Consider the following 47,779-nt stretch of genomic DNA (forward strand, 5'->3'; position numbering starts at 1 on the left):
AAAATTATATCTTATTTACGCCTAATCCCGCTTTATCGTCCTGCTGAATTTATTTCAGCATCTTTTTAGCGTGAAAGACCCTGAAATAAATTCAGGGTGACGACCGTCTTAACAGAAAACTTGATTAAAACGCCACAAAATGAGATTTAATAATCGAACTCAGGTTAATAATAAATTGAAAAAATTATACAGATGGAAAAAGGAGAACGCAAAAATGTTTATAAGGCTTACAACAAGATGGGTAAATGGTTTGCCGAAAACCGCTATGCTGGTTTAGAAGAGAAAACTTATTTGGACGATTTACTTAAGCGAGTGCCTCTAAATGCAAGTATTTTAGATTTGGGCTGCGGCAGCGGAAAACCTATATTGGAATATCTGATCAGCCAAAATGTAAACATTCTCGGAATCGATGCCAGTACACAGATGCTAGAATTGGCCAGACTAAATTTTCCAGACACAAAGTTTATGCTGAAAGATATGCGTAAACTTGATTTAGATGAAAAATTCGATGCAATAATTGCCTGGCACAGTTTTTTTCATCTCCCGGCAGCCGATCAGCCTGGTATGTTCAGTATTTTTAGGCGTCACCTTAAACCAAATGGCATTTTGTTGTTTACTTCGGGAACGGATAGAGGAGAGGTTTGGGGATTGAACGGCGGCGAAAACTTATTCCATGCTTCTTTAGATACAGATGAATATCGATCATTGCTTGAATCCAATCACTTTGAAGTGCTCAGCCATATCATAAACGACCCTGATTGTGGCGGTGCAAATGTTTGGATGACACAATATAAACCCCGATAATTTTGCCTTAACTTTGCAGCATGGCCGAACAGCAAAAAAACAATCCCTTACACGGTATCACCTTAGAAAAAATTATAACCGATCTTCAGCTACACTACGGCTGGGAAAAACTGGGATCACTGATCAGGATCGATTGTTTTAACAACAACCAAACGATAAAATCGAGCTTAAAATTTTTAAGAAGAATGCCCTGGGCCCGTAAAAAGGTAGAAGAATTATATCTTGATACGTTTCATAAATGAGATCTAACGGTTGAATAAGTGAATGATTGAATGTGCTAGTGATCAAACTCAACATTTGTTCAGTTCATTCTAACATTCAATCATCCTGTCATTCGCTCATTCAATAATTATCTCACCTTGCAACCTTTCCTTTAAAACGCTCAATAATCAAAGCCCTCAGACTTCCGAAGTTTCAAAGGTCGGTGTAGGAGCGAACTTCGGAAGTCGGCCTGCCTAAGGGTTATTTAGAAAAAAATATATTTTTTCTGTCACACTTTTCAGTTTTTGGTGTCTTATAGTTGAAACCTTAAAAAAGGGTTAATCAAACAAACCAACAGAAAAGACAATTTTAACTATGAAAACCTTTTTATGGATATTGCTGTGCGTATTATCTACGAAAGTATTCGCACAACAGACGGGTAATATAAATGGAAAAATCATTGATGCGAAAACCAATCAACCTATTGAATATGTGGGTATTATTTTATCCGGTAAAACTGATTCGACCAAAAAAGTAGGCGTAGTAACCAACAAAGCCGGAGAATTTTCTTTTAATGCGGTTGCCAATGGCGACTATAAAATCAGGATTTCGGCCTTAGGATATAATTCCATCACCAAAAACATCAATTTGAACGGAAAGGCTGTTAACATTGGCACTTTAAAATTGGTAGAAGATGCCATTGCCTTAAAAGATGTAGCTGTAAGCGGCCGTTATGCTACAGCCACTGTAAAAAAAGATACCATAGAATTTAATGCCGATGCTTATAAAACCAGGCCAAATGCAGCGGTAGAAGATTTATTGAAGAAGCTTCCAGGTGTAACCATCGATAAAGATGGAAGTATTTTGGTGCAGGGACAAAAAGTTACCCGCTTAACTGTCGACGGTAAGGATTTCTTTGGCACTGACCCTAAAACGGCCACAAAAAACCTCCCTGCAGATGCGATTGCCAAAGTACAATTGATTGACAGCAAAACGCTGGAAGCGAAAGCCACTGGCATTGACGACGGTCAGCGCGAAAAAGTATTGAACCTCACCATTAAAGAAGATAAGAAAAAGGGCTGGTTCGGTAACGCCAATCTTGCAGGAGGAACAACCGATAAATATGGAAGTTACTTAAGTGCCAACCACTTTAACAAAAACCTGCAGTTTGCTGTTCTGGGCATGAGCAACAATACCAATGATGCCAGTTTCGGTTACGATGACCTGAGTAGTTTCAGCGGTGGAAATATCGGAAATATTTTTGCCCCACCTGCGGGGGGAAGTTTCTCCATCAATAACAATAATGGTAAAACCACTATTGGCGGCAGCGGGGTTTTTGATAACAATGCCATTGGACTCTACACCACAACATAGTGGAGGCGTAAATTACAGTAATTCTTGGGGCAAAAACAATAAACTGTCCATCAGTGGAAGTTATTTTACCTATTTTTCTTCGGGTTTAGGTAATAAATTATCCAATATTCAGGATTTAAGCGCTGGCGATATTTTACGCACCTTGGATAATACCGACCGCAATAGTAATAATCAAGCGCACCGCTTTAATTTTAAGGCAGAATACCACCCTGATTCGTTAACCGATATGGTATTCCGGCCAAATGTGATCCTCAACAGTAACACCAACATCAACAACCGTACATTCAATGCTAATTTTGATGCTACAGGAAAAGCAAATGATGGAAGCCAGTATTACAATCAGCATAATTTCACCCCATCCTTATTTGGCGAGTTTACCGTGCTGAGGAGATTGGCCAATAAAAAAGGCTCGGTTTCGCTCCGGTTAAATGGTACACAGAATACCTTTAATTCTGACTGGTTAAATCAATCGCTGCTTCATCAATATGTAAATGGTGATACTACCGGTACCAATATCAATCAGCTAGCGAATCAGGAAAATGCTTCAAAAACCTATACCATCAACGGAAATTATGCCCGGCCATTAAATCAAAAATGGAGTGCCAATCTTGCTTACGGTTATACAAGAAGCATTGTTGATGCGCAGCAGATTACCTTTGATTATAATCCGACTACCGATCGCTACGAAACCATTGTGCCATCCTTAACCAATATTTTCGATAACCATAACAGCCAACAAGTTGCAGGTTTAGGGTTTATCTACACCGGAAAGGATTGTACCTATAATTTCGGCTTCAATGCACAGGAAAGTTTGTTAAATGCCAATGTATTTAATAATGTAGGTGCCAATATTGGCAATATTGAAAAATCGTATTACAACTTATTGCCGCGTTTAACGGTCAATTTTAAAAATAAAGCGAATCAAACCATTGCTATCAATTACCGGGCAAGCGTTAATCTGCCTTCAGTTACCGATCTGCAGCCTGTACAGAACAATACCAATCCATTATATCAAAGAATCGGAAACCCTGACCTCGAAGCCCGGAAAAACCATCGCCTATCGGTAAACTTTAATACCTTTAGTCCAGATAATAACCGCTATTGGAATGGATATTTCCTCTACAACTTATCTTTTGATGATACCGGAAATGATATTACCTATAACAATGGTATCCAAACGGTGAAGCCGATTAACGTAAACGGTAATTATTACCTGCGTGCCGGAACATTTTTTGGGATGCCATCAAAACTTAAAGGTTTAAGGATGAATTATGGTGCAAATTTCTTCACTGAACATAGGACAAACTTTATCAGCGGCGCTAAAAACATTACCAACAGGTTCGAAATCGGTCCGAATATTAACTGGAGCTATGATATTGATGATAAATTTAATGCTGGTATTTTTGCTTATGTTGCCTATACCAAAATAAATAATTCGGCCGAATTGGCGATCGATAATAAATATTTTACGCTAAATAACACCTTAAATCTAAGTTACGAGTTCATTAAAGATTTACGGATAGAAACTGATTTGAATCATATCGGTTCAGCTGGCCGCGCCGATGGGTTTAATAACAATTACTTTTTACTTAGCGCGGGCATAAACAAATATTTAATGAAACGCAGGGTAACACTGAGTTTAAAAGGTTTTGATATCCTGAACCAGAATACCAGCATAGATAGAGTTGTAAATAGTAGCCGGATTGAAGATGTAAGGTACAACAACATCACCCGGTATTTTTATTTATCACTAAATTACAAGTTAACCAAAGTGGGCGCAAACAACCAAAGGAGCAACCCACGTAATACGGTAAATTAGCAAAATCTTTTAGGTTTAATAAGGCCGCTGACAATTACTTCTGATAAGTAAATGTTAGGGGCTTTGTGTTAGGTAATTATTAAAGAATCTTCACAAACTTTTGTCGATATTTTCTTTGTGTTAAATTCAGGCATTTTAAGGTGCAAATTTCTTAACGCTCATAGGAAAACACAAGGTAAGGATTAACTCACATCATCCGCAGAGTTTGTTTTTTAACATTTCATGTTGTTCTGATATGAAAATGATAAATTTCATGGTTTAATCAAACGTTTGCGTTGTGTTTAAGTGGTTTATGCATTCAAAATCGCATAAATTGGGTTCTTAAACAAAAAGCAATAACCAGGCAAGCGTTTTTGAAATCTGATTTACGCTTATTGCGCAAAAATTAATGGTATATTGTTTAAGCATTCAAGTTAATCTTAAAAAAGAAGATGGAGTTATCAGTACCAAGCGATATAGCCAAAGAAAAGGTGTCGATAAAATATCTTTTCTTCACCTTTCTTAAAATTGGTTGTGTAAGCTTTGGCGGACATATGGCTTTGGTCTCGCTGATTCAGCGCATTATGGTTGAGCAGGATAAAACCATTAATAATGAAGATGTACTAAACAACGTAACAGTAGCTTCTTTTATGCCTGGGCCTATGGCGGTAAATGTTGTGGCCAATATTGGTTATTCTTTAAAAGGTAAATTAGGTGCTGCGGTGAGTATGTTCGCTGTTTTACTACCAGCAAGTATTTTAATGCTTTGTTTGGCTTATGTTTATTACTCAAATGGGCTCAATATATCCTGGAGCTTAATGATGCAATATGTAGGGACAATTGTAAGTATGATCATTTTGTCGACAGGATTACAGTTGTTTAAAAAAGAAATTTCCCTTAATTATGGTAAAATCTTTCTTTTTTTGATAGCCATAACGCTCGATCTGATTAAAGGGAATTACCTCATAACAATTGTTCTTATAATCATAGGAGCCATTGCTGGACTGGTTTTTGATCAGAAAGAAAACAACTATACTGAGGCGATAACTAGTTTTAAGCGGAAGTTTAAACTTAGGTTAAAGTCATTTTCGTTTATTGCCGTTACTATTTTGTTCATCAACCAGGTTTTATTTATTACTGGTGCATTTAAATCTTATCAAAACATCTTTTTTAAGATCGGAACCATTTTTTCGGGCATTAGCATTTCCTTATTTGGAGGTGGATACCTCGTTATCCCCATTATGCAGTCGTTACTGGTAAAAGATATGAAGTGGTTGAGCGCAAGGGAATTGATAGATGTAATCGCTTTTAGCCAGGTTACACCCGGACCAATTCTGGTGAGCTCAACATTCATTGGTTTTAAGTTAGCCGGTTTTTTAGGTGCACTGGTTGCTACCTGTAGTATGTTTGTTCCATCGGCTATTTTAATGATTGTTGTTTCAAAAATCTTTAATAAAACCAAAGATCACCCCTTGATCAAAAGTATGATATCGGGAATTAAGGTGGTGGTAATCGGCCTGATCATATCATCAGCTATAAAAATATTATTATTGCAGCCACGAACACTTTTGGTTGGAGCAATGTGTGTAGTTTCATTAATATTAAGCTATAAGTATAAATTAAGCCCGGTATATTTAATACTCGGCGCTATTTTTTTGGGAACAGTATCGATTTTATATAATGGAAAGCTTTTTTAAACCAGATGGTATCCAGATCATCGGAACGCAAAGATCTGGTTCCAACTTACTCAGGGTAATATTAGACCAATCTAATCAGATTGCCTCTCCGCACCCACCTCATATTTTGGTCACTTTTGTGCCATTGTTAGCATTGTATGGTTTTTTAACCGAAGCAAAATATAAGATTTTAATTAACGATGTTGTAAGTTATGTTAGGGCTAATCCTGTGCCATGGGATGGCGTTGAGCTGGATGGAGCCTGGATTTATGAAAATTCAAAAACTTACAGTCTTTTTGAGATTAACCGATTGGTGTATGAAACTGCCGCGATAGCAAAAAAAGCTAAATATTGGTGTTGTAAGAGTATGGCCAATGTACATTATGCTGCTGATTTGGAAATGCATTCGCCTAATCTGAAATATATTTATTTATACCGTGATGGGAGAGATGTTGCCCTTTCTTTTAAAAAAGCAATTGTAGGCGAAAAGCATATTTATCATTTAGCTAAACAATGGCATAAAGATCAAAGTGCCTGTATCGAACTGTCGAAAAAGATCAGCAACGATCGTTTTTTCTCTTTAAACTATGAGGAGTTAATTGCAGATCCGGCAAAGCTTATTCAAAGTTTATGTAGGTTTTTGGCAATTGATTACGCTGAAACAATGCTCGATTTTCACAACTCAAAAGAATCGCTAGCCACCGCTAATGCCGGCGAAATGTGGGAAAATCTGGCTAAACCGATTATCAAAGATAATAGTGGTAAATTTCGGAGAGAATTGAGCACAGTAGAAATCGATATATTCGAATGTATTAATCACCAAACCTTAACCGATTTGGGCTATGCTTTAGATCGCCCTGAGAATAAAAATAAAGTAATTTCTGGCGAAGAGATAGCGCAGTATGATATTGAAAATGAACTTCTTAGAAAAAAAATGCTGTTAAGTGCCCGTCAATCTGATCTTGATAACAGAGGACCTCAACTGGAGATATTAAAAGAAATTAAGGCTAAGAATTTAGCCGTAAAAGTTTAGCGTAAAATGATAGGTACCATTGATATAAATGCCATACTAAGAATAGCTGTTGAGGCGGGGAAGGCAATTTTAACCGTTTACAATCATGATGAAGATTTTGAGGTATCAGCCAAAAGCGATTCTTCTCCTTTAACTAAGGCTGATAAAATTGCAAACGATATGATATGCCGGGACCTAAAACGGTTATATCCGGCCATTCCAATTATATCTGAAGAAGGAAAAAATATTCCTTACGAAGCGCGGAAAAACTGGGAAGTATATTGGTGCGTAGATCCGTTGGATGGAACCAAAGAGTTTATTAAACGAAATGGAGAGTTTACTGTAAATATTGCCCTAATCCGTAATAGGGAACCTGTGCTAGGGGTAATTTACATTCCGGTACAAAATCTAATGTATTATGGTGACGCGTCTTCTGGAAGCTGGAAACAAACTCCCGGCGAAGATCCAATTCAAATTAAAGCGGTTAAGAAAAACAATGAATGGACAGCTGCGATAAGCAGATCACATGCAGATGGAGAAGAAAAAGCAATTCTTAGCCAATATCCGATAGTCAATTTTATTTCGGTAGGTAGCTCTCTTAAATTCTGTTTGTTAGCAGAAGGTAAAGCACAGATTTATTTACGCACCGGACCAACCATGGAATGGGATACTGCTGCCGGCCATGCCATTATTTTATTTAGCGGATGTAATATCAATACATTATCTGGTCGTGAAATGTTATACAACAAGGAATCTTTGCTAAACGAAGGCTTTTTGTGTAAGGTTGATTAATTTTAATAAAACTATGCCGCTTCAAACTACCTCTAAAAATGGTTTTGTAACGCCGAGTCAAAAAGGAATAGTAGTTTGGCTATTTGGATTATCGGGCTCTGGAAAAACAACTATTTCTACTTTATTAAAGGAAAAGCTCGAAGAAGGAGGCTTTTTCGCTATCACATTAGATGGAGATGTACTCCGGGAAGGTATTAATAAAGATTTGGGCTTTAGCGAAGCCGATAGGGCAGAAAATATCAGAAGGGCGGCAGAAATAGCTAAAATTATGATGATGAGCAATATCATTACGATTTGTTCATTCATCACCCCTCTTGAGCAATATCGGGCATTGGCCGCTCAAATAATTGGAGAACAGTATTTTGAAGTTTTTTTAGATTGCCCATTGGCGATATGCAAAGAAAGAGATGTAAAAGGTTTATACAAAGATGCTGACCAAAACCTGATCTCAAATTTTACAGGAGTTAGCGCCAGGTTCGAGCCTGCATTAAACGCCAATCTCATTATCAGAACCAATACAGAAAGTCCGATTCAAAGTAGAGATAAGCTATTTCTGGAGATCATTTCTAAGATTAACACCCGGTCTTAATCACTTATTATTAAGCATTAAACGCTTAATTTATATTGGTTTAATGCTAATCTAAACGGTTTTAGTATATCCAGGGCGCTTAGTCAATCGATTGCGCAGTGTTTTTACATATAAATACACGCTTTAATTCCTAATATTATCCTACTAAGAATTAAAAGTCATTTTATCCTTTTAGCAATAATCAGCTATAACCAAAACCACTATGATTAAAATTTACAAACCAACAGATGGGGATTGCAGGACAACTGTTCCTATACCAAACCGCTCATTTTTTAACGCTCTTTTTAAATTTATTTATTGTTCTTTATTTATTTTAATCCCTATTGCAGCCAGTGCGCAGACGGTTGTAACCGGGACGGTGAAGGATGAAAAAGGACTGCCGGCTGTTGGAACATCAGTAACAGAAACTGATGTTAAAAACGGAACATCCGTTGATGCTAACGGTAAGTTTACCATCACCTTAAAAGGTAAATTAAGGGTTTTAAACTTTACACTTGTAGGTTATAAAACACAGCGGGTTACCGTAGGTGCTTCGAATGTAGTAACGGTAAACCTGGAAGAAGATTTAAATAAACTAAACGAAGTTGTGGTTGTGGGCTATGGCACGCAACGTAAAACAGATTTAACAGGTTCAATCAGTTCTATCAAGAGCGAAGATTTAAATCTTGGTGGTACTACATCAAATATCGGTCAAGCCATTCAGGGTAAGGCTGCAGGTGTGCAGGTACAACAAACAAGTTTTGCACCAGGGGCCGGAATGTCGATAACTGTAAGGGGAGGTAATTCCATCAATACAACCAATAGCCCGCTGTATGTTATCGATGGATTTATATCCGATAACGGAAGTACGGTAAATCCAAACGATATTGAGGATATCCAGATTTTAAAAGATGCTTCATCGGCAGCCATTTATGGTGCAAGAGGAGGTAACGGTGTGGTTTTAATTACCACCAAAAAAGGCAAGGCTGGTAGGGTGGCCATTGATTTAGATCTATCAAATGGTAATCAGTTTCTAACCTATAAGCCATCATTGTTAAATGGCCAACAATATACTGCTATTCAAAATGCAACAGCTATTGAAGATAGTAAACCTGCGCCTTTTCCACCTTCTTTTGCAATTGCCAATACCAATTGGTTGAATGAAGCTACTCAAAATGCTTCTGTACACAACAGAAGTTTGAGCATTAGCAGTGGTGATCAGAATTCGAAAATCTATGTTTCAGGAAACTACATTAATCAGAAAGGTGTTTTAAAAGGCACAGGGCTGGAGAAATATACCGCCAGAATAGGTGCTGAAAAAAACCTTAACGAGCGTTTAAAGTTGGGCGCTAACTTCTATGGTTCAAGTTCAAAAGTATTACAGCAATCGTACTCGGCCGATATTACTGCACCGTTGTTCGGTTTGTTAACCGCACTGCCTAATATTCCGGTATACAATGCCGATGGAAGTTATTACCGTTATCAGGGTAAGGATAATCCACTAGCAAGTTTATTAGAACCTACTAATACTAGTACGAATAAATTAGCCAATGCAAATCTTTCTTTAGATTACGAAATTATTAAAGGATTAACTTATCACTTGGGCGGAGGAGCTGAATATACACAGCTTACTGAAGGGCAATATATTCCACAAACTTTAAGTGCTGGTGCAAAAAATGGAGGAATTGCTGCACAAAAAAGCTCAACCACATTTAGGTGGTTGGTAGAAAATTATTTAACCTACAAATATAAAACAGGACTGCACGATTTCACATTTTTAGTTGGTGGGTCTAGTCAAAAGGATGTGAATGATTTTTTAGGCGCAGGTAGCAAGGGACTTGGAACTGACCAGTATTTATTTTATAACTTAAGTGCAGGATCAACCCCGAATGGCACATCTGTAACTATTAGTAATCTTGGAGGTGGGTACAGTAGCTTTAAGGAACAAGCCACATTTAATTCATTATATGGAAGGCTCAATTACACTTACAATGATAAATTGTTAGCTTCTTTTACCTTAAGGAGAGATGGTTCATCGAAATTTGGTCCGAATTTTAGGTACGGATACTTCCCCTCTGGTGCAGTAGCTTACAAATTTACAGATGAGGAGTTTGTTAAAAACTTAAATACTTTTTCTAATTTAAAATTAAGAGCGAGTTACGGTGTAACGGGTAATGACCGCATTCCGAATTACTTGTATTCGCCAACTTTTACTAATTACAGCACGGTGCTTAATCCAGGGAGTCCTCTACAGATCGGATTGGAACCTAAAACATTGCCAAATCCAAACTTAAAATGGGAAAGTACTACTCAATTTAATGTGGGGCTAGACATGGGCTTTTTAAATGGACGTGTAAATGCTAGTATTGATCTTTATGCAAAGAAAACTACCGACTTATTGTTAAACATACCACTAGAACAATATTGGGGATTTAATTCGCAATTGGTGAATACGGGTTCGATTCAGAACCGCGGTATTGAGTTTTTGGTAAATACGGTAAATATCCGTAATGATAATTTCACCTGGAACACTAATTTCAATATTGCACTGAACCGCCAAAAGGTATTGTCTTTAGGCCCTGTTAACCAAATTTCTGTTAATACGGCAAATCCGAGTGGTACAGTATCTGGACGTGAGTTTTCGCGCATGATGCCAGGAAGAGAACTGGGCGAATTATTTGGTTACGTTTATGCCGGTGTAATTAAAACTGGTGAAACTTATGCCCCTCAGCCTGGATCGAAAGCAGGTGATCCGAAGTATCAGGACACTAATGGTGATGGTAAAATTACCCCTGATGACATGACTTATTTAGGCAATTCTACACCGCGTTTTACCATGGGTTTAGGAAATGATTTCCATTATAAAGGATTTGATATAAATATTTTCTTTCAAAGTTCCTTTGGTTATTCGTTATATAATATGAACAGATTGGTATTAGAATCGACTACAGGTGCCGATGCATTGAATAGATTTGTTGCAGGCGCTAACGAAAATACCGAAATCCCCCGTGAAGGATATTTTTTAACAACATTTGGTAGTTATGTAAACTCTGGTTTCGTAGAAAATGCATCGTACTTAAGATTGAAATCTGTTTCACTCGGTTATACTTTACCTGCCAAAATATTCGATCGCATTAAGGTAGTAAAAGGCTTGAGGGTATATGCTGAAGGACAAAATATATTTACTGTTACCAATTATACAGGAACCGATCCGGAGGTAAATTCACATTCAGGTAGTAATTTTGGAGGAGGGATAGATTTTAATGCGTTCCCCGCTTTTAGGACATTCTCAGCAGGTGTAAAGTTAACCATCAATTAATAAGATTAATTTCCTATTTCAAAGGATAAAAAGATAAAAAGATGAAAAGATATCAAATTATTGCAGTTGCAGCAGTTATACTCCTACAATTTTCTTGCAAAAAGAGCTTTTTGGATCCAGTAGTGTACAGTAGTTTGACTGATACAAAGGCATTTACGACAAAATCTGACGCTATTGCAGCGGTAAACGCAGTCTATGCCCGTTTAAAGGGCCCAGCGGTTGTTGATAACTTCGATTATTGGACAGTAAGACATTTTGCTTTAACCGATTTAACCACTGATGTAGGGCATTGCAGCTATGGTGGCGATCCGGGACAGCTTTCAAACGTACAATGGAACTCTGCAAATGGACTGATTGCCGAAGATTGGAGACAGATTTACAAGCTAATCTCTAATGCTAATAACGCAATTTATAATCTTTCTAAAATGACTGCCATAACAGCTGAAGAAAAAAGCCAGTTTTTATCAGAGATTAAGTTTTTAAGGGCGGTAGCTTATATGGATTTAACCGATGCCTGGGGTCCTGTAATTTTAGCCACAGAAAAAGATCTGGAGAATCCAAAATATACCGATCCTGCAAGTTTAACACCACTTGACCAGATCGAAGCATTTTTAATCAATGATTTACAAGGGGCTGCCTCAGTTTTGCCAGTTAATTATGCCAACAATAAATTCTATTCAACTAATGATGTAGGTCGTGCTACAAAAGGTGCAGCGCTTACCTTATTGGCTAAATTATACCTGCGCCAGCACCAGTGGCAAAAAGTGCTCGATGTAACTAAACAGGTAATGGATTTAAACACTTATTCGCTTTTTCCAAGTTATTCGGGACTTTTTGCAGAAACCAATCAATGGTGTTCAGAAAATATTTTCTCGGTATTAAGCGATGCAAATGTTAACGGAACCGAATTATTAAACCACTTTGGGCCACAACAGCATCCGGTTTTAACTGATAGGTGGCAATACTACGCGGTAACCTGGGATTTTTACAACAGTTTTGATGATGCAGATGATCGCAAAAAACTTTTCTTCCCTGAATACCTGGGCGTTGATAAACTAATACACAAGCAAGCGCCTTCGCTTGGGGCAGCCCCTCCGGCAGGTACCTTTTATATGCAGGATGTGGCTACCGCAAAATATGCAGATCCGAACGGTGCAAATACCTATTACGATGGCCATAGTGTAAACATTCTCCGCTATGCAGATGTGCTACTAAGCAGGGCCGAAGCGATAAATGAATTAAGTGGTCCTAATGCTGAGTGTATCGATCTGATTAATCAGGTAAAAGGAAGATCGCATGCGAAACTATTGGTAGCTGCAAACTATACCCAAACCACACTTAAGGATGCACTTTTACAGGAACGTGGCTGGGAATTGTTTTATGAAGGAAAAAGAAGAGCAGATTTAATGCGCTTTGGCAAATATGAGGCTGTTGTGAATGGATATTTAAAGCGTACTAACCAAACACCAACAGTTGTGATGCCACGGGATCAATTTTTCCCATATCCTTTAAACCAGGTGAATATAAATCCAAATTTAAATAACGCTGGCAGACAATAATTTCATAATTTATTATGCTTAAAAAGAATATGTAGTTTTTACTACATATTCTTTTTTATTTAAAAACTATCGCATCCCACATTTTAATATTTTCAATTTTATGAAATACTTTTTAAAACTTGTTGTTTTACTGTTAATGGTTACTTTTTATGGATGTTACACGGGCGATGGCATCAAAGAAATAAAAGTAGGGTTGCATAACAACAATGTATTAAAAATACAGATTGATGTAATTGCTAATTCGGCTATAGATGCCTATGTAGAATATTGGCCAAATAAAATAGCAAATGCACAAAAGGAAAGTACTGCGCTATCTAAAAATAAAAGCAGTCACAAATTTGTGTTAAGTAATATTATTCCTAAAACAAGTTATTCTTATCAGGTTATTACGGTAAAAAACGGAACAAAAGAAGCAAGTAAAGTTTATACATTTGTTTCTAGCGATTTACCCGAATGGCTTAAAGACCAGTTTAAAGCAAAAAGTGCCGATGATAAACTAATTCCCAAAGAACTTAAGAACGGATTAATTCTGGTTAATAAGCGGTATTCGCCAGGAATGGCATATCTCGTAGATTATAAGGGTAGATTGAGGTGGTACCATATGGTTGATAATGTAGGTTTCAAAGTAATCAATTTTACAAAAGATAAAACCTTACTTTCCATTTTGGGTGGTAATGATGAGCCAACAAGCTACGGTAGCCAGATATTGGAAATTAACTTAGAGGGGGATACTATTTTACACTTAAAAAAAGGCCAGGGAGATTTTAAACAGACTATTCACCACGAAATTTTAAAAAATCTAAAAGGAGAGCTGGTTACACTTTTTGTTGATCAGAAAATAACCGATTTAAGGCATATAGGCGGGAGCAAACAGGATACTATAAATGGAGATGGCATCTTGGTTATGGATAAAAAAGGAAAACAGATCTGGAAATGGAGTGTATTCGATAGCCTTGATCCTTTTAGTGATAAAGCTTTATTAAAAACAAAGAAAGATTGGATGCATGCCAATAGCTTAAACTATGATAAAGATGGGAACTACATCATTTCCTTTTATAACAACGGGCAAATTTGGAAAATTGATGCCAAAACAGGTAAGGTAATCTGGAAATTTGGCAAGGGAGGTAACATCAAAATGCCAGCCAATACCAATTTTTCGCAAGCGCATGCCGTACACATCAATACAGAAGGTAATTTAATGTTTTTTGATAATGGAATAGAAAAACATCGGTCAGGAGCTTATGCTTTTAAGCTAAATGAGCAGACGCAAAGTGCAAGTTTAGATATGCATATTCAGCTGCCCCCTCAAATCTATAACGACCGCATGGGAAGCGCTTACATGATTAATAAGGATAACATATTATGCTGCAGTTCTAAAAGACATATTGTTGTACTCACTGATAGAAAAGGTGTATTATTGTGGACAATGGAAGCTTCTGTACCCGCTTATAGAGGGATATTTGTAACTTCGGAGCAATTAAGTCCTTATCTTAAACCTTAACACATGAAGAAAACTTTACCAATCATTTTTACAATTTTAATAATGCTATCTTTTTCGGCGTGTAAAAAAGGCGACATTAAAACCTTAAACAGTATTGGTTATGGATCATCATTTGGGATGTGTGTAGGCTATTGTTCCAATAATTTACTCATTAGCGACCTGAAACTTACTTTTTCTAAATCAAAAAACGGGCAAACAGCTGATACCAAAACCTGTAGCAAAACAATCTCCGAAGCTGATATAAACGCAATCAAAAAAGAACTGGATTTGGAGAAGATTTCGGCCCTGCCAGAAGTAATTGGCTGCCCTGATTGTGCCGATGGAGGTGCAGAGTGGATTGCTATTAATGCCGATGGCAAACAGTATAAAATTACTTACGAGTATGGTAAAGCACCAAAAGAATTAGAAGCTGCAGTTGCACAGTTGAAGGTTCTGAAAGATAGTTTTAAGGATTGTAACTAAGTTTAGCTTTTATCACCTTGCTTTAATAATAGCGCTTCTGATTTCGATTCCTTCAAAGGTTATTCGTTTATCCCGCGTGCTTACCAGTTCGGATAGCTCATATACATTTCTATACCCATAGCCATATAGATTAATATAAGTAGGAATATTTAAGGCCAATGAAATTGGGGCTACTTTTTTCTTTATTAAAACAGGCACAACTACTTTACTGGCAAAATTTGCCTGATCATCTATAAAATTATTATTGCAATAGATTAATATTTTGGCATCCGCATTTGGTATAATCCTTAACAGGTTTTGTTGTGTGAAATCAGAAAAGTTTAGATGAATGGCACCTTTAACATGTTTGCGTTTAAATAGACTATCAGAACGTGTATCTAAAATAATGGTGCCTTTCTCTTCAGCCATTTTTAAAAATGTTGGTAAATCTACGAGCCTACCTTTACGATGGGCTTTAACCTCGGGTATGAGCTTTTCGTAAGCATCAAAATCTACATTGGCCTTTCTTTTAATAGTTGACGAAGTTTGTGCATTACATAAGCATGCAATACTACAGAACACGATCGTGATGATTTTCATTTTCATTTTTCGAACCTTTAAAAGATTAATTAATTTCCGCCTAAAATAATTGGTGCACTTTTGCCATTACCCATAATAATAACTTTGGTGTTGGCCGATTTTGCAATTTCTTTTTGAGCCAATATCGATTCGTATTGGAGCTGGCGATCGCTTAAGCCTGTTGAAAGGATCCGTTGGTAATCGGCAATTCCTTGTGCTTCTACTCTTTTCCGTTCGGCTTCCTGGCGCTCTTTTTGGAGTACAAAAGTCATCTTTTGTGCATCTTGTTCTGCATTTATTTTCGATTCGATACTTGCTTTTACCGATGCTGGCAAGGTAATATTGCGCACTAAAAGCTGTTCTAATTCTAAACCTCTTTTCGCAAAACTTTTATTTATAGTTGCAAATATTTTAGCTTGAAATTCGTCCCGTTTGCTTGAATATAAAGCTACGGCGTCATACGAAACTGCGTTATCTCTTATGGCGGTTCTGGAAACTGGGCGAACAATTTTCTGCAGATAATCTGTCCCGATTTCCCGGAGTATATTTGGCGCTGAACTTGCCTTAACCCGAAATAGTACAGAAAGGTCTATCACTACTTCCAAGCCATCGGCAGATAATACACGAAGTGCATCATCACCTTCTTTATTCCCTTCATCATGAACACCAGACATGGTATAGTTTTGAGTTTTAACATCAAAAGGTGTAACCTCAGCAATTGGGTTAATTACATTTAAACCGCTGTATAAAACTTCATCGTCTACTTTTCCAAAAACGGTTTTGACGCCAACTTCGCCAGCATCAATAACTTTAAACATGGAGAAAGATAAGCCGATGATGACCAGTACTACACCGATAATTTTGGTGATATTGCTGTAGCGGCCAACCAGATTATTTTGGCTTGATACCGCAAAACCAACAAAAATGATAATAATTCCAACGATACTTAAGAACATATAATTTAGATTTTTATTAAAGATAAAGTATTTAATATAATGGTGTGAAAAAACAGTTATGTATTTAACCAATTACTAGAAACGTAACTTCTGTGGTCGTGTCTAATTAGCCCCATGAAATTATGAGATAATGAAATAAATTTGTTTTGTTACCGTTTTGGTAATACATTTGTGTATGCGGATTATTGCTAAAAAGACACTTGTTGAATATTACAAGAAGCACAGCACCTCCAAGGCTAGTTTAGAGGCTTGGTATGGTGAGGTTGTTGAGCAAGATTGGAATATGCCTGCAGACGTAATTAAGTTGTATGCAACTGCAGATGTAATAACAGGTAAACGCTTCGTATTTAACATTAAGGGTAACGATTATAGGTTGATTGCCGATATAGAATTTAAATTAAAAATTGTTTTTATAGTTTGGATTGGCACACATGCTAATTGTGATAAAATTAATGTGGAGGAGGTAAAATATGTTAAAAGTAATTAAAACGGAGAATGAGTATGAATTGGCTTTAGAAAAGGCCTACTTGTTGATGCAAAAAGATCTTGATTTAGATACCGAGCAAGCTGATGAATTGGATCTGTTAACATTATTAATAGAACATTATGAAGAAAGTCATTATCCAATCGCACCTCCATCACCAATTGAAGCCATCAAATTTAGGTTAGAGCAGTTGGGTAAAGCGCCAAGTGAGCTATCTAAAATTTTAGGTGCCCGCAGTCGCCAATCTGAAATATTGAGCGGTAAGCGCAAACTCAGTTTAAGTATGATTAGAAAATTACACGAGGTTTTGAATATTCCAGCAGAAAGTTTGATAGGGGTATACTAAATGGGCTTTATCATATTTATTCATTTTCTAAGTTTAGAGTTATGAACTTTGATAAGTTAATTAGAATTCTTTTCGGAGAAAACATCAACGAAATTAATGAATTATTACTTTCGTCAAAATTAGTTACAAGTTTAAGTAGACCACCTAGTTTATAATACATACGGGATTTAGAACTAATCCTGATTTATTTAGGTATTATGACATCGAGTTGCTTTACGATGCTGACAACGAAATTTTATTACATCAAATCTTAAATAAAAATAGCGATTACTTCTTGAGACATATCGGATTGCAAATGCACTTGAGCAATAACGGGTTGTATTCTCCTATTATTTCAGATGACTTAAATCCTAAAACGATAAGCTTAAAATATTTCAATGGTTATCATGAAGATAAGTTTAGTTATCTGAAGGAAATATCGTGTAGTATAGTTGAATTAATGCCAAATTTTGATAATGAAGACAAATTAGCTGATTTGGATATTTTATTAAATTTTGCAAGTTTCAATTGTTCAAACTTTTCTACAATCGAAAAGATATTAAATAATCATTTTAAGATAAGTTTTGAATTGGGCAATGATATAATAACACTTTGTGAACTCCCACTGTCTGTTTTTTATCGAAACAACAACGTATGGAATAAAGATGTTTTGGCAAAGTTTTATGAGGAAAGTAAAAAACTGAAAACTCCGAGAACTTTTATATCACGGTATGAACAAATGGGAAAAGAAGAACTAAAAAGTTGAGATAATGACTTTCCTGGTTGGAGTGATGGACTTTGGGATTAATTTGCCTCCTGCCAAAAACAAAATTTACCCAAAGTTGCTTTTTCCAAGCACCTATTTACCTTGCCAGCTAACCGGTATACACAAATGCCATTTTTCAGCAGTAGCATTAGCTCCGAAGGAGTTCCTTTGGAACGGGGCAGGACCAATCAAAAGGACTATTGAAACTGTTTTCCAAAAGTAATTTAACATTAAAATTAGATGCTGAAACAAGTTCAGCATGACGATCGTGCCGGAGAATTTAGAGAGCGAACTGTTAACTGAAAATCTAAAACTGCAAACTGAACCGCAACTCCTTAATCTTCACTGAAAACTATTTTCCTAAAATAAACCCGATATACATGGAAAGTGAGTTCTTCACGAGCTTGTAACATTAGCTCCGAGGGAGTTCCTTTGGAACGGGGCCGAACCCAACCTAAGAATTGCTGAAACTGCTTTCCAAAGTAATTTAAATATCCAAACTAGATGCTGAAACAAGTTCAGCAGGACGAGCCTGCTAGAGGATTTAGAGAGAGAACTGTTAACTGAAAAACCAAAACTGCAAACTGAACTGCAACTCCTTAATCTTCAACTGAAAACTGATAATTGCCAACTGAAAACTTTTTACGCTAACCCCTTGATTTTTAAAAAGAATTGTTCTACTTTTGCAGTCCGTTTTATGGGCTATCTGCAAGGATGCCGGGGGAGCGGTAAATTTTTTAATAAAAAAACATAAAAAAGCACAATGCCAACCATTCAACAATTAGTTAGAAAAGGTAGAGTAGCACTGGAGTTCAAGAGTAAGTCTCCAGCGTTGGACAGCTGTCCACAGCGAAGAGGTGTATGTACACGTGTGTACACCACTACCCCTAAAAAACCAAACTCAGCAATGCGTAAAGTAGCCCGTGTTCGTTTAACGAACGGTAAAGAGGTGAATGCTTACATTCCTGGGGAAGGTCACAACTTACAGGAGCACTCAATCGTATTGATCCGTGGTGGTCGTGTTAAAGATTTACCAGGTGTACGTTACCACATTATCCGTGGTGCATTAGATACATCAGGTGTAGCTGGTCGTAACCAACGTCGTTCTAAATATGGTACTAAACGTCCTAAACCAGGACAGGTAGTTGCGGCACCAACAAAAGGTAAAAAGAAATAATCGGGAGGAAATAAGAAATGAGAAAGTCAAAACCAAAAAAGAGAATTATTCTTCCTGATCCAAAATTTAATGATGTTCAGGTAACTCGTTTTGTAAACAATATGATGTACGATGGAAAAAAATCTATCGCTTATTCAATTTTTTACGATGCTGTTGAAATTGCTGAGAAAAAAGCAGGTGAAAATGGTTTAGAGATCTTTAAACGTGCTTTAACTAACATTATGCCAGCTGTAGAGGTTAAATCTCGTCGTGTTGGTGGTGCTAACTTCCAGGTTCCAACTGAGGTTAGACCAGAGCGTAAAACAGCTTTAGGTATGAAATGGTTAATTTTATATGCTCGTAAACGTGGCGAAAAAACCATGAAAGAGAAATTAGCTGGTGAAATCGTAGCTGCTGCTAAAGGTGAAGGTGCTGCTGTTAAGAAGAAAGAAGATACGCACAAAATGGCTGAGGCTAACAAAGCGTTCTCTCACTTCAGATTCTAATTTAGAATTAACAGATTAGTAAGATTACACAGATTTAATTAGAAGATTATACTGATTAGATAAATTACACCGATTTGTTTTAACATAATCGGTGTAATCATTTAAAATCAGATAAATCAAAAACATAACATGGCAAGAGATTTAAAATTTACAAGAAATATTGGAATCGCGGCTCACATTGATGCAGGTAAAACTACAACAACAGAGCGTATTCTTTATTATGCTGGTGTAAGTCATAAAATTGGTGAAGTGCACGAAGGTGCTGCAACAATGGACTGGATGGCACAAGAGCAAGAGCGTGGTATCACGATCACTTCTGCTGCAACTACGGTTGAGTGGAAATACAGAGGTCAGGCTTACCACATGAACATTATCGATACACCAGGACACGTGGATTTTACCGTAGAGGTAAACCGTTCGTTACGTGTATTAGATGGTTTAGTGTTCTTGTTTTCTGCAGTTGATGGTGTTGAGCCTCAATCAGAAACCAACTGGCGTTTGGCTAACAACTATAATGTTGCCCGTATCGGTTTCGTTAACAAAATGGACCGTTCTGGAGCTGACTTCTTAAAAGTTGTTAAACAAGTTAAAGATATGTTAGGTAGTAATGCAGTTCCATTGCAATTACCTATCGGTGCTGAAGACGGATTTAAAGGTGTGGTTGATTTGATCAACAACCGTGGTATCGTTTGGAATGAGCATGATAAAGGTATGACCTTTACTGAAGTGCCAATCCCAGAAGATATGTTAGATGAGGTTGCTGAGTGGAGAGAGAAATTATTAGAATCAGTTGCTGATTATGATGAGTCTTTAATGGAGAAATTCTTTGAAGATCCAAACTCAATCACTGAGCGCGAAATTTTAGATGCTTTACGTGCAGCTGTTTTAGATGCTAAAATCGTTCCTATGGTTTGTGGTTCATCTTTCAAAAACAAAGGTGTTCAAACCATGTTGGATTACGTGATGGAATTATTGCCTTCACCTCTTGATTCAGAAGGTGTAACAGGTACTAACCCAGATACAGGTGCTGAAGTTTTATTAAAACCAAGCATTAATGAGCCATTTGCAGCTTTAGCATTTAAAATTGCAACTGACCCATTCGTAGGCCGTTTATGTTTTATCCGTGTTTATTCGGGTAACTTAGAAGCTGGTTCTTACGTGTATAACACACGTTCAGAAAGTAAAGAGCGTATTTCTCGTATCTTCCAAATGCATGCTAACAAGCAAAACCCTGTGCCTAATGTGGCTGCTGGGGATATTGCTGCGGTAGTAGGATTTAAAGATATCAAAACTGGTGATACACTTTGTGAAGAGAAAAACCCAATCATTCTTGAGTCTATGAACTTCCCTGAGCCAGTTATCGGTTTAGCTATTGAGCCTAAAACTCAAGCTGATGTTGATAAATTAGGTATGGGCTTAGCTAAATTAGCTGAAGAAGATCCTACATTCAGAGTTCAAACTGATCAGGAAACTGGCCAAACGGTTATCTCTGGTATGGGTGAGTTACACTTAGATATTTTAATTGACCGTTTAAAACGCGAATTTAAAGTAGAGGTTAACCAAGGTGCGCCGCAAGTAGCTTACAAAGAAGCAATTTTTGGTACTACTCAACACCGTGAAACTTATAAAAAACAATCTGGTGGTCGTGGTAAATTTGCCGATATCCAAGTGATTATTTCACCAATAGATGCTGATTTCGAAAAAGGTGGTTTACAGTTCGTAAACGAAATTACAGGTGGTTCAATTCCACGTGAGTTTATCCCTTCAGTAGAAAAAGGATTTGCTGCTGCAATGGCTAATGGTGTATTAGCTGGTTATCCGCTTCCTGATATGAAAGTACGTTTGATTGATGGTTCATTCCACGCAGTCGATTCAGATGCTTTATCATTCGAGCTTGCTGCCCGTATGGCATATCGTGAAGCTTTACCTAAATGTAAACCTACTTTGATGGAGCCAATCATGAAAATCGAAATCTTAACCCCTGAAGAAAACATGGGTGATGTTATCGGTGATATGAACCGTCGTCGTGGTCAATTATTAGGTATGGATACCCGTAATGGATCTCAAGTAATTAAAGCTACTGTGCCACTTTCTGAAATGTTTGGTTATGTAACGCAGTTACGTACAATCACTTCAGGCCGTGCAACTTCTACAATGGAATTTGACCACTATGAAGCTGCGCCTAAAAACGTACAGGATGAAGTAGTTGCTAAATCTAAAGGAAGAGTAAAATCTGAAGACTAATTAAGGTATAAGGTAAAAGGCGTAAGGCAAAAGGTTTTAAACCCTAAGCCTTACACCCTAAACCCTCCACCTTGTTAAAGATAAATCCGGTTTCTGTTGTTAATAGCTCTAACAGGAAACCACAATTAAAAATAAGATGAGCCAAAGAATCAGAATTAAATTAAAATCTTACGATTACAACTTAGTAGATAAATCTGCTGAGAAAATCGTAAAAACTGTTAAGCCTACGGGTGCAGTTGTAAGTGGACCAATTCCACTTCCTACAGAAAAAAAAATCTTTACTGTTTTACGTTCTCCACACGTAAACAAAAAAGCTAGAGAGCAGTTCCAATTATGCGCTTACAAACGTTTATTGGATATTTATAGCTCTAACTCTAAAACAGTTGATGCTTTAATGAAACTTGAATTACCTAGCGGTGTTGAAGTTGAAATCAAAGTTTAATTGATTTTAAAAGAACAGAAAAGGTCTCGATGCAAGTCGAGGCCTTTTTTTATGCGTTCAAATTTCAAAACAAAAGCAACGTTAGCTGGTTGTACTGATATGGCTAAGGAAGATAAAACGCACCAAGGATTACCAGTTGAAGGACAGGATTTTGCGGATCCCAAAGAAAAATTGAAAGAAAACCCCTCTTCACATGGGGAAGTGGCCAATCAAAAAGGCGGTGATTTTTCTGAACTGGAAGAAAGCAGAATGGAAAATCCGCCAAAGCATCGTGATGAAAATGGATCGACCAAAGATGATTTGGATAGTAGCACAGCGATAAATCAAAGTAAAGGCGTAAAGTAGCCGTAAATTAGTGGTAAGATCCGGTTAAAAAAGCAAAAGGCTGCGATTTATATAGCAATGCCTGCTTAAACTTTTTTATTGTACCAATTGTTTAAATAAGAGGTATCTACAAAAAAAAATGGCTATGGAAATAAGTGAAAATAAAAATATAAACCCTAATTCGGAGATTAACCGCAATGAGGAAGATATTGAATGGGATAATGGAGAGGCTACTTATGGACATAAACGCGCCGATTTTAAGCGTAAAGATCAGCCAGATGAGTCACATTTATTGAAAACAGAAAATGATCCTACACACGCCGTAAATGAAAATTTAAATAATTCGAATTTAAGTCAGGGTGAAGACATTGGAAACAGAAACAAGAATAACGAGAAAGGTTTGATGGGAAAAGATTTATAATCCAATTATAAAGAGACTATCCATACAGAATAATCCCTTTATAAAATTTATGCATTTTCCGGTAGATGGAAATTAATTAGGATTCCACAACTGAAATGCGTTAATCAAGAAGCAAATGCCCTTAAATCGTTAGTCTCTGATTTTTTTAGTTAATCTTTGTCGTGAATCCTACGGCGCTGCAAATTTCAAGAACTTATTGTCAATTTACAAGATGTTCGGTATTAATATATTGATATATGTCAATTTAATGTGTATTTCTACACTCAATTAATTGTCAGTATAAATCACTTGTCTGACGATAATCCTGTCTTATTTTTTCAGAATAATCCTTAATCCTATCTACATATTCCGGAACTTTTTCCTTAAAGTCATCAATCAACGATTTACCGTCAGTTATCCGCTTTTTTGTGGCATACTTAAAACCATATACGGCTGCTGCACCTAAAATGGCATATTTTAATAGTCCCATAATTATCTGTTTATATTCCTGTATTTAAAGCATGGTTTTCATCAGCCTCATTAATGCTGGTATTCGTTTTAAAATCATCAGACGAACTTCCTGTATGGCTTGCAGCACTCTCAATGGTTGGATTTTTATCCGAACTGTTGTAGGCGTCATCACTAAGAGAATCTTTACCTTGCGTGCCAGAATTATCCCGGCCGTCTTTGGCTAAAGGATTTCCCTTAATCAGTTCGCTTGGTTCTTTGCCATAACTGGTTACAACATCGGTGTTGTTACCTGCTTCGTAAGCTTTTTGTACATCAGATTTTTCTGATTGTTCATCACCTGATCCTACATAACCTTCAATATGCTCTTCCTTGTTATATATGTTCGTTTTCATAGTATTATAGCTTTATGAATAAACAGAACGCAGACTAAATAGTTTGAATCAGGATAAATCAAAAAATAGGTAGTAACAAAAAAGAGGCCGTATCATAAATATATATGTCATCCTGTCCAAAGGACTCCTGTGGAGAGCTTGTCGAAGGACCAGTTTAAATACGCTTTAAGGTGTTTCGACAGGCTCAACATGACAGCATCTGAGGTGAAACGCCTTTATGATACAGCCTCTTCGTTTTAACTTTTATATGGGAAATTCCGTGATATTTTTCGCATCATCCGTTCTACCATATCATCGGTAGAGCTCATAATGGAATCGTCCATTGTTTTAAAGAAACGCCACATTAACTCTCCATCCGCTCCGTTGTTTATGGTTAAGAACATGGTGCCTGTTCCAGATTTTCCACCAAAGCCACCAAATAAAACAGCAGAGGCAATTGCACCAGCTTCAGATTTCGTTTGCTCAGTTTCAAAACGCCCACCGATAACAGCATCAACACCAAGTATTTTGGCTAGTTCATCTTTAGTTGTTTCGTCTAACTTACCTAAAACACCTGCTTTTTTTAATAAGATGTTTGTTTTGTCAACATCCTGGAAAGTTACGGTATAATCAGAAGCTTTCCTTAACAAAAAGGTGTACATACTGGCCTGTATTGATCTTGCCATCGACTCTTCCTGGCTTTTGTTTCCTTCTGCGCTGAAATTTTTTGGTTGTTTCTGGTAAGAAATTTTTACCTCGAAAGGTAAGATGGCTACAATTTTTTGTGTTTTGATTGTCTCCTTTAGTTTCGGACTTTCGAAAATTTGCTTCGAGCCTTCAAATTGTGCTTTGGTTAAGACCGTAAAGCAGCATAAGATAGCGAGCGTTAATAAGATTTTTTTCATTATTTGTTTGTTTAATTTTGTAGCCAATTTAAAAATATCTTTTAATTGATATAATATAAATTTTACCTGAAGCTTTATGCTTAACCATTTTCGCCTTTTGTTTAACTTGCGCCAAATTTTAAATGCCAACGGGATAAATGGAGTGGAAATATTTACTTTCGAATAAGAGATACGGACAAGAACAATATGGTGCCAGCACAGATCGGGCACGGTCTGATTTTCAGCGTGATTATGACCGGTTGATTTTTTCGTCTCCTTTTAGAAGGTTGCAGAACAAAACCCAGGTTTTCCCATTGCCAGGAAGTGTTTTTGTACATAACCGTTTAACGCATAGTTTAGAGGTTGCCAGTGTGGCCCGCTCCATGGCTAATATTTTTTTAAAAAGTGTAGAAGAGCAACAACCGCAACTGATTAAAGATGTTCCTTTAATTAACGAAGTGGGTAATATCGTGGCTGCCGCTGCGCTGGCGCATGATTTGGGAAACCCAGCCTTTGGGCACTCGGGAGAAGCAGCTATTTCACGATATTTTACCGATGGCGATGGGAAAGTTTATCAGAAAGAAATGAAGGAATCGCAGTGGCACGATTTAATTAATTTTGAAGGTAATGCAAATGCCATCCGGATCCTTACCCATCCGCTAAAAGGAAAAGGCAACGATGCTTATGCGTTAACCTATTCTACTTTGGCTTCGATTGCAAAATACCCTTGCGCCTCAATTGCGGGTAAACAAAAGGGAGTGCTGCACCGTAAGAAATACGGTTTCTTTCAATCAGAAGAAGAAACTTTTAAAAAGATCGCAGAAGAGCTCAATTTGGAGAAAGAAGAAGGCGAATACCTCATTTACAAGCGCCATCCTCTGGTTTATCTGGTTGAGGCTGCCGATGATATCTGTTACAGCATCATCGATTTGGAAGATGCACATCGCTTAAAGATACTTTCCTACGAGGAGGTAAAGAATTATCTGTTGCCTTTTGCCAACTCTACCACCATCGAAGATCGTTTGAAAAATGATTATGAAGACGACGATGCAAAAATCGGTCTGTTGAGGGCAAAAGCAATTAATACGTTAACCAACCAGTGTGCAGGTATATTTTTTAGGGAACAAGAAAAATTATTGAAAGGCGAGCTTAACCAAAGTTTAACCGATTTATTGCCCGAGCCCTATATTTCTGCCTGGAAAGCCGTAGAAAAAATTTCTGTTGAGCGTATCTACAATTTCTCGTCGGTTATACAGAAAGAGGTTGCCGGTTATAAAATTATGGCCGGTTTATTAGAAGAGTTTGTTCCTGCACTTATTCATAACAATACACACTATTATAAAAAACTGGTTAAACTTATTCCCAAACAATATCATACCGATTTGACTGATATTTATTCTATCATACAGAGCGTATTGGATTTCGTTTCGGGTATGACCGATTTGTACGCAGTTGATCTATACCGCAATATAAAGGGAATATCTTTTCCTTCGGAAACCTAAACTGTAGCTTTTGGGTAAAAAATATTCCCACTATACTTCTGCCAATTGAAGGAATTGGCATTTTGCTTCGATCGGGTTTAGGTGACCAAAATAGTGCTGCTATAATTGGAATAAACCCGACAGTAGCGAAAATCCTTTTTGTTGCTCCTTCGATAAACTCAGGAAGACGGGCACAAAAAGATTATAGCGAATGGCGGGGCTAGCGGAACCGAAGTACTACTAGCCCTGCTTTACTTATAATAAAAAAAAATGTCATCCTGAATTTTAATTCATTGCATAATCTTTAGTTTAAAGATCTCTCCGCTCCGCGTTGCTTCGGTCGAGATGACGATTTTTCTATTGAAGTCTGTCAATGGTGAGCTGTCGAAGGATTAAGTTATCTTCCCCGGCCATCATCCCATTTATTACGTTCGTCCTGCAGCTCACGGGCAAGTCTCATTTCTTTATCCTTTGCTTTTACTTTGTGTGCCTGAAATTCATCGGCCACTTCCTGGTAAAGCTCGGTTCTGTACTTCGCTTCGTGCCTTAATTTATCCGATTGGAAAATTACAAAGGCCAAACCTACCCCCAGTACAATGATAATAGCCCAAACAATGGTATTATAGGTGCCTTTATTGAAGGATATGCCTAAAAATTTAATTTCGTTAACGGCTGCATTGGCATTAGCCAGCGAACTTTCTTTTCCATTTACTTCGCCTTTTAAGCTCGAAATGTTATCGGCCTGTGCTTTAATTTCCTGACGGGCTTCTTGCAGCTGCTTGCGTTCTTTTCTTAGTGTATCACTAACGCTTTTCCATAAGGACGATAACCGTGATGGATTGATCAGTCTTGCGCCGTTGAAGCTTTTAGATTTCTTTAACATGAACTGATACTGGCCATTTAGAGATGGATCGGTATTTTTCGTAGTGTCTGGTAAAGTTTGCCCAAACGCAACGTTTAAAAATAGCATAGCGCCTAAAAACAATAGGGTGTGTTTAATTTTCTGCATAGTTTAAATATAGGTGTTAGAATGTAAAACTACATTTTTATCTATTTTCCGGTTAATAAATTTTGTTTAAGGTTTTGGCAAATCGATAAAATTGTTTTGGTTTAACATTCTAAATAACAATTTTATCTAAGTTTTATTATAAATTTATTTGCGATAGGTTACATTTGTTTCATGCAAATAGGAATTATTGGTTTGGGCGATATGGGCAAATTGTATGCACTATCGTTCATAAACGCTGGTTATAAGGTATGTGGGGCAGATATGCCCTTACGTTTTACAGATTTAAAAAATGAGCTGGAACCTAAAGGAATCGAAGTTTTAATCGATGGCCATGAGGTTGCCCGTAAATCAGACTTTATTATCTATTGCGTTGAAGCCGAAAAAATTGATGAGGTGGTAGCTGCTTTTGCCCGCTCAACAAAATATGGTGCCATAGTTGCCGGACAAACCTCGGTTAAACATCCTGAAATTGCTGCTTTCGAAAAACACCTTCCAGAGGATACCCAGATTGTAACCTGCCATTCTTTGCATGGTCCGGCATTTAGTCCGGAAGGGCAAACACTTGTAGTGGTACGTCACCGTGCTACAGATGCTGTTTATGCTAAAGCTTTAGAAATTTATAAATCTTTAAAATCGAACATTATTGAAATGGACGATTATAGGGAGCACGACCGCATTGTGGCCGATACACAGGCGGTAACACACATGGGGTTCGAAAGCATGGGCTCAGCATGGAAAAATGCGGGTTTTTTCCCCTGGGATAATCCAGCATATGCGGGTGGAATCGATAACGTGAAAATTTTGACCACGCTGAGAATTTTTAGTTACAAATCGCACATTTATGCTGGTTTGGCCATTTTAAATCCTTATGCTCAGAAACAGGTAAAATATTATGCACAGGCCGAATCGGAACTGTTTAAGCTGATGATCTGCGAGAATGAGGCGGAGTTTAGGGAAAAGATTTATGCGGCCCGAGATTTCGTTTTTCATGAAAGCCGTTCGCTTTTACTGTTGGATGATAACATCATGAAAGAATTCAGCCTATCGGATGCCAGCCATAAACAGAAACCAAATTCGCATTTAAGTTTGCTGAGCATGGTATATGCCTGGTATAAAATGGGCGTAAACCCTTACGATAACCTGATCTGCCAAACGCCACCTTTTAAATTGAGGCTGGGCATTGCCGAATATCTTTTCAAAAATGAAGCAATGCTAGAGGAGTCGATTAATACTGCTTTATATGATAAATCTATCCGTGGTGATGATTTAGAATTCCACACCGCGGTGCACGAATGGGCATCGATTATTGGCTATGGCGATTTAAAAGGTTACAAAGAACATTTCGAAGCGGCCAAATCATTCTTTGCCAACCGTTTAAATGATGGAAGAGATTTAAGTGCGGAAATGATTAAGCGATTAGGCAAGTAACTATTAGGGATGAAGATCATTCTGAATAAACCTGAGCTGGTTTCGTTGTTGCAACAACAATTAATAGAGATAGAAATACTTTGTGGGGAGTACGATAAAGGAACTGATGTTGTTATTCCGGCAATTGCCGAAAAAATCGTCGTGATTTTCCATAACTCCGATCAAGCAAAAGCATTGGTAAGTCAGCTTAAATTAAGTCATCTCGATATGTATTGCAGTTCGCAGATTTATGATTTCAAGAGCCTTACTAATTTTATCGGCTTGTTGAAACTGGCACATCGTGCCGGAAAGGGGGTGGGCGTATGTTGCTGGGTTAGACCGTTCTGTTTTAGTAAGGGTATCGCAAGAAAACTGGTGGAACAATAAAAAAGTGATTGTTGATTCGGACGGGATTGCTTTTACGAGGGCTAAAATAATTAAATCGTTGGCCAGTTCCAGTTCATTGTTGCTTAATACTTCAGGCTGGACGGTAAAAGATGCCGAAGGCAACAAATCAACTATCGACCCAATACCCGAAACTGTTCGGCAAATTGCTTTCGAACTACTTGAAAGTTTTCGGGCTGTTGATTTAAATAAGGAAAGTAAGCTTCATTACAAGTCATAGTTAATGGTTGAATTTTGAACGAGAGAATTATTGAATGGGCAGATGCTATATTCACTCATTCAATCATTGCTTCAAAATTCTATTTACCCATATAACATATAGACTTTATTTTATTCCCTTAATTCTTCGTTTACCCAAAAAGAGTGCATTATATTTGCCCGCATGTCGGTATTGCTGTTTACCATTATCATTTTATTAGGTGCTTTTTTAGCCGGATTATTGGGCTCGCTGACGGGCTTGGGTGGGGGAGTAATTATTATTCCATTGCTCACTTTAGCTTTAGGGGTTGATATCCATTATGCTATAGGTGCATCAATTGTTTCTGTTATTGCCACCTCTTCGGGTTCGGCAGCAGCTTATGTAAAAGAAGGGATTACCAATATCCGAATTGGGATGTTTTTAGAAATCGCTACCACAATAGGAGCGGTGTGCGGTGCAATTGTGGCCGTTTATCTCAATGCTAATTATATTGCTATTCTATTTGGTTGTATCCTGATTTTTTCGGCCATCATGACGCTAAAGAAAAAGGTAGATCATACTACTTTAGACAATACCGATAAATGGGCCAATTTTTTTAAACTCAATGGATCTTATCCGGATAAAGGGGTAGATCATCCATATGCGGTAAAGCATGTTCCGGGTGGTTTTTTAATGATGCTTTTTGCCGGAACATTATCGGGTTTGCTGGGTATTGGGAGTGGGGCATTAAAAGTAATCGCGATGGATAACATTATGCGTTTGCCATTTAAGGTATCAACAACAACCAGTAATTTTATGATGGGGGTTACTGCTGCTGCCAGTGCTGTGGTTTATCTGCACCGTGGTCAGATTGATCCTGGAATCGCCATGCCGGTTTGTATTGGTGTTTTAACCGGCGCAAACATTGGTTCTAAAATATTGTTGAAAACGAATACCGGGAAACTAAAAATTGTATTTGCTGTAGTGATTGCTTTTTTAGCACTCCAGATGATATATAAAGGAATAAGCGGCTTATAATGAATACTGCAGAAAAGGAAAAGATAAACGACAAAGATATTCAGCTAATTCTGGGTACACTTTTGCGTGCAGGTGTAATCATTTCGATGAGTATTGTGTTAATAGGCGGCGCCATTTTCCTGATCCATAACAAAGGCGCTATTATAGATTATAAAGTTTTTAAACCCGAGCTAAGCAAGTTTTCTTCCATAGTAGCCATATTTAAGGGGGTATCTACTTTTCAGGGCGATGCCATTGTGCAGTTTGGAATCCTGATGCTCATTTTTACGCCGATAGCACGCATTGTTTTCGCCATTTTTAGCTTTTTAATCGAACGAGATTACCTATATGTACTGATCGGATTTATCATTTTGGCGATAATAACCATCAGTTTAAATGGCGGTTTAGCGCATTAAACTGCTTTTAAGATTATTTTATCAAAAAATTTTTAAGATTTGGTTTTAAACGCTTAAAATTGTGTTCAAAAAAATCTAATGGCAAAATCTGGAAAAGTCGTTCAATTGTTTCAAAAACCTGAAAATTTTATAAAAACCCGTGCTAGGGAATTACAACTTGGGAAGTGTTACATCACTTTCGATTGGGAGGAAACAGGCCTTGCAAACACATTGGTTAGCCGCAAACATACTAATGGGAATTTTACCTTAGGTATATATCTTGTGGATCTGAAATGTTTAGGGGTTAAGGATACTACTTTTAAGTTCAATGTATCAGAAGAAGAACTGGAAGATTTTGTAGATTACATACAGGGTGGTGAAATAGAGTATAATAAGTTACATAACATCATCTATGGTGCGGAAGCTTTTGCTAATGATTGTGGCTTTAAGCCGCATAAAGATTGGGCAATAACCCAATTTATTCTTGAAGAAGATGATGATAGCATTCCGTTAATTGATATAGAATTCGGAGAAGGTGGCGTTCCGGCCTATTATGTTGGACCTAACGACAATCCCGCAAAAGTAAATCAAATATTGGCCACATTAGACAAAAATTTGGGGTCTGGTAATTATCTATTTTCTAGTGATGATAATGAGTTTGAAGATGATGAATTATTATCAGATGGCAACTCAGAAAAAAGTTTTAAGCAAATCTATTTTACTTTAACAGGAGCATATAATAATTTGGTGAGTGAGAAGGGCGCATTTAATTTAGATGAAAACCTTTTGGACGAGATTTTAAATGAAATTGTGGGAGCTAATTCTTATAGTATTGATGATTACCTTGAAGAAGAAATAACCGAGTGTGTTGATTTGCATGAGTCTGTTTTTGAAGAAAAATCAGACGAGAGTATCGCTCACATACAAGTTCTTTTAGCCGAAAACCCGAGTAACCCTTATCTGTATTTAGAATTGTTTTTACAATATAAATTGGCACGCCTTAACCACGAGGCCGATGAACTAGCCAAAAAAGGAATGGGGCTCTTTCCTGATTTTTTATACCTAAGAATTTTTGTTGCGCATGCTGCAATGGTAGATAAAGAATTAGATAGAGGACTTAAATTATTAAACAATCAATATTATCTTAATCAAGCCTTTCCACAAAGAACAGCTTTTTCTGAGGGTGAATTTATGTTTTTTTATTCGGCATTATGCCACTATTTTGTGGAGAAAGGTGATTTTAAAAATGCAATTGTCTGTAGTGATCGGCTAATAGATGACATATTTGCATACGAGTGTAATGAAAATGCGATATTTTGTGTTATGCAAGCAGTTAAAGAAGAAATGAAAGGTCAATAAAAATAGCCTATATAATCTGCATAATCAAGGGCTATTTGAACGTAAAAATGCAGCTAAAGTACTTTTAATCAAATTTGTAAGTGTTGGTTTAAGCAATGCTCTAGCACATTAACATCTCTTTTTTAGTTAAATCCCATCATATCAGCAATTTATTTGAAAAAATATTTGGCTAACTATTTGAAAATTAATATTTCTTGCCTATCTTTGCCGTCCCTTTCGGGGGATGTACAACCACCTTGAACGAAGCCCTACTGCTTCGATGGGTGTTAAAAAGAAAAGATAAAATGTCAGGAATTATTGGAAAAAAAGTAGGAATGACCAGTATCTTTGATGCCGAAGGAAGAAACATTCCTTGTACGGTAATCGAGGCTGGACCTTGTGTAGTTACACAGGTAAAAACCGAAGAAGTAGATGGTTATTCATCAATCCAGTTGGGTTACGATGAGAAAAAAGAGAAAAACACAACTCAACCATTGAAAGGCCATTTCGCGAAAGCAAACACAACTCCGAAACGCAAGCTGGTAGAATTCGATTCGTTTACAACTTCACTTAATTTAGGTGATGTAGTAACGGTTGATTCTTTCGCAGAAGGCGATTTTGTTGATGTTGTAGGTACCTCAAAAGGTAAAGGTTTTCAAGGTGTTGTAAAACGCCACGGATTTGCCGGTGTTGGTATGCAGACTCACGGTCAGCATAACCGTTTACGTGCCCCAGGTTCATTGGGAGCATCGTCATTCCCTTCACGTGTATTCAAAGGAATGCGCATGGCTGGAAGAACAGGTGGAGACAGGGTAAAAGTTCAGAACTTACAAGTTTTGAAAGTTTATGCTGAGCAAAACTTATTAGTAGTTAGTGGTTCCATTCCAGGAGCTAAAGGTTCTTACGTAATCTTAGACAAGTAATCAGATGGAAGTTAAAGTATTAAACATTTCAGGTAAAGAAACAGGTGCCAAGGTGCAACTTCCTGAATCGGTATTTGGTATCGAGCCTAACGACCACGCGATTTATTTAGATGTAAAACAGTATTTGGCTAACCAACGTCAAGGTACTCACAAATCTAAACAACGTAATGAGATTGCTGGTTCAACTCGTAAACTATACAAACAAAAAGGTACAGGTGGTGCCCGTGCTGGTAGCATTAAATCTCCGTTATTTAACGGTGGTGGTCGTGTTTTCGGTCCTCAGCCACGTGATTATAGCTTTAAATTGAACAAGAAATTAAAATCATTAGCACGTAAATCTGCTTTGGCTTATAAAGCGAAAGACAACAACGTGGTAGTTTTAGAAGATTTCAACTTCGATACAGCTAAAACTAAAAACTATACAAGTTTATTGGCTGCGTTAAACGTAGGTACTCAAAAAACTTTATTGGTTTTACCTGCGCAAAATAATAATATCTATTTATCAAGCAGAAACATTCAGAAAACTAAAGTAATCTCGGCAGCAGATTTAAATACTTATGATGTATTAAACGCTGGTGTACTTGTGTTAACTGCTGATTCTGTTAAAACTTTGGAGGAGGCGTTTGCCAAATAATATGGAAATTTTAAAAAAACCAATATTAACCGAAAAAGCTTCAGCTTTAACTGAGAAATCTAACCGTTTCACATTTAGCGTTAACCACAAGGCTAACAAAATCCAGATTAAACAAGCAATTGAGAAATTGTACGGTGTAACCATCGTTGCAGTTAACACAATGGTTGTTGATGGAAAAGCTAAATCTCGTTACACTAAAGCAGGTTTTGTATCTGGCCGTAGCCCGAAATACAAAAAAGCAATCGTAACGTTAAAAGACGGCGAAACAATAGATTATTACGCAACCCTTTAATTTAATAATTCATTATAACTATGGGCTTAAGAAAATTTAAACCAGTTACTCCAGGTACCCGCTTCAGAGTTGGTGCTAGTTTTACGGAGATTACAGCAACCAAGCCCGAAAAATCATTGGTTGTATCATCAAAAAAGTCTGGTGGACGTAACAACACAGGAAAAATGACTATGCGCTACATGGGCGGTGGTCACAAAAAATCATATCGTTTAATCGACTTCAAACGCGATAAATTCGATATTCCTGCAACAGTAGCTACTGTTGAATACGATCCAAACCGTACTGCCCGCATCGCATTATTACACTATGCAGATGGCGAGAAGCGTTATATCATCGCTCCTGAAGGATTGCAAGTTGGTTCGGTATTATTATCGGGCGACAAAGCAACACCAGAAGTAGGTAACACTTTAAAATTATCGAACATTCCATTAGGTTCTATCGTACACAACGTAGAGATCCATCCTGGAAAAGGAGCACAATTAGCTCGTAGTGCAGGTGCTTACGCACAATTAGCTGCCCGCGATGGTAAATATGCTACTTTAAAAATGCCTTCAGGCGAAACCCGTTTAATCTTGACTACTTGTCTTGCTACTATCGGTGCTGTATCTAACTCAGATCATGCAAACGAAGTATTAGGTAAAGCTGGTCGTAAACGTTGGTTGGGCCGTCGTCCGAGAACTAGACCGGTAGCGATGAACCCTGTCGATCACCCAATGGGTGGTGGTGAAGGTAGATCATCAGGTGGTCACCCACGTTCAAGAAATGGTGTTTTAGCTAAAGGCTTCAAAACCAGAGAACTTAAAAAATATTCTAATCGTTACATCATAGAGAGAAGGAAGAAATAATGGCTCGTTCGATAAAAAAAGGACCTTATATTGACCATAACGTAGAGAAAAAAGTAAACTCTATGAATGATTCAGGCAAAAAGTCTGTAATCAAAACTTGGTCTCGCAGATCAATGATATCACCAGATTTCGTGAATCATACATTTGCTGTACACAACGGAAATAAATTTATCCCTGTGTACGTAACAGAAAACATGGTTGGTCACAAGTTGGGAGAATTTGCTCCAACCAGAACATTCAGAGGACACGCTGAAAAGAAAAAATAATTAGACAATGGAAGCAATAGCAAAATTAAACAATTGTCCAACCTCACCGCGTAAGATGCGTTTGGTTGTAGATCTTATCAGAGGTGAACGTGTAGAAAAAGCATTAAGCATTTTAAAGTTTACCAATAAAGAAGCAGCAATAAGAGTTGAGAAATTATTATTATCTGCTATCAAAAACTGGGAATCTAAAAATGAAGGTGCTCGCCCTGAAGAAAACCAACTTTTTGTAAAAACAGTTATGGTTGATGGTGGCCGTCAGTTGAAACGCTTACGTCCAGCTCCTCAAGGCCGTGGATATAGAATTCGTAAACGTTCTAACCACGTAACGCTGATTGTAGATAGTAAAAGTACAGAAACAACTCAAAACTAATTTTAGGAAATGGGACAAAAAGCAAATCCAATAGGTAACAGGTTAGGTATCATCAAAGGATGGGATTCTAACTGGTTCGGTGGCAACAACTACTCCGATAAATTAGTTGAAGATGAGAAAATAAGAAAATACCTTTCTGCCCGTATCGCTAAAGGCGGTGTTGCAAAAGTAGTAATCGAGCGTACGTTAAAACGTATCACGGTAACTATCCACACAGCTCGTCCAGGTATCGTAATCGGTAAAGCAGGTGCTGAGGTTGATAAAATTAAAGAAGAGTTAAAGAAATTAACTAAAAAGGAAATTCAAATTAACATCTTCGAAATTAAACGCCCAGAGCTTGATGCACAATTAGTTGCAGAAGGTGTTGCAAAACAATTAGAAGCAAGGATCTCATTCCGTAGAGCAATGAAATCTTCTATCGCATCAACCATGCGTATGGGTGCTGAGGGTATCAAAATCATGACTTCTGGTCGTTTAGGTGGTGCTGAGATGGCACGTACTGAGCAGTACAAAGAAGGAAGAGTGCCTTTGCATACATTCCGTGCTGATATCGACTACGCTTTAGCTGAAGCCTTAACTACTTATGGTAAAATAGGTGTTAAAGTTTGGATCTGTAAAGGTGAGGTTTATGGAAAACGTGATTTGTCTCCAAACATTGGTGCAACAAACAACGGTCCAAAAGGCGCATCAGATAAACCAGCTTTCGGTGGAAGAGATAACCGTGGTGGTGGAAGAGATAACCGTGGCGGTGGTAACGACAGACGTGGTGGAAACCAAGGCGGTGGTCGTGGTCCAGGCCAAGGTGGTGCAAACAGAGGTGGTGGCGCAGGCGCTAACAGAGGTCCTCGTAAATAATTGATTTATTAACATCGTTTAACGATTAGAACAAAATAAAATGTTACAGCCAAAAAGAACGAAGTTCAGGAAGATGCAAAAAGGCAGAATGAAGGGTTTAGCTTCTCGTGGAGCTGAGTTAGCATTCGGATCTTTCGGTATCAAATCTCTAGAAGCTACTTGGATCACAAGTCGTCAGATAGAGGCTGCCCGTATTGCCGTAACTCGTTTCATGAAACGTGAAGGCCAAGTATGGATCAGGATCTTCCCGGACAAACCGGTAACTAAAAAACCTGCTGAGGTACGTATGGGTAAAGGTAAAGGTGCTCCTGAGTATTGGGTAGCAGTTGTAAGACCAGGACGCGTAATTTTCGAAGCTGAAGGTGTGCCTTTAGAAGTTGCTAAAGAAGCATTGCGTTTAGCAGCTCAGAAATTACCGATCCAAACCAAATTCGTAGTACGTAGAGATTACGTAGAAGCATAGTAAAGTGTTGAGGTGAATGTTGTAAATACTTGTTTATTATAACCGCTACACTCAACGTAAAAGAAAAAGAAAAATGAAAAATTCAGAAATCACAGGGCTTTCAAAAGAAGAATTAGTAGCTAAGATTGCGGAAGAAAAAGAGAACTTATCAAAATTGAAGTTCGCTCACACTATTTCAGCTATCGAAAATCCTTCACGCATTGCAAAAGTAAGGAAAGACATAGCCCGTTTAAACACTGCGTTGACTAAAGTGAAAAACACTGAGTCAGCTACTGAAACTAAATAATTTGAGAGTCGACATGGAAAGACAATTAAGAAAAACAAGAACCGGGTTAGTGGTAAGCAACAAGATGGATAAATCTGTTGTAGTGAGCGTGGAACGTAAAGTAAAACACCCGATTTATGGTAAGTTCGTAAAGAAAACTACCAAATTTATGGCTCACGACGAGAAAAACGAATGCGGTATCGGTGATACAGTATTGATTATGGAAACTCGTCCTTTGAGTAAAAACAAGAACTGGAGATTGGTACAAATTTTAGAAAGAGCTAAATAAGATGGTACAACAGGAATCGAGATTAAACGTTGCTGATAACAGCGGCGCAAAAGAAGTATTAGTAATTCGCGTGCTAGGTGGAACCGGCAAACGTTATGCTTCAATTGGTGATAAAGTAGTTGTTACCGTAAAAAGCGCGTTACCTTCAGGTAACATTAAAAAAGGTACAGTTTCTAAAGCAGTTGTTGTAAGAACTAAAAAAGAAATCCGTCGTAAAGATGGTTCTTATATCCGTTTTGACGATAATGCTGCTGTATTATTGAACGCACAGGATGAGCCAAGAGGTACACGTATCTTTGGCCCGGTTGCGAGAGAACTACGTGAAAAACAATTCATGAAAATTGTATCATTAGCACCGGAGGTATTATAAAATGGGAAACAAAGTAAATACACCATCAAAACTTAAAATCCGCACAGGAGATTTAGTTAAAGTCATTGCTGGCGATTCAAAAGGTCAACAAGGAAAAGTACTTTCAGTACTTATAGATAAAAACAGAGCCATTGTGGAAGGCATTAACTTAGTATCTAAACATACTAAACCAAATGCTGCTAATCCAAACGGTGGTATTATTAAAAAAGAAGCTGCTCTTCACATTTCTAACTTGATGTTGGTTGATCCAAAATCTGGTAAAGCTACCCGCGTAGGTCGTAAACTTAACGCAGATGGTAAATTAGTTAGAGTTGCTAAAATTTCAGGAGAGGAGATTAAATAATGGCTACACCTAGATTAAAAAGCAAATACAAAGAAGAAGTTGTAAATGCACTAAAAGAAAAATTTCAGTACAAAACTGTAATGCAGGTTCCTAAATTGGAAAAAATCTGTATCAATCAGGGTGTTGGTCGTTTTTCTGTTACTGATAAGAAAATTATGGATACCACTATCGTTGAGTTGACTACCATTACTGGTCAGCAAGCGGTTCCGGCAAATTCAAAGAAAGATATCTCTAACTTTAAATTACGTAAAGGTATGCCAGTAGGTGTGCGTGTTACGCTACGCGATAACAACATGTACGAGTTCTTAGATCGTTTGATCTCTGTAGCTTTGCCTCGTATCCGCGATTTCAAAGGTATTAATGATAAAGGATTTGATGGAAAAGGTAACTATACATTAGGTGTTACTGAGCAAATCATCTTCCCTGAGATTAATATCGATAAAATCAATAAAATTTTAGGTATGGATATAACTTTCGTAACTTCGGCAAAATCTGACGTTGAAGCGCTTGAGTTATTGAAACAATTCGGATTACCATTTAAAAATCAAAAAACAGCAGAATAATGGCAAAAGAAGGTGTAAAAGCACGCGAAGTTAAGCGCCAAAAATTGGTAGCTAGATACGCTGAAAAACGTGCAGTATTAAAAGCTGCAGGAGATTTCGAGGGTTTAGATAAATTACCTAAAAACTCATCTCCGGTACGTTTACACAACCGTTGTAAATTAACTGGTCGCCCTCGCGGATATATGCGTACCTTTGGTATTTCAAGGGTAACGTTCCGCCAGATGGCACTAGACGGTAAAATACCAGGTGTTAAAAAAGCATCTTGGTAATGCAACTAGTATAAAGTATTTAGTATCAAGTATCAAGACCAGATTGGTTTTTTGATACTTGATACTTATGTCTATATACTAAAAAAAAGAATTTTAACCGGTAGCAGGTCCCACAGCTGGGTAGCAGAAGGAAACCACTATCAAAAACAATAAAAAATGAATACAGATCCAATAGCAGATTATTTAACAAGAGTAAGGAATGCCATTAAGGCCAACCACCGTGTTGTAGAAATTCCTGCATCAAACCTTAAAAAAGAAATTACTAAAGTTCTTTTTGACAAAGGTTACATCGCGAACTACAAGTTTGAAGATACTACAGTTCAAGGCACCATTAAAATTGCTTTGAAATACAATCCAATTACTAAAGTTCCTGCTATTCGTACATTAGTGCGAGTAAGTAAACCAGGTTTGAGAAACTATGCTGGTGTTGAAAATATGCCAAGAGTATTAAACGGTTTAGGTATCGCAATCTTATCTACTTCTAAAGGTGTAATGACCGATAAAGAAGCAGCCAAATTAAACATTGGTGGTGAGGTATTGTGTCACGTTTATTAATATTAGGAGAACAGCACAATGTCAAGAATAGGAAAAGCCCCAATTACAATCCCTGCAGGTGTTACAATTACCGTATCAAAAGATAACGTAGTAACTGTAAAAGGTCCTAAAGGTGAATTAACTCAAGCAGTTGATACAGATATCACTGTAAGTCAGGAAGACGGAATTTTAACAGTTCAACGTCCTTCAGAACAAAAGAAACACAAAGCATTACACGGTTTATATCGCTCATTGCTTAACAACATGGTTGTTGGTGTTACAGAAGGTTATAAATTAACTCAAGAATTAGTAGGTGTTGGTTACCGTGCTACAAACCAAGGTAATACACTAGATCTAGTTTTAGGTTATTCTCACCATTATGTATTTCAGTTACCAGAAGAGATTAAAGTAACTACATCTTCAGAAAAAGGTCAAACGCCTAAAATCATTTTAGAAAGTATTGACAAACAATTGATCGGTCAGGTAGCAGCGAAAATCCGTTCGTTACGTGCACCAGAGCCATATAAAGGTAAAGGTATCAAGTTTGTAGGTGAAGTGTTAAGAAGAAAAGCAGGTAAATCAGCATCTAAAAAATAGTAATCATGGCAGGTAAAAAATTATCAAGAAGAGATCGTATTAAAAAAGGGATCAGAAAAAGACTTACCGGTTCGGAAGAACGTCCAAGGTTATCTGTATATAGAAGCAATAAAGGGATTTATGCGCAGGTAATTAACGATGTAACCGGTAAAACAATAGCATCAGCATCATCATTATCGAAAGATTTTACTGGTACTGGAAACAAAAGCGATCAGTCGGTTGCGGTAGGCAAATTAGTTGCCGAAAAAGCAATCGCTGCAGGTGTTAAAGAAGTTGTTTTCGATAGAAATGGCTATTTATACCACGGTCGTGTAAAATCGTTGGCAGAGGGTGCCCGCGAAGCTGGTTTAGTATTTTAATCTGAAGAAAAAGTAAGATGTCAACTATTAATATAAAAAGAGTAAAAACCACCGATATCGAATTAAAGGATCGTTTGGTTAGTATACAACGCGTTGCCAAAGTAACCAAAGGTGGCCGTACTTTCAGCTTCTCAGCAATTGTTGTTGTAGGTGATGAAAACGGTGTTGTTGGTTTCGGTTTAGGTAAAGCGAAAGAGGTAACTGAAGCAATCGCTAAAGGTGTGGATGATGCTAAAAAGAACTTGGTAAAAGTTCCAATTTTAAACGGTACTGTTCCTCACGAGCAAATCGGTAAATTCTCAGGTGGTTTTGTTTTAATCAAACCAGCTGCAGTAGGTACCGGAGTAATTGCTGGTGGTGCGATGCGTGCTGTATTAGAGAGTGCTGGCGTGCATAACGTATTGGCAAAATCTAAAGGATCATCTAACCCACACAACGTGGTAAAAGCAACTGTTGATGCATTAACTAAAATGCGTGATGCTTATACAGTAGCTCAAACTCGTGGTATAGATTTAAACAAAGTATTTAACGGATAATATCATGGCTAAGATCAAAATAACACAAGTAAAAAGCGTTATCGACAGAAGCGAGCGCCAAAAAAGAACCGTTCAGGCTTTGGGTTTATCTAAAATGAACCAAAGTGTTGAGGTTGAAGCTACTCCACAAATTATCGGTATGGTTCGCAAAGTGAACCATTTGGTAGCAATCGAAGCAATCTAGTAAAAGTTTTAAAGGTAGTATGGGTAAAAGCCGGTACTACCTTTATATATGTTTAATCGTTGTACCTGTTTAGTGAAAGCGAAGGGCAACACAAATTCAAAAAAATGAATTTAAGTAATTTAAAACCTGCAGTAGGTTCTACAAAAAACAGCAAAAGAATTGGTCGTGGTACAGGTTCTGGTCGTGGCGGTACTTCAACTCGTGGTCACAAAGGTGCGGGTTCTCGTTCAGGTCACAAAACCAAAATCGGTTTCGAAGGTGGTCAAATGCCTTTACAACGTCGTGTGCCTAAAGTTGGTTTCAAACCAATCAACCGTACAGAATATGTTGGTGTAAACTTAGATGTTTTACAAGCTTTAGCTGAAAAACACAGCTTAACAACTATCGATTTCGCTGCTTTACAAGCACATGGTTTAGCTTCTAAAAACGACTTGGTTAAAATTTTAGGTCGTGGTGAAGTTAAAGCAAAGCTAGAAATTACAGCACATGCGTTCTCTGCAACCGCACAAAAAGCTATTGAAGCTGCAGGTGGTTCTATTGTAAAATTGTAATTATTAAATGAAGAAGCTATTTACTACTTTAAGTAATATCTGGAAAATTCAGGAATTAAAAGAGCGTATATTGTTTACGCTCTTAATTCTTTTGGTATACCGTTTCGTATCTCACGTGGTTTTACCAGGTGTAGATCCAACTGCTTTAGGCAATAACGAAAAATCAGGAATCTTAGGCTTACTAGATATGTTTGCCGGAGGTTCTTTCTCTCGTGTGTCTATTTTAGCGTTGGGGGTAATGCCTTATATCTCTGCATCGATTGTGGTGCAACTATTGGGTATTGCTGTTCCTTCTTTCCAAAAAATGCAGAAAGAGGGCGAAAGTGGTAGAAAGAAAATGAACCAGATTACCCGTTACCTAACGGTAGCGATCACAATCGTTCAATCTGTTGGTTACGTTAAAACGCAAGTTCCCGCAGAAGCTATTTTATTGCCAAATACTTTATTCTTAGTGTTATCTACGTTTGTATTAACAGCAGGTACATTATTTGTAATGTGGTTGGGCGAAAAAATTACTGATAAAGGTATTGGTAACGGTACATCACTAATCATTATGGTTGGTATTATTGCCCGTTTACCAGTTGCAATTTCTCAAGAATTTAGTGCACGTGTAGGCTCATCTAGTGAAGGTGGAGGCCCGGTTGCATTGGTTTTAGAGATCGTTGCATTATTTGCTGTGGTAATGTTTACCATTTTAATTGTTCAAGGTGTACGTAAAGTACCTGTACAGTACGCAAAGAAAATAGTTGGTAACCGCCAGTTTGGTGGTGTCCGTCAGTACATTCCTTTAAAGGTAAATGCTGCTGGTGTTATGCCGATCATTTTCGCTCAAGCGTTAATGTTTATTCCAGGTGCTTTAATGCAGTTTGTTCCTTCATTACAAGGTTCTTGGTTGATCCAGTTCAGCAACACAACTTCGTTGGCTTATAGCTTAACGTTCGCATTTTTAATTATCGCATTTACTTTCTTCTATACTGCAATTACAGTTAATCCGACTCAAATGAGCGACGATATGAAGAAAAACGGTGGTTTTATCCCAGGCGTTAAACCGGGTTTTGCAACATCAACTTTTATTGATGATGTAATTTCTAAAATCACTTTCCCAGGTGCAGTATTTTTAGCGATCATTGCTATTTTACCTTCGTTAGCGGTTAAGTTCGGCATTAAACAAGAGTTTGCGCACTTCTTCGGTGGTACTTCTTTATTGATTTTAGTTGGTGTTGTATTGGATACTTTACAGCAGATCGAAAGTTATTTATTGATGCGCCATTACGATGGTTTGATGAAAACGGGTAGAGTTACTGGCAGAACAGGCGTTCCTGCTGCAAGTAGCAACGCAGCGTTGTAGTGTAACGAATGTCTAAAATTTATTACAAATCTCTTGAGGAGATCGAGTTAATAAGAGAAAGTTCCATGCTTGTTTCTAAAACTTTGGTCGAAGTGGCCAAGGTGATAAAAGCAGGCATGACTACTATTCAGTTAGATAAACTAGCCTACGAGTTTATAAGTGACCATGGAGCGATTCCGGCATTTTTAAACTATAATGGTTTCCCTAATTCTTTATGTATTTCGCCAAATGAACAGGTTGTTCATGGTTTTCCAAGCGAATACGTAATCCAGGAAGGCGATTTAATTTCAGTTGATTGTGGGGTAATTAAAAACAATTACTTTGGCGATTCGGCCTATACTTTCTCTATCGGAGAAATTGATGCCGAAAAACAGAAGTTGGTTGAGGTTACTAAACGTTGCCTGGAATTGGGGATAGAAAAAGCTGTTGTTGGTATGCGTATCGGTGATATCGGTTTCGCTGTTCAGCAGTATGCAGAAGCTAATGGATTTGGTGTAGTAAGAGAGCTTGTTGGGCACGGTGTTGGTGTAAAACTTCATGAGAAACCAGAAGTTCCGAATTATGGGAAACGTGGTGCAGGGCCAAAACTTGAAGAAGGAATGGTAATTGCGATAGAACCCATGATCAATGCAGGCGTGGCCGGTGTTAAATTCCATAACGATGGATGGACGGTAACCAGTAAAGACAATAAACCATCGGCACATTTTGAACACACAGTAGCCGTAAAAAAGGGCAAAGCAGATGTTTTATCAACGTTTTCTATAATAGAAGAAGTTTTACAACAAAAAAAATAAATAATTAAAATTTTTTATTTAATTTTGCAACCCTGTTTAGAAGCAGCTAATTAAGTAACAATCAATAAAATATGGCTAAACAAGCCTCAATTGAACAAGACGGAGTAATAAGAGAAGCATTATCCAATGCGATGTTCCGGGTAGAACTCGAGAACGGGCATGAGATTATTGCGCATATTTCAGGAAAGATGAGGATGCACTACATCAAAATTCTTCCTGGAGATAAAGTTAAATTGGAAATGTCTCCTTATGATTTAACAAAGGGACGCATTACTTATAGATACAAATAAAATGAAAGTTAGATCATCAATTAAAAAACGTAGCGCTGATTGTAAGATTATTCGCCGTAAAGGTAAACTTTACGTAATCAACAAGAAAAATCCTAAATACAAGCAACGTCAAGGGTAATTAAAAATATTGTAATGAACCGCACAACGGTGGCCCGCCGTTCGGAGTTACTCAAAAAATAAATAAATATGGCAAGGATTTCAGGTATTGATTTACCAAGAAACAAAAGAGGAGAGATCGGTTTAACCTATATCTACGGAATTGGCAGAACAACTGCACAACGTATATTAACTACAGCAGGTATCGACTTGAACAAAAAAGTACAAGACTGGTCTGATGATGAGTTATCAGCTATCCGTACAATGATTAACGATGAGATTAAAGTAGAAGGTGCTTTACGCTCAGAGGTTCAGTTAAACATCAAACGTTTAATGGATATTGGTTGTTACCGTGGTTTACGTCACAGAAAAGGTTTACCTTCTCGTGGTCAACGTACTAAAAACAACTCACGTACTCGTAAGGGTAAGAGAAAAACAGTTGCTAACAAGAAAAAAGCTACTAAGTAATAGATAGATATGAGATATGAGATTTTAGATGTGAGCACCATATCTTTAAAATCTGCTCAAATCTGGAATAAAAGATAAAAAGTAGGATACTGAGTGTCGGGGTAGAGAAAGTCTCATATCTCAAGTCTCATATCTAAAATCTAAAAGATAAAATGGCTAAGAGTAAAAAAGTAACAAAAAAACGTATCGTTGTAATTGAGTCTGTTGGTCAGGCGCATATCAATGCTACTTTCAACAACATTATCGTTACCTTAACAAACAACAACGGACAGACTATTTCATGGTCTTCTGCTGGTAAAATGGGCTTTAAAGGTTCTAAAAAGAACACACCATATGCGGCTGGTCAAGCAGCTTCAGATTGTGGTAAAGTTGCGTTTGATTTAGGTTTACGTAAAGTTGAAGTATTTGTAAAAGGTCCGGGTTCAGGTCGTGAATCTGCAATCAGAACTTTGCAAGTAGCAGGTATCGAAGTAACATCTATTAAAGATATTACTCCACTTCCTCACAACGGATGTCGTCCTCCTAAAAAGAGAAGAGTTTAATTAATTTTAAAGCTAAGAATCTCCAGCTTCAGGTTGGATGATACTTTAAAACAGAAAAAAAAATGGCAAGATATACAGGCCCAAAATCAAAAATCGCCCGTAAATTCAGAGAACCAATCTTCGGTCCTGATAAGGTGTTAGACAGAAAAAATTATCCTCCTGGGCAACATGGCTCATCAAAAAGAAGAGGAAAACAATCTGAATATGCTATCCAGTTAATGGAGAAACAAAAAGTAAAATATACTTATGGTGTATTAGAAAAACAATTCAGTAACTTGTTTAAAAAAGCATCTTCTCGTGCTGGTATTACCGGTGATAACTTACTTCAGTTATTAGAAGCACGTTTAGATAACACAGTTTACCGTTTAGGTATTTCAACAACCCGTTCTGGTGCACGCCAGTTAGTTAGCCATAAACACGTTACCGTGAATGGTGAAGTTGTAAATATCCCTTCATATCAGTTAAAAGCTGGTGATGTGGTTGCTGTTCGTGAAAAATCTAAATCTTTAGAATCAATTAGTAACTCAGTTGCAGGTAGAACTATTAATAAGTTTGCTTGGTTAGAGTGGAACGCTGGTGAATTAACTGGTAAATTCTTAACTTACCCTCAACGTGATGAGATTCCTGAAAATATCAAGGAAAACTTAATCATCGAGTTGTACTCAAAGTAATAAATGAACTAGTTAATTACCTCAAAAGGGTAATTAACTTTTTTCATGTTACTATATATTCAATAACGAATTTAAAAAAATATAAATGGCAATTTTAGCATTTCAGAAACCAGACAAAGTGATCATGCAGAAATCAACCGATTTCGATGGCACATTTGAATTTCGTCCTTTAGAGCCCGGTTTCGGTGTAACAATTGGTAATGCCTTAAGAAGAATTTTACTTTCTTCATTAGAAGGTTATGCTATTACTACTATTCGTTTTTCAGGCGTATCTCACGAATTTTCTACAATGAAAGGTGTTGTGGAAGATTTAACTGATATTATCTTAAACTTAAAACAAGTTCGTTTTAAGAAAACAGGTGATTCAGGTGATTCTGAAAAAGTTTTCATCATCGTTAATGGTCAAGATCAGTTTAAAGCTGGTGATATCACTAAATTCTCTAACAACTTTACAGTTTTAAACCCTGAGCATGTAATTTGCAATATGGATAAATCTGTTACTTTGGAAGTGGAATTAACCATCAATAAAGGACGTGGTTATGTACCTGCTGAAGAAAATAAAGTTGCTGATGCTGTTGTAGGTGTAATCGCAATCGATTCGATTTATACTCCAATGAAAAATGTAAAATACACGATCGAAAACTTTCGTGTTGAGCAAAAAACGGATTATGAAAAATTGGTTTTAGATATCTCTACTGACGGTTCAATTCATCCAGAAGAAGCATTAAAAGAAGCGGCTAAAATCCTTATCCAACACTTTATGTTATTCTCTGATGAGAATTTAGTATTAGAATCTCAAGCTAAAGAAGAAACTAAAGAAGTTGATGAGGAAATTTTACATATGCGTAAAATCCTTAAAACTGAATTGGTTGATATGGATCTTTCAGTTAGAGCATTAAACTGCTTAAAAGCTGCTGATATCCGTACTTTAGCTGATTTAGTTTCTTACGATGTTGCTGATATGTTAAAATTCAGAAACTTCGGTAAAAAATCTTTAACAGAGATCCAGGAATTAGTAAAATCAAAAGGTTTATCATTTGGTATGAACCTGTCTAAATTTAAATTAGACGAAGAATAAATCGCCACGCGCTTAGCGCAAAGCGTTCAACAAATTATTATTTCACAGTGTATAATTCCCTCAGCTTAATTGCAACGAGACGGTATACACTCAATTAAAAAACAATGAGACACGGTAAAAAAGTAAACCACTTAGGTAGAACCGCAAGCCACAGAAAGGCGATGTTAGCTAACATGGCTTCATCACTTATTTTGCACAAAAGAATTACAACAACTTTAGCTAAAGCTAAAGCTTTACGTACTTATGTTGAGCCAATTATCACTAAATCAAAAAATGATACTACTCACTCACGTCGTACAGTATTTGCTTATTTACAAGATAAAGAAGTAGTAACAATCTTATTCCGCGAAATTGCTGAGAAAGTTGCAAACCGTCCAGGTGGTTACACTCGTATCATTAAATTAAACAACCGTTTAGGTGATAACGCTGAAATGGCTTTAATTGAATTGGTAGACTACAATACAGTTTACGGTAAAGATGCAGAGGTTAAAGAAGAGAAGAAAACAACTCGTCGTGGTAGAAGTAAAGCTACTGCTGCACCTAAAGCTGCTGAAGCGAAAGCCGAAGTTGCCGAAGAAGTTGCTCCTGCTGAAGAAGCTCCTGCTACTGAAGAACCAAAAGGAGAATAATTTTATTCACCTTAAGATCAAAAAGTCCTGTTCGAAAGAGCAGGACTTTTTTTGTGGTGGTGCGCCGGGCATGGCAATCGACTATAGGGTTAGAGTCCCGAACACGCTTTGCAGTAGGAAGTGCTAGCTAGAGACAAGGGTGTCGTGGGCGACTGCGAATCTGAAGGAAGTC

The 47,779-nt window shown here is 37.3% G+C and carries 63 protein-coding genes; 57 read left to right on the plus strand and 6 right to left on the minus strand.

Features of this window, described 5'->3' with window-relative positions; all coding sequences use genetic code 11:
* Positions 1-192: 192 nt before the first annotated feature.
* The 12 genes from AW17_RS17665 to AW17_RS17720 all read left to right on the plus strand — a co-directional run bounded on the left by AW17_RS17665 (position 193) and on the right by AW17_RS17720 (position 15,066).
* Positions 193-804, plus strand: a complete 612-nt coding sequence (locus AW17_RS17665; protein ID WP_029278614.1) for a class I SAM-dependent methyltransferase — start codon at positions 193-195, stop codon at positions 802-804.
* A 20-nt stretch (positions 805-824) separates the two neighbouring features.
* Positions 825-1,046 carry a VF530 family protein gene (locus tag AW17_RS17670; protein ID WP_029278615.1) on the plus strand — a complete coding sequence of 74 codons (222 nt, stop codon included), beginning with the start codon at positions 825-827 and terminating at the stop codon, positions 1,044-1,046.
* A 334-nt stretch (positions 1,047-1,380) separates the two neighbouring features.
* Positions 1,381-2,379 (plus strand): carboxypeptidase-like regulatory domain-containing protein, encoded by a 999-nt coding sequence (locus AW17_RS17675; RefSeq protein WP_029278616.1) that lies wholly within the window; start codon positions 1,381-1,383, stop codon positions 2,377-2,379.
* On the plus strand, positions 2,309-4,198 hold the full coding sequence (locus AW17_RS17680; protein ID WP_083488758.1) for an outer membrane beta-barrel protein: 1,890 nt from the start codon (positions 2,309-2,311) through the stop codon (positions 4,196-4,198). The genes AW17_RS17675 and AW17_RS17680 overlap by 71 nt, the downstream gene beginning before the upstream one ends.
* A 431-nt stretch (positions 4,199-4,629) precedes the next feature.
* Positions 4,630-5,874, plus strand: coding sequence for a chromate efflux transporter (gene chrA, locus AW17_RS17685; protein ID WP_029278618.1), 1,245 nt, complete (start codon positions 4,630-4,632; stop codon positions 5,872-5,874).
* Complete coding sequence (locus tag AW17_RS17690; protein ID WP_029278619.1) at positions 5,858-6,886, plus strand: sulfotransferase family protein; 1,029 nt, start codon at positions 5,858-5,860, stop codon at positions 6,884-6,886. Before chrA ends, AW17_RS17690 begins: the two co-directional genes overlap by 17 nt.
* A gap of 6 nt (positions 6,887-6,892) precedes the next feature.
* Positions 6,893-7,657 (plus strand): 3'(2'),5'-bisphosphate nucleotidase CysQ, encoded by a 765-nt coding sequence (gene cysQ, locus AW17_RS17695; protein ID WP_029278620.1) that lies wholly within the window; start codon positions 6,893-6,895, stop codon positions 7,655-7,657.
* Between the two features lie 13 nt (positions 7,658-7,670).
* Entirely contained in the window at positions 7,671-8,246 is a 576-nt protein-coding gene (cysC, locus tag AW17_RS17700; RefSeq protein WP_157280348.1) for an adenylyl-sulfate kinase, read from the plus strand.
* 202 nt (positions 8,247-8,448) lie between these two features.
* Complete coding sequence (locus AW17_RS17705; protein ID WP_051691940.1) at positions 8,449-11,544, plus strand: SusC/RagA family TonB-linked outer membrane protein; 3,096 nt, start codon at positions 8,449-8,451, stop codon at positions 11,542-11,544.
* 41 nt (positions 11,545-11,585) lie between these two features.
* Positions 11,586-13,103 (plus strand): RagB/SusD family nutrient uptake outer membrane protein, encoded by a 1,518-nt coding sequence (locus AW17_RS17710; protein ID WP_029278623.1) that lies wholly within the window; start codon positions 11,586-11,588, stop codon positions 13,101-13,103.
* A gap of 100 nt (positions 13,104-13,203) precedes the next feature.
* Positions 13,204-14,604: an aryl-sulfate sulfotransferase gene (locus AW17_RS17715; RefSeq protein WP_029278624.1), complete on the plus strand. Its 1,401-nt coding sequence runs from the start codon at positions 13,204-13,206 to the stop codon at positions 14,602-14,604.
* A gap of 3 nt (positions 14,605-14,607) precedes the next feature.
* Positions 14,608-15,066, plus strand: a complete 459-nt coding sequence (locus AW17_RS17720) for a hypothetical protein (protein ID WP_036670347.1) — start codon at positions 14,608-14,610, stop codon at positions 15,064-15,066.
* A gap of 12 nt (positions 15,067-15,078) precedes the next feature.
* On the opposite strand, the gene AW17_RS17725 is transcribed toward AW17_RS17720, so the two are convergent.
* Positions 15,079-15,651, minus strand: a complete 573-nt coding sequence (locus AW17_RS17725) for a rhodanese-like domain-containing protein (protein ID WP_209444284.1) — start codon at positions 15,649-15,651, stop codon at positions 15,079-15,081.
* Between the two features lie 23 nt (positions 15,652-15,674).
* Positions 15,675-16,580 carry a prohibitin family protein gene (locus AW17_RS17730; protein ID WP_029278627.1) on the minus strand — a complete coding sequence of 302 codons (906 nt, stop codon included), beginning with the start codon at positions 16,578-16,580 and terminating at the stop codon, positions 15,675-15,677.
* Positions 16,581-16,755: 175 nt separating this feature from the next.
* Between AW17_RS17730 and AW17_RS17735 the strand changes: the two genes are divergently transcribed.
* The 9 genes from AW17_RS17735 to AW17_RS17780 all read left to right on the plus strand — a co-directional run bounded on the left by AW17_RS17735 (position 16,756) and on the right by AW17_RS17780 (position 23,248).
* Positions 16,756-17,067 (plus strand): type II toxin-antitoxin system HigB family toxin, encoded by a 312-nt coding sequence (locus AW17_RS17735; protein ID WP_029278628.1) that lies wholly within the window; start codon positions 16,756-16,758, stop codon positions 17,065-17,067.
* On the plus strand, positions 17,051-17,410 hold the full coding sequence (locus tag AW17_RS17740) for a helix-turn-helix domain-containing protein (RefSeq protein WP_029278629.1): 360 nt from the start codon (positions 17,051-17,053) through the stop codon (positions 17,408-17,410). Before AW17_RS17735 ends, AW17_RS17740 begins: the two co-directional genes overlap by 17 nt.
* Before the next feature lie 208 nt (positions 17,411-17,618).
* The gene (locus AW17_RS17745; protein ID WP_029278630.1) at positions 17,619-18,155 is read left to right on the plus strand and encodes a hypothetical protein; all 537 of its coding nucleotides are present in this window, start codon (positions 17,619-17,621) and stop codon (positions 18,153-18,155) included.
* A 763-nt stretch (positions 18,156-18,918) separates the two neighbouring features.
* On the plus strand, positions 18,919-19,332 hold the full coding sequence (gene rpsL / locus AW17_RS17755; RefSeq protein ID WP_029278631.1) for a 30S ribosomal protein S12: 414 nt from the start codon (positions 18,919-18,921) through the stop codon (positions 19,330-19,332).
* Positions 19,333-19,349: 17 nt separating this feature from the next.
* Complete coding sequence (gene rpsG / locus AW17_RS17760) at positions 19,350-19,817, plus strand: 30S ribosomal protein S7 (protein WP_029278632.1); 468 nt, start codon at positions 19,350-19,352, stop codon at positions 19,815-19,817.
* Positions 19,818-19,946: 129 nt separating this feature from the next.
* The gene (gene fusA, locus AW17_RS17765) at positions 19,947-22,061 is read left to right on the plus strand and encodes an elongation factor G (RefSeq protein ID WP_029278633.1); all 2,115 of its coding nucleotides are present in this window, start codon (positions 19,947-19,949) and stop codon (positions 22,059-22,061) included.
* 136 nt (positions 22,062-22,197) lie between these two features.
* Positions 22,198-22,503 (plus strand): 30S ribosomal protein S10, encoded by a 306-nt coding sequence (gene rpsJ / locus AW17_RS17770; protein ID WP_008244591.1) that lies wholly within the window; start codon positions 22,198-22,200, stop codon positions 22,501-22,503.
* Between the two features lie 99 nt (positions 22,504-22,602).
* Positions 22,603-22,848, plus strand: a complete 246-nt coding sequence (locus tag AW17_RS17775) for a hypothetical protein (protein WP_157280349.1) — start codon at positions 22,603-22,605, stop codon at positions 22,846-22,848.
* Between the two features lie 124 nt (positions 22,849-22,972).
* Positions 22,973-23,248, plus strand: coding sequence for a hypothetical protein (locus AW17_RS17780; protein ID WP_157280350.1), 276 nt, complete (start codon positions 22,973-22,975; stop codon positions 23,246-23,248).
* Positions 23,249-23,522: 274 nt separating this feature from the next.
* On the opposite strand, the gene AW17_RS17785 is transcribed toward AW17_RS17780, so the two are convergent.
* From AW17_RS17785 to AW17_RS17795, 3 genes are all read right to left on the minus strand, one after another.
* Entirely contained in the window at positions 23,523-23,717 is a 195-nt protein-coding gene (locus tag AW17_RS17785) for a hypothetical protein (RefSeq protein WP_029278636.1), read from the minus strand.
* 10 nt (positions 23,718-23,727) lie between these two features.
* Positions 23,728-24,090 (minus strand): hypothetical protein, encoded by a 363-nt coding sequence (locus AW17_RS17790; protein WP_029278637.1) that lies wholly within the window; start codon positions 24,088-24,090, stop codon positions 23,728-23,730.
* 236 nt (positions 24,091-24,326) lie between these two features.
* Positions 24,327-24,974, minus strand: a complete 648-nt coding sequence (locus AW17_RS17795) for a hypothetical protein (RefSeq protein ID WP_029278638.1) — start codon at positions 24,972-24,974, stop codon at positions 24,327-24,329.
* Between the two features lie 137 nt (positions 24,975-25,111).
* Between AW17_RS17795 and AW17_RS17800 the strand changes: the two genes are divergently transcribed.
* On the plus strand, positions 25,112-26,455 hold the full coding sequence (locus tag AW17_RS17800) for a deoxyguanosinetriphosphate triphosphohydrolase (protein ID WP_029278639.1): 1,344 nt from the start codon (positions 25,112-25,114) through the stop codon (positions 26,453-26,455).
* A gap of 376 nt (positions 26,456-26,831) precedes the next feature.
* Here AW17_RS17800 and AW17_RS17805 read toward each other — a convergent pair whose 3' ends face one another.
* Positions 26,832-27,443 (minus strand): hypothetical protein, encoded by a 612-nt coding sequence (locus tag AW17_RS17805; protein ID WP_029278640.1) that lies wholly within the window; start codon positions 27,441-27,443, stop codon positions 26,832-26,834.
* Positions 27,444-27,614: 171 nt separating this feature from the next.
* On the opposite strand from AW17_RS17805, the gene AW17_RS17810 reads away from it, so the two are divergent.
* The 35 genes from AW17_RS17810 to rplQ all read left to right on the plus strand — a co-directional run bounded on the left by AW17_RS17810 (position 27,615) and on the right by rplQ (position 47,607).
* Positions 27,615-28,871, plus strand: a complete 1,257-nt coding sequence (locus AW17_RS17810; RefSeq protein ID WP_029278641.1) for a prephenate dehydrogenase — start codon at positions 27,615-27,617, stop codon at positions 28,869-28,871.
* Positions 28,872-28,880: 9 nt separating this feature from the next.
* Positions 28,881-29,237, plus strand: a complete 357-nt coding sequence (locus AW17_RS24270) for a hypothetical protein (protein WP_157280351.1) — start codon at positions 28,881-28,883, stop codon at positions 29,235-29,237.
* A 4-nt stretch (positions 29,238-29,241) separates the two neighbouring features.
* Complete coding sequence (locus tag AW17_RS17815; protein ID WP_157280352.1) at positions 29,242-29,475, plus strand: hypothetical protein; 234 nt, start codon at positions 29,242-29,244, stop codon at positions 29,473-29,475.
* A 162-nt stretch (positions 29,476-29,637) separates the two neighbouring features.
* Positions 29,638-30,471 carry a sulfite exporter TauE/SafE family protein gene (locus tag AW17_RS17820; RefSeq protein WP_029278643.1) on the plus strand — a complete coding sequence of 278 codons (834 nt, stop codon included), beginning with the start codon at positions 29,638-29,640 and terminating at the stop codon, positions 30,469-30,471.
* A complete protein-coding gene (locus AW17_RS17825; RefSeq protein WP_029278644.1) occupies positions 30,471-30,866 on the plus strand; it encodes a DUF1634 domain-containing protein in 396 nt (131 codons plus the stop codon). Before AW17_RS17820 ends, AW17_RS17825 begins: the two co-directional genes overlap by 1 nt.
* Positions 30,867-30,944: 78 nt before the next feature.
* The gene (locus AW17_RS17830) at positions 30,945-32,204 is read left to right on the plus strand and encodes a tetratricopeptide repeat protein (protein WP_029278645.1); all 1,260 of its coding nucleotides are present in this window, start codon (positions 30,945-30,947) and stop codon (positions 32,202-32,204) included.
* 284 nt (positions 32,205-32,488) lie between these two features.
* Positions 32,489-33,106 (plus strand): 50S ribosomal protein L3, encoded by a 618-nt coding sequence (rplC, locus tag AW17_RS17835; protein WP_029278646.1) that lies wholly within the window; start codon positions 32,489-32,491, stop codon positions 33,104-33,106.
* A 4-nt stretch (positions 33,107-33,110) separates the two neighbouring features.
* Positions 33,111-33,740: a 50S ribosomal protein L4 gene (gene rplD, locus AW17_RS17840; RefSeq protein ID WP_029278647.1), complete on the plus strand. Its 630-nt coding sequence runs from the start codon at positions 33,111-33,113 to the stop codon at positions 33,738-33,740.
* 1 nt (position 33,741) lies between these two features.
* The gene (rplW, locus tag AW17_RS17845; protein WP_029278648.1) at positions 33,742-34,032 is read left to right on the plus strand and encodes a 50S ribosomal protein L23; all 291 of its coding nucleotides are present in this window, start codon (positions 33,742-33,744) and stop codon (positions 34,030-34,032) included.
* 20 nt (positions 34,033-34,052) lie between these two features.
* Positions 34,053-34,877: a 50S ribosomal protein L2 gene (rplB, locus tag AW17_RS17850; protein ID WP_029278649.1), complete on the plus strand. Its 825-nt coding sequence runs from the start codon at positions 34,053-34,055 to the stop codon at positions 34,875-34,877.
* Entirely contained in the window at positions 34,877-35,143 is a 267-nt protein-coding gene (rpsS, locus tag AW17_RS17855; protein ID WP_010599906.1) for a 30S ribosomal protein S19, read from the plus strand. The genes rplB and rpsS overlap by 1 nt, the downstream gene beginning before the upstream one ends.
* Positions 35,144-35,150: 7 nt before the next feature.
* A complete protein-coding gene (gene rplV / locus AW17_RS17860; RefSeq protein WP_029278650.1) occupies positions 35,151-35,513 on the plus strand; it encodes a 50S ribosomal protein L22 in 363 nt (120 codons plus the stop codon).
* A gap of 9 nt (positions 35,514-35,522) precedes the next feature.
* The gene (rpsC, locus tag AW17_RS17865) at positions 35,523-36,368 is read left to right on the plus strand and encodes a 30S ribosomal protein S3 (RefSeq protein ID WP_029278651.1); all 846 of its coding nucleotides are present in this window, start codon (positions 35,523-35,525) and stop codon (positions 36,366-36,368) included.
* A 40-nt stretch (positions 36,369-36,408) separates the two neighbouring features.
* Positions 36,409-36,831: a 50S ribosomal protein L16 gene (gene rplP, locus AW17_RS17870; protein ID WP_010599903.1), complete on the plus strand. Its 423-nt coding sequence runs from the start codon at positions 36,409-36,411 to the stop codon at positions 36,829-36,831.
* 73 nt (positions 36,832-36,904) lie between these two features.
* Complete coding sequence (rpmC, locus tag AW17_RS17875; RefSeq protein ID WP_029278652.1) at positions 36,905-37,117, plus strand: 50S ribosomal protein L29; 213 nt, start codon at positions 36,905-36,907, stop codon at positions 37,115-37,117.
* Between the two features lie 13 nt (positions 37,118-37,130).
* Positions 37,131-37,385, plus strand: a complete 255-nt coding sequence (gene rpsQ / locus AW17_RS17880; RefSeq protein WP_010599901.1) for a 30S ribosomal protein S17 — start codon at positions 37,131-37,133, stop codon at positions 37,383-37,385.
* A gap of 1 nt (position 37,386) precedes the next feature.
* Positions 37,387-37,755 carry a 50S ribosomal protein L14 gene (gene rplN, locus AW17_RS17885; protein ID WP_010599900.1) on the plus strand — a complete coding sequence of 123 codons (369 nt, stop codon included), beginning with the start codon at positions 37,387-37,389 and terminating at the stop codon, positions 37,753-37,755.
* Between the two features lies 1 nt (position 37,756).
* On the plus strand, positions 37,757-38,098 hold the full coding sequence (gene rplX, locus AW17_RS17890; RefSeq protein WP_029278653.1) for a 50S ribosomal protein L24: 342 nt from the start codon (positions 37,757-37,759) through the stop codon (positions 38,096-38,098).
* Entirely contained in the window at positions 38,095-38,661 is a 567-nt protein-coding gene (gene rplE / locus AW17_RS17895) for a 50S ribosomal protein L5 (RefSeq protein ID WP_086547740.1), read from the plus strand. The genes rplX and rplE overlap by 4 nt, the downstream gene beginning before the upstream one ends.
* Positions 38,661-38,930 carry a 30S ribosomal protein S14 gene (rpsN, locus tag AW17_RS17900; RefSeq protein WP_025145214.1) on the plus strand — a complete coding sequence of 90 codons (270 nt, stop codon included), beginning with the start codon at positions 38,661-38,663 and terminating at the stop codon, positions 38,928-38,930. The genes rplE and rpsN overlap by 1 nt, the downstream gene beginning before the upstream one ends.
* A 156-nt stretch (positions 38,931-39,086) precedes the next feature.
* Positions 39,087-39,485, plus strand: a complete 399-nt coding sequence (gene rpsH / locus AW17_RS17905; protein ID WP_010599896.1) for a 30S ribosomal protein S8 — start codon at positions 39,087-39,089, stop codon at positions 39,483-39,485.
* Between the two features lie 18 nt (positions 39,486-39,503).
* Complete coding sequence (gene rplF / locus AW17_RS17910; RefSeq protein WP_029278654.1) at positions 39,504-40,061, plus strand: 50S ribosomal protein L6; 558 nt, start codon at positions 39,504-39,506, stop codon at positions 40,059-40,061.
* A gap of 5 nt (positions 40,062-40,066) precedes the next feature.
* Entirely contained in the window at positions 40,067-40,420 is a 354-nt protein-coding gene (gene rplR, locus AW17_RS17915) for a 50S ribosomal protein L18 (protein WP_029278655.1), read from the plus strand.
* A 17-nt stretch (positions 40,421-40,437) separates the two neighbouring features.
* Positions 40,438-40,956 carry a 30S ribosomal protein S5 gene (gene rpsE, locus AW17_RS17920; RefSeq protein WP_010599893.1) on the plus strand — a complete coding sequence of 173 codons (519 nt, stop codon included), beginning with the start codon at positions 40,438-40,440 and terminating at the stop codon, positions 40,954-40,956.
* 4 nt (positions 40,957-40,960) lie between these two features.
* Complete coding sequence (rpmD, locus tag AW17_RS17925) at positions 40,961-41,140, plus strand: 50S ribosomal protein L30 (RefSeq protein ID WP_010599892.1); 180 nt, start codon at positions 40,961-40,963, stop codon at positions 41,138-41,140.
* Positions 41,141-41,244: 104 nt separating this feature from the next.
* Complete coding sequence (rplO, locus tag AW17_RS17930) at positions 41,245-41,691, plus strand: 50S ribosomal protein L15 (protein WP_025145210.1); 447 nt, start codon at positions 41,245-41,247, stop codon at positions 41,689-41,691.
* 7 nt (positions 41,692-41,698) lie between these two features.
* On the plus strand, positions 41,699-43,039 hold the full coding sequence (gene secY / locus AW17_RS17935) for a preprotein translocase subunit SecY (RefSeq protein ID WP_029278656.1): 1,341 nt from the start codon (positions 41,699-41,701) through the stop codon (positions 43,037-43,039).
* Between the two features lie 8 nt (positions 43,040-43,047).
* The gene (map, locus tag AW17_RS17940; RefSeq protein WP_029278657.1) at positions 43,048-43,833 is read left to right on the plus strand and encodes a type I methionyl aminopeptidase; all 786 of its coding nucleotides are present in this window, start codon (positions 43,048-43,050) and stop codon (positions 43,831-43,833) included.
* Between the two features lie 71 nt (positions 43,834-43,904).
* On the plus strand, positions 43,905-44,123 hold the full coding sequence (gene infA, locus AW17_RS17945; protein WP_010599888.1) for a translation initiation factor IF-1: 219 nt from the start codon (positions 43,905-43,907) through the stop codon (positions 44,121-44,123).
* A 1-nt stretch (position 44,124) separates the two neighbouring features.
* A complete protein-coding gene (gene rpmJ, locus AW17_RS23780; protein ID WP_010599887.1) occupies positions 44,125-44,241 on the plus strand; it encodes a 50S ribosomal protein L36 in 117 nt (38 codons plus the stop codon).
* Positions 44,242-44,309: 68 nt separating this feature from the next.
* Positions 44,310-44,687: a 30S ribosomal protein S13 gene (gene rpsM / locus AW17_RS17950; RefSeq protein ID WP_010599886.1), complete on the plus strand. Its 378-nt coding sequence runs from the start codon at positions 44,310-44,312 to the stop codon at positions 44,685-44,687.
* Positions 44,688-44,839: 152 nt separating this feature from the next.
* Complete coding sequence (gene rpsK / locus AW17_RS17955) at positions 44,840-45,229, plus strand: 30S ribosomal protein S11 (protein ID WP_025145207.1); 390 nt, start codon at positions 44,840-44,842, stop codon at positions 45,227-45,229.
* A 62-nt stretch (positions 45,230-45,291) separates the two neighbouring features.
* Positions 45,292-45,900, plus strand: coding sequence for a 30S ribosomal protein S4 (gene rpsD, locus AW17_RS17960; RefSeq protein WP_029278658.1), 609 nt, complete (start codon positions 45,292-45,294; stop codon positions 45,898-45,900).
* Between the two features lie 85 nt (positions 45,901-45,985).
* On the plus strand, positions 45,986-46,978 hold the full coding sequence (locus AW17_RS17965; RefSeq protein ID WP_025145205.1) for a DNA-directed RNA polymerase subunit alpha: 993 nt from the start codon (positions 45,986-45,988) through the stop codon (positions 46,976-46,978).
* A gap of 104 nt (positions 46,979-47,082) precedes the next feature.
* Entirely contained in the window at positions 47,083-47,607 is a 525-nt protein-coding gene (gene rplQ / locus AW17_RS17970) for a 50S ribosomal protein L17 (RefSeq protein WP_029278659.1), read from the plus strand.
* The last annotated feature ends 172 nt before the right edge of the window (positions 47,608-47,779 follow it).

It is taken from the genome of Pedobacter borealis DSM 19626 (assembly GCF_000708285.2).
GTDB lineage: Bacteria > Bacteroidota > Bacteroidia > Sphingobacteriales > Sphingobacteriaceae > Pedobacter > Pedobacter borealis.

What these genes read in the sequence shown, in the direction of transcription:
- AW17_RS17670 (WP_029278615.1), top strand. Translation starts at nt 825, where the DNA reads ATGGCCGAACAGCAAAAAAACAATCCCTTACACGGTATCACCTTAGAA.
- AW17_RS17800 (WP_029278639.1), top strand. Translation starts at nt 25,112, where the DNA reads ATGGAGTGGAAATATTTACTTTCGAATAAGAGATACGGACAAGAACAA.
- rpsK (WP_025145207.1), top strand. Translation starts at nt 44,840, where the DNA reads ATGGCTAAGAGTAAAAAAGTAACAAAAAAACGTATCGTTGTAATTGAG.
- AW17_RS17795 (WP_029278638.1), bottom strand. Translation starts at nt 24,974, where the DNA reads ATGAAAAAAATCTTATTAACGCTCGCTATCTTATGCTGCTTTACGGTC.
- rplF (WP_029278654.1), top strand. Translation starts at nt 39,504, where the DNA reads ATGTCAAGAATAGGAAAAGCCCCAATTACAATCCCTGCAGGTGTTACA.
- rpsS (WP_010599906.1), top strand. Translation starts at nt 34,877, where the DNA reads ATGGCTCGTTCGATAAAAAAAGGACCTTATATTGACCATAACGTAGAG.
- AW17_RS17680 (WP_083488758.1), top strand. Translation starts at nt 2,309, where the DNA reads ATGGTAAAACCACTATTGGCGGCAGCGGGGTTTTTGATAACAATGCCA.
- rpsH (WP_010599896.1), top strand. Translation starts at nt 39,087, where the DNA reads ATGAATACAGATCCAATAGCAGATTATTTAACAAGAGTAAGGAATGCC.
- AW17_RS17820 (WP_029278643.1), top strand. Translation starts at nt 29,638, where the DNA reads ATGTCGGTATTGCTGTTTACCATTATCATTTTATTAGGTGCTTTTTTA.
- AW17_RS17965 (WP_025145205.1), top strand. Translation starts at nt 45,986, where the DNA reads ATGGCAATTTTAGCATTTCAGAAACCAGACAAAGTGATCATGCAGAAA.
- AW17_RS17825 (WP_029278644.1), top strand. Translation starts at nt 30,471, where the DNA reads ATGAATACTGCAGAAAAGGAAAAGATAAACGACAAAGATATTCAGCTA.
- AW17_RS17715 (WP_029278624.1), top strand. Translation starts at nt 13,204, where the DNA reads ATGAAATACTTTTTAAAACTTGTTGTTTTACTGTTAATGGTTACTTTT.
- rpsD (WP_029278658.1), top strand. Translation starts at nt 45,292, where the DNA reads ATGGCAAGATATACAGGCCCAAAATCAAAAATCGCCCGTAAATTCAGA.
- cysC (WP_157280348.1), top strand. Translation starts at nt 7,671, where the DNA reads ATGCCGCTTCAAACTACCTCTAAAAATGGTTTTGTAACGCCGAGTCAA.
- AW17_RS17705 (WP_051691940.1), top strand. Translation starts at nt 8,449, where the DNA reads ATGATTAAAATTTACAAACCAACAGATGGGGATTGCAGGACAACTGTT.
- AW17_RS17740 (WP_029278629.1), top strand. Translation starts at nt 17,051, where the DNA reads ATGTTAAAAGTAATTAAAACGGAGAATGAGTATGAATTGGCTTTAGAA.
- rplX (WP_029278653.1), top strand. Translation starts at nt 37,757, where the DNA reads ATGGGAAACAAAGTAAATACACCATCAAAACTTAAAATCCGCACAGGA.
- rpsQ (WP_010599901.1), top strand. Translation starts at nt 37,131, where the DNA reads ATGGAAAGACAATTAAGAAAAACAAGAACCGGGTTAGTGGTAAGCAAC.
- AW17_RS17810 (WP_029278641.1), top strand. Translation starts at nt 27,615, where the DNA reads ATGCAAATAGGAATTATTGGTTTGGGCGATATGGGCAAATTGTATGCA.
- rpmJ (WP_010599887.1), top strand. Translation starts at nt 44,125, where the DNA reads ATGAAAGTTAGATCATCAATTAAAAAACGTAGCGCTGATTGTAAGATT.
- chrA (WP_029278618.1), top strand. Translation starts at nt 4,630, where the DNA reads ATGGAGTTATCAGTACCAAGCGATATAGCCAAAGAAAAGGTGTCGATA.
- AW17_RS17720 (WP_036670347.1), top strand. Translation starts at nt 14,608, where the DNA reads ATGAAGAAAACTTTACCAATCATTTTTACAATTTTAATAATGCTATCT.
- rplW (WP_029278648.1), top strand. Translation starts at nt 33,742, where the DNA reads ATGGAAATTTTAAAAAAACCAATATTAACCGAAAAAGCTTCAGCTTTA.
- AW17_RS17775 (WP_157280349.1), top strand. Translation starts at nt 22,603, where the DNA reads ATGGCTAAGGAAGATAAAACGCACCAAGGATTACCAGTTGAAGGACAG.
- fusA (WP_029278633.1), top strand. Translation starts at nt 19,947, where the DNA reads ATGGCAAGAGATTTAAAATTTACAAGAAATATTGGAATCGCGGCTCAC.
- AW17_RS17710 (WP_029278623.1), top strand. Translation starts at nt 11,586, where the DNA reads ATGAAAAGATATCAAATTATTGCAGTTGCAGCAGTTATACTCCTACAA.
- AW17_RS17730 (WP_029278627.1), bottom strand. Translation starts at nt 16,580, where the DNA reads ATGTTCTTAAGTATCGTTGGAATTATTATCATTTTTGTTGGTTTTGCG.
- AW17_RS17665 (WP_029278614.1), top strand. Translation starts at nt 193, where the DNA reads ATGGAAAAAGGAGAACGCAAAAATGTTTATAAGGCTTACAACAAGATG.
- rplD (WP_029278647.1), top strand. Translation starts at nt 33,111, where the DNA reads ATGGAAGTTAAAGTATTAAACATTTCAGGTAAAGAAACAGGTGCCAAG.
- AW17_RS17675 (WP_029278616.1), top strand. Translation starts at nt 1,381, where the DNA reads ATGAAAACCTTTTTATGGATATTGCTGTGCGTATTATCTACGAAAGTA.
- rplN (WP_010599900.1), top strand. Translation starts at nt 37,387, where the DNA reads ATGGTACAACAGGAATCGAGATTAAACGTTGCTGATAACAGCGGCGCA.
- rpsM (WP_010599886.1), top strand. Translation starts at nt 44,310, where the DNA reads ATGGCAAGGATTTCAGGTATTGATTTACCAAGAAACAAAAGAGGAGAG.
- rplP (WP_010599903.1), top strand. Translation starts at nt 36,409, where the DNA reads ATGTTACAGCCAAAAAGAACGAAGTTCAGGAAGATGCAAAAAGGCAGA.
- rplO (WP_025145210.1), top strand. Translation starts at nt 41,245, where the DNA reads ATGAATTTAAGTAATTTAAAACCTGCAGTAGGTTCTACAAAAAACAGC.
- rpsN (WP_025145214.1), top strand. Translation starts at nt 38,661, where the DNA reads ATGGCAAAAGAAGGTGTAAAAGCACGCGAAGTTAAGCGCCAAAAATTG.
- AW17_RS17725 (WP_209444284.1), bottom strand. Translation starts at nt 15,651, where the DNA reads ATGAAAATGAAAATCATCACGATCGTGTTCTGTAGTATTGCATGCTTA.
- map (WP_029278657.1), top strand. Translation starts at nt 43,048, where the DNA reads ATGTCTAAAATTTATTACAAATCTCTTGAGGAGATCGAGTTAATAAGA.
- AW17_RS24270 (WP_157280351.1), top strand. Translation starts at nt 28,881, where the DNA reads ATGAAGATCATTCTGAATAAACCTGAGCTGGTTTCGTTGTTGCAACAA.
- AW17_RS17805 (WP_029278640.1), bottom strand. Translation starts at nt 27,443, where the DNA reads ATGCAGAAAATTAAACACACCCTATTGTTTTTAGGCGCTATGCTATTT.
- rplQ (WP_029278659.1), top strand. Translation starts at nt 47,083, where the DNA reads ATGAGACACGGTAAAAAAGTAAACCACTTAGGTAGAACCGCAAGCCAC.
- rplR (WP_029278655.1), top strand. Translation starts at nt 40,067, where the DNA reads ATGGCAGGTAAAAAATTATCAAGAAGAGATCGTATTAAAAAAGGGATC.
- infA (WP_010599888.1), top strand. Translation starts at nt 43,905, where the DNA reads ATGGCTAAACAAGCCTCAATTGAACAAGACGGAGTAATAAGAGAAGCA.
- AW17_RS17785 (WP_029278636.1), bottom strand. Translation starts at nt 23,717, where the DNA reads ATGGGACTATTAAAATATGCCATTTTAGGTGCAGCAGCCGTATATGGT.
- rpsC (WP_029278651.1), top strand. Translation starts at nt 35,523, where the DNA reads ATGGGACAAAAAGCAAATCCAATAGGTAACAGGTTAGGTATCATCAAA.
- rplB (WP_029278649.1), top strand. Translation starts at nt 34,053, where the DNA reads ATGGGCTTAAGAAAATTTAAACCAGTTACTCCAGGTACCCGCTTCAGA.
- secY (WP_029278656.1), top strand. Translation starts at nt 41,699, where the DNA reads ATGAAGAAGCTATTTACTACTTTAAGTAATATCTGGAAAATTCAGGAA.
- AW17_RS17780 (WP_157280350.1), top strand. Translation starts at nt 22,973, where the DNA reads ATGGAAATAAGTGAAAATAAAAATATAAACCCTAATTCGGAGATTAAC.
- rpmD (WP_010599892.1), top strand. Translation starts at nt 40,961, where the DNA reads ATGGCTAAGATCAAAATAACACAAGTAAAAAGCGTTATCGACAGAAGC.
- rpsG (WP_029278632.1), top strand. Translation starts at nt 19,350, where the DNA reads ATGAGAAAGTCAAAACCAAAAAAGAGAATTATTCTTCCTGATCCAAAA.
- rpsL (WP_029278631.1), top strand. Translation starts at nt 18,919, where the DNA reads ATGCCAACCATTCAACAATTAGTTAGAAAAGGTAGAGTAGCACTGGAG.
- rpmC (WP_029278652.1), top strand. Translation starts at nt 36,905, where the DNA reads ATGAAAAATTCAGAAATCACAGGGCTTTCAAAAGAAGAATTAGTAGCT.
- AW17_RS17690 (WP_029278619.1), top strand. Translation starts at nt 5,858, where the DNA reads ATGGAAAGCTTTTTTAAACCAGATGGTATCCAGATCATCGGAACGCAA.
- rplC (WP_029278646.1), top strand. Translation starts at nt 32,489, where the DNA reads ATGTCAGGAATTATTGGAAAAAAAGTAGGAATGACCAGTATCTTTGAT.
- rpsJ (WP_008244591.1), top strand. Translation starts at nt 22,198, where the DNA reads ATGAGCCAAAGAATCAGAATTAAATTAAAATCTTACGATTACAACTTA.
- AW17_RS17790 (WP_029278637.1), bottom strand. Translation starts at nt 24,090, where the DNA reads ATGAAAACGAACATATATAACAAGGAAGAGCATATTGAAGGTTATGTA.
- AW17_RS17830 (WP_029278645.1), top strand. Translation starts at nt 30,945, where the DNA reads ATGGCAAAATCTGGAAAAGTCGTTCAATTGTTTCAAAAACCTGAAAAT.
- rpsE (WP_010599893.1), top strand. Translation starts at nt 40,438, where the DNA reads ATGTCAACTATTAATATAAAAAGAGTAAAAACCACCGATATCGAATTA.
- rplV (WP_029278650.1), top strand. Translation starts at nt 35,151, where the DNA reads ATGGAAGCAATAGCAAAATTAAACAATTGTCCAACCTCACCGCGTAAG.
- cysQ (WP_029278620.1), top strand. Translation starts at nt 6,893, where the DNA reads ATGATAGGTACCATTGATATAAATGCCATACTAAGAATAGCTGTTGAG.
- AW17_RS17735 (WP_029278628.1), top strand. Translation starts at nt 16,756, where the DNA reads ATGCGGATTATTGCTAAAAAGACACTTGTTGAATATTACAAGAAGCAC.